The 56,033-nt window shown below is 62.6% G+C and carries 53 protein-coding genes and 1 pseudogene (1 of these 54 running past the window's edge); 32 read left to right on the top strand and 22 right to left on the bottom strand.

Annotation, left to right across the window (positions count from 1 at the left end; translation table 11 throughout):
- On the top strand, window positions 1-236 hold a 236-nt coding region (locus ACQKPS_RS04170; protein ID WP_427602902.1), incomplete at its 5' end, for a hypothetical protein.
- A gap of 65 nt (window positions 237-301) precedes the next feature.
- On the opposite strand, the gene ACQKPS_RS04175 is transcribed toward ACQKPS_RS04170, so the two are convergent.
- A complete protein-coding gene (locus ACQKPS_RS04175) occupies window positions 302-1,522 on the bottom strand; it encodes a CaiB/BaiF CoA transferase family protein (RefSeq protein WP_283723556.1) in 1,221 nt (406 codons plus the stop codon).
- Window positions 1,523-1,536: 14 nt separating this feature from the next.
- Window positions 1,537-2,718, bottom strand: a complete 1,182-nt coding sequence (locus tag ACQKPS_RS04180) for an acyl-CoA dehydrogenase (RefSeq protein WP_027917221.1) — start codon at window positions 2,716-2,718, stop codon at window positions 1,537-1,539.
- 162 nt (window positions 2,719-2,880) lie between these two features.
- Between ACQKPS_RS04180 and ACQKPS_RS04185 the strand changes: the two genes are divergently transcribed.
- From ACQKPS_RS04185 to ACQKPS_RS04230, 10 genes are all read left to right on the top strand, one after another.
- On the top strand, window positions 2,881-3,807 hold the full coding sequence (locus ACQKPS_RS04185) for a LysR family transcriptional regulator (RefSeq protein ID WP_254482512.1): 927 nt from the start codon (window positions 2,881-2,883) through the stop codon (window positions 3,805-3,807).
- 411 nt (window positions 3,808-4,218) lie between these two features.
- A complete protein-coding gene (locus ACQKPS_RS04190; RefSeq protein WP_283723554.1) occupies window positions 4,219-5,340 on the top strand; it encodes a Re/Si-specific NAD(P)(+) transhydrogenase subunit alpha in 1,122 nt (373 codons plus the stop codon).
- Window positions 5,341-5,351: 11 nt separating this feature from the next.
- Complete coding sequence (locus ACQKPS_RS04195) at window positions 5,352-5,666, top strand: NAD(P) transhydrogenase subunit alpha (RefSeq protein WP_139657937.1); 315 nt, start codon at window positions 5,352-5,354, stop codon at window positions 5,664-5,666.
- A gap of 2 nt (window positions 5,667-5,668) precedes the next feature.
- Window positions 5,669-7,105, top strand: a complete 1,437-nt coding sequence (locus ACQKPS_RS04200) for an NAD(P)(+) transhydrogenase (Re/Si-specific) subunit beta (RefSeq protein ID WP_427602906.1) — start codon at window positions 5,669-5,671, stop codon at window positions 7,103-7,105.
- Between the two features lie 186 nt (window positions 7,106-7,291).
- Window positions 7,292-8,785 carry an acetyl-CoA hydrolase/transferase family protein gene (locus tag ACQKPS_RS04205; RefSeq protein ID WP_313202913.1) on the top strand — a complete coding sequence of 498 codons (1,494 nt, stop codon included), beginning with the start codon at window positions 7,292-7,294 and terminating at the stop codon, window positions 8,783-8,785.
- A 353-nt stretch (window positions 8,786-9,138) separates the two neighbouring features.
- Complete coding sequence (locus tag ACQKPS_RS04210; protein ID WP_054884336.1) at window positions 9,139-9,354, top strand: DUF1127 domain-containing protein; 216 nt, start codon at window positions 9,139-9,141, stop codon at window positions 9,352-9,354.
- Window positions 9,355-9,648: 294 nt separating this feature from the next.
- Window positions 9,649-9,966 (top strand): DUF2388 domain-containing protein, encoded by a 318-nt coding sequence (locus tag ACQKPS_RS04215; RefSeq protein ID WP_427602909.1) that lies wholly within the window; start codon window positions 9,649-9,651, stop codon window positions 9,964-9,966.
- 89 nt (window positions 9,967-10,055) lie between these two features.
- Window positions 10,056-10,349, top strand: a complete 294-nt coding sequence (locus ACQKPS_RS04220; protein WP_313202915.1) for a DUF2388 domain-containing protein — start codon at window positions 10,056-10,058, stop codon at window positions 10,347-10,349.
- 36 nt (window positions 10,350-10,385) lie between these two features.
- Entirely contained in the window at window positions 10,386-10,706 is a 321-nt protein-coding gene (locus tag ACQKPS_RS04225; RefSeq protein WP_254482504.1) for a DUF2388 domain-containing protein, read from the top strand.
- Complete coding sequence (locus ACQKPS_RS04230) at window positions 10,703-12,661, top strand: DUF4105 domain-containing protein (protein ID WP_427602911.1); 1,959 nt, start codon at window positions 10,703-10,705, stop codon at window positions 12,659-12,661. The genes ACQKPS_RS04225 and ACQKPS_RS04230 overlap by 4 nt, the downstream gene beginning before the upstream one ends.
- A 105-nt stretch (window positions 12,662-12,766) precedes the next feature.
- Here the strand turns inward: ACQKPS_RS04230 and ACQKPS_RS04235 are convergent, their stop codons facing one another.
- Window positions 12,767-13,168, bottom strand: coding sequence for a GFA family protein (locus tag ACQKPS_RS04235; RefSeq protein ID WP_427602913.1), 402 nt, complete (start codon window positions 13,166-13,168; stop codon window positions 12,767-12,769).
- Between the two features lie 277 nt (window positions 13,169-13,445).
- Between ACQKPS_RS04235 and ACQKPS_RS04240 the strand changes: the two genes are divergently transcribed.
- The 9 genes from ACQKPS_RS04240 (at window position 13,446) to ACQKPS_RS04280 (ending at window position 23,658) form a co-directional block, all read left to right on the top strand.
- A complete protein-coding gene (locus tag ACQKPS_RS04240; protein ID WP_427602915.1) occupies window positions 13,446-14,753 on the top strand; it encodes a CitMHS family transporter in 1,308 nt (435 codons plus the stop codon).
- Window positions 14,754-14,821: 68 nt separating this feature from the next.
- On the top strand, window positions 14,822-15,592 hold the full coding sequence (locus ACQKPS_RS04245; protein ID WP_099815281.1) for a TerC family protein: 771 nt from the start codon (window positions 14,822-14,824) through the stop codon (window positions 15,590-15,592).
- A gap of 229 nt (window positions 15,593-15,821) precedes the next feature.
- Window positions 15,822-17,480, top strand: a complete 1,659-nt coding sequence (locus ACQKPS_RS04250; RefSeq protein WP_313202917.1) for a Na/Pi cotransporter family protein — start codon at window positions 15,822-15,824, stop codon at window positions 17,478-17,480.
- A 30-nt stretch (window positions 17,481-17,510) separates the two neighbouring features.
- On the top strand, window positions 17,511-18,917 hold the full coding sequence (locus ACQKPS_RS04255; RefSeq protein WP_254482498.1) for a M16 family metallopeptidase: 1,407 nt from the start codon (window positions 17,511-17,513) through the stop codon (window positions 18,915-18,917).
- 153 nt (window positions 18,918-19,070) lie between these two features.
- Complete coding sequence (locus ACQKPS_RS04260) at window positions 19,071-20,093, top strand: DUF5924 family protein (protein ID WP_283723546.1); 1,023 nt, start codon at window positions 19,071-19,073, stop codon at window positions 20,091-20,093.
- An 81-nt stretch (window positions 20,094-20,174) separates the two neighbouring features.
- Window positions 20,175-21,308, top strand: coding sequence for an ABC transporter permease (locus ACQKPS_RS04265; protein ID WP_313202919.1), 1,134 nt, complete (start codon window positions 20,175-20,177; stop codon window positions 21,306-21,308).
- Complete coding sequence (locus ACQKPS_RS04270; RefSeq protein WP_254482493.1) at window positions 21,305-22,096, top strand: ABC transporter ATP-binding protein; 792 nt, start codon at window positions 21,305-21,307, stop codon at window positions 22,094-22,096. The genes ACQKPS_RS04265 and ACQKPS_RS04270 overlap by 4 nt, the downstream gene beginning before the upstream one ends.
- Before the next feature lie 3 nt (window positions 22,097-22,099).
- A complete protein-coding gene (locus ACQKPS_RS04275; protein WP_254482491.1) occupies window positions 22,100-23,038 on the top strand; it encodes an MlaD family protein in 939 nt (312 codons plus the stop codon).
- Entirely contained in the window at window positions 23,035-23,658 is a 624-nt protein-coding gene (locus ACQKPS_RS04280) for an ABC-type transport auxiliary lipoprotein family protein (protein ID WP_254482489.1), read from the top strand. The genes ACQKPS_RS04275 and ACQKPS_RS04280 overlap by 4 nt, the downstream gene beginning before the upstream one ends.
- Here the strand turns inward: ACQKPS_RS04280 and ACQKPS_RS04285 are convergent.
- From ACQKPS_RS04285 to ACQKPS_RS04310, 6 genes are all read right to left on the bottom strand, one after another.
- Window positions 23,640-24,869: a nucleoside recognition domain-containing protein gene (locus ACQKPS_RS04285; protein WP_254482487.1), complete on the bottom strand. Its 1,230-nt coding sequence runs from the start codon at window positions 24,867-24,869 to the stop codon at window positions 23,640-23,642. The genes ACQKPS_RS04280 and ACQKPS_RS04285 overlap by 19 nt on opposite strands.
- A 224-nt stretch (window positions 24,870-25,093) precedes the next feature.
- Entirely contained in the window at window positions 25,094-26,422 is a 1,329-nt protein-coding gene (gene gltP / locus ACQKPS_RS04290; RefSeq protein WP_254482486.1) for a glutamate/aspartate:proton symporter GltP, read from the bottom strand.
- A gap of 726 nt (window positions 26,423-27,148) precedes the next feature.
- Complete coding sequence (locus tag ACQKPS_RS04295) at window positions 27,149-27,622, bottom strand: inhibitor of vertebrate lysozyme family protein (protein WP_254482485.1); 474 nt, start codon at window positions 27,620-27,622, stop codon at window positions 27,149-27,151.
- A gap of 2 nt (window positions 27,623-27,624) precedes the next feature.
- Complete coding sequence (locus ACQKPS_RS04300; RefSeq protein ID WP_003252966.1) at window positions 27,625-27,786, bottom strand: DUF1328 domain-containing protein; 162 nt, start codon at window positions 27,784-27,786, stop codon at window positions 27,625-27,627.
- Window positions 27,787-27,828: 42 nt separating this feature from the next.
- A complete protein-coding gene (locus tag ACQKPS_RS04305) occupies window positions 27,829-28,122 on the bottom strand; it encodes a hypothetical protein (RefSeq protein WP_427602921.1) in 294 nt (97 codons plus the stop codon).
- A gap of 177 nt (window positions 28,123-28,299) precedes the next feature.
- Window positions 28,300-29,103 (bottom strand): BON domain-containing protein, encoded by an 804-nt coding sequence (locus ACQKPS_RS04310; protein ID WP_427603341.1) that lies wholly within the window; start codon window positions 29,101-29,103, stop codon window positions 28,300-28,302.
- Window positions 29,104-29,331: 228 nt separating this feature from the next.
- Between ACQKPS_RS04310 and algB the strand changes: the two genes are divergently transcribed.
- Both algB and ACQKPS_RS04320 read left to right on the top strand, forming a co-directional pair.
- The gene (gene algB, locus ACQKPS_RS04315; RefSeq protein WP_176508394.1) at window positions 29,332-30,678 is read left to right on the top strand and encodes a sigma-54-dependent response regulator transcription factor AlgB; all 1,347 of its coding nucleotides are present in this window, start codon (window positions 29,332-29,334) and stop codon (window positions 30,676-30,678) included.
- A gap of 8 nt (window positions 30,679-30,686) precedes the next feature.
- The gene (locus ACQKPS_RS04320) at window positions 30,687-32,453 is read left to right on the top strand and encodes a KinB sensor domain-containing domain (protein WP_427602923.1); all 1,767 of its coding nucleotides are present in this window, start codon (window positions 30,687-30,689) and stop codon (window positions 32,451-32,453) included.
- 12 nt (window positions 32,454-32,465) lie between these two features.
- Here the strand turns inward: ACQKPS_RS04320 and ACQKPS_RS04325 are convergent, their stop codons facing one another.
- From ACQKPS_RS04325 to ACQKPS_RS04355, 7 genes and pseudogenes are all read right to left on the bottom strand, one after another.
- Entirely contained in the window at window positions 32,466-34,085 is a 1,620-nt protein-coding gene (locus ACQKPS_RS04325) for an EAL domain-containing protein (protein WP_254482481.1), read from the bottom strand.
- Window positions 34,086-34,167: 82 nt separating this feature from the next.
- Window positions 34,168-34,944, bottom strand: a complete 777-nt coding sequence (locus ACQKPS_RS04330; protein ID WP_427602925.1) for an N-acetylmuramoyl-L-alanine amidase — start codon at window positions 34,942-34,944, stop codon at window positions 34,168-34,170.
- 59 nt (window positions 34,945-35,003) lie between these two features.
- Complete coding sequence (locus ACQKPS_RS04335) at window positions 35,004-36,941, bottom strand: GGDEF domain-containing protein (protein ID WP_254482478.1); 1,938 nt, start codon at window positions 36,939-36,941, stop codon at window positions 35,004-35,006.
- A gap of 98 nt (window positions 36,942-37,039) precedes the next feature.
- Window positions 37,040-37,872 (bottom strand): annotated as a pseudogene (locus ACQKPS_RS04340) (endonuclease/exonuclease/phosphatase family protein).
- A 34-nt stretch (window positions 37,873-37,906) separates the two neighbouring features.
- Complete coding sequence (gene dsbA / locus ACQKPS_RS04345; protein WP_283723539.1) at window positions 37,907-38,542, bottom strand: thiol:disulfide interchange protein DsbA; 636 nt, start codon at window positions 38,540-38,542, stop codon at window positions 37,907-37,909.
- Window positions 38,543-38,695: 153 nt separating this feature from the next.
- The gene (locus ACQKPS_RS04350; protein WP_254482474.1) at window positions 38,696-39,313 is read right to left on the bottom strand and encodes a c-type cytochrome; all 618 of its coding nucleotides are present in this window, start codon (window positions 39,311-39,313) and stop codon (window positions 38,696-38,698) included.
- Window positions 39,314-39,344: 31 nt separating this feature from the next.
- Window positions 39,345-39,620, bottom strand: a complete 276-nt coding sequence (locus ACQKPS_RS04355) for a c-type cytochrome (protein WP_254482473.1) — start codon at window positions 39,618-39,620, stop codon at window positions 39,345-39,347.
- A 220-nt stretch (window positions 39,621-39,840) separates the two neighbouring features.
- Here ACQKPS_RS04355 and yihA point away from each other — a divergent pair, with 220 nt between their 5' ends.
- Window positions 39,841-40,473 (top strand): ribosome biogenesis GTP-binding protein YihA/YsxC, encoded by a 633-nt coding sequence (gene yihA, locus ACQKPS_RS04360; protein WP_054884364.1) that lies wholly within the window; start codon window positions 39,841-39,843, stop codon window positions 40,471-40,473.
- A gap of 414 nt (window positions 40,474-40,887) precedes the next feature.
- On the opposite strand, the gene polA is transcribed toward yihA, so the two are convergent.
- Entirely contained in the window at window positions 40,888-43,635 is a 2,748-nt protein-coding gene (polA, locus tag ACQKPS_RS04365) for a DNA polymerase I (protein ID WP_427602930.1), read from the bottom strand.
- Between the two features lie 74 nt (window positions 43,636-43,709).
- Here polA and ACQKPS_RS04370 point away from each other — a divergent pair, with 74 nt between their 5' ends.
- A complete protein-coding gene (locus ACQKPS_RS04370) occupies window positions 43,710-43,997 on the top strand; it encodes a DUF2782 domain-containing protein (protein ID WP_027917186.1) in 288 nt (95 codons plus the stop codon).
- Between the two features lie 71 nt (window positions 43,998-44,068).
- A complete protein-coding gene (locus tag ACQKPS_RS04375; protein WP_254482471.1) occupies window positions 44,069-45,019 on the top strand; it encodes a homoserine kinase in 951 nt (316 codons plus the stop codon).
- 50 nt (window positions 45,020-45,069) lie between these two features.
- Here the strand turns inward: ACQKPS_RS04375 and ACQKPS_RS04380 are convergent, their stop codons facing one another.
- The gene (locus ACQKPS_RS04380; RefSeq protein ID WP_254482470.1) at window positions 45,070-46,026 is read right to left on the bottom strand and encodes a zinc ABC transporter substrate-binding protein; all 957 of its coding nucleotides are present in this window, start codon (window positions 46,024-46,026) and stop codon (window positions 45,070-45,072) included.
- Between the two features lie 18 nt (window positions 46,027-46,044).
- Between ACQKPS_RS04380 and zur the strand changes: the two genes are divergently transcribed.
- From zur to ACQKPS_RS04400, 4 genes are all read left to right on the top strand, one after another.
- A complete protein-coding gene (gene zur, locus ACQKPS_RS04385) occupies window positions 46,045-46,530 on the top strand; it encodes a zinc uptake transcriptional repressor Zur (RefSeq protein WP_254482469.1) in 486 nt (161 codons plus the stop codon).
- A complete protein-coding gene (gene znuC / locus ACQKPS_RS04390; RefSeq protein ID WP_054884369.1) occupies window positions 46,527-47,300 on the top strand; it encodes a zinc ABC transporter ATP-binding protein ZnuC in 774 nt (257 codons plus the stop codon). The genes zur and znuC overlap by 4 nt, the downstream gene beginning before the upstream one ends.
- Window positions 47,293-48,075: a zinc ABC transporter permease subunit ZnuB gene (gene znuB / locus ACQKPS_RS04395; RefSeq protein WP_054884370.1), complete on the top strand. Its 783-nt coding sequence runs from the start codon at window positions 47,293-47,295 to the stop codon at window positions 48,073-48,075. Before znuC ends, znuB begins: the two co-directional genes overlap by 8 nt.
- A 127-nt stretch (window positions 48,076-48,202) precedes the next feature.
- Window positions 48,203-48,910, top strand: coding sequence for a PA5502 family lipoprotein (locus ACQKPS_RS04400; RefSeq protein ID WP_254482468.1), 708 nt, complete (start codon window positions 48,203-48,205; stop codon window positions 48,908-48,910).
- 110 nt (window positions 48,911-49,020) lie between these two features.
- Here the strand turns inward: ACQKPS_RS04400 and katE are convergent, their stop codons facing one another.
- Window positions 49,021-51,150, bottom strand: a complete 2,130-nt coding sequence (katE, locus tag ACQKPS_RS04405; protein WP_427602935.1) for a catalase HPII — start codon at window positions 51,148-51,150, stop codon at window positions 49,021-49,023.
- 233 nt (window positions 51,151-51,383) lie between these two features.
- Here katE and ACQKPS_RS04410 point away from each other — a divergent pair, with 233 nt between their 5' ends.
- The 3 genes from ACQKPS_RS04410 (at window position 51,384) to ACQKPS_RS04420 (ending at window position 53,900) form a co-directional block, all read left to right on the top strand.
- A complete protein-coding gene (locus ACQKPS_RS04410; RefSeq protein ID WP_176508410.1) occupies window positions 51,384-52,391 on the top strand; it encodes a methionine ABC transporter ATP-binding protein in 1,008 nt (335 codons plus the stop codon).
- Window positions 52,391-53,062, top strand: coding sequence for a methionine ABC transporter permease (locus ACQKPS_RS04415; protein WP_254482465.1), 672 nt, complete (start codon window positions 52,391-52,393; stop codon window positions 53,060-53,062). Before ACQKPS_RS04410 ends, ACQKPS_RS04415 begins: the two co-directional genes overlap by 1 nt.
- A gap of 64 nt (window positions 53,063-53,126) precedes the next feature.
- Window positions 53,127-53,900, top strand: a complete 774-nt coding sequence (locus tag ACQKPS_RS04420) for a MetQ/NlpA family ABC transporter substrate-binding protein (protein WP_254482464.1) — start codon at window positions 53,127-53,129, stop codon at window positions 53,898-53,900.
- Window positions 53,901-54,021: 121 nt separating this feature from the next.
- On the opposite strand, the gene ACQKPS_RS04425 is transcribed toward ACQKPS_RS04420, so the two are convergent.
- The 3 genes in view from ACQKPS_RS04425 to ACQKPS_RS04435 are tightly spaced (each overlapping or abutting the next) and all read right to left on the bottom strand, a layout consistent with a single transcriptional unit that may run on beyond the window.
- On the bottom strand, window positions 54,022-54,654 hold the full coding sequence (locus tag ACQKPS_RS04425) for an SCO family protein (RefSeq protein WP_254482463.1): 633 nt from the start codon (window positions 54,652-54,654) through the stop codon (window positions 54,022-54,024).
- Entirely contained in the window at window positions 54,651-55,544 is an 894-nt protein-coding gene (cyoE, locus tag ACQKPS_RS04430) for a heme o synthase (protein WP_254482462.1), read from the bottom strand. The genes ACQKPS_RS04425 and cyoE overlap by 4 nt, the downstream gene beginning before the upstream one ends.
- On the bottom strand, window positions 55,529-56,033 hold the end of the coding sequence (locus ACQKPS_RS04435; RefSeq protein ID WP_283723534.1) for a COX15/CtaA family protein. Its footprint extends 575 nt past the window's final position; the window shows 505 of its 1,080 coding nt (coding positions 576-1,080); its start codon lies beyond the right edge, outside the window; the stop codon is at window positions 55,529-55,531. Before ACQKPS_RS04435 ends, cyoE begins: the two co-directional genes overlap by 16 nt.

Genomic DNA, 56,033 nt, shown 5'->3' on the forward strand with positions numbered 1-56,033 from the left:
CAAACACTTGGCTCGCTGCGATCTCTCGTAGCGGGAGGCGAATAATACAGCGTTTAAAACCGCTGTCAACCTTCATCTCAACCGCTATCGATCATCTGACCGAAGCCCTTCCAGCAATTTCCGAATCATCTAACTCGTTGAATTTCAAGGAGTTTGTCGTTCCGATGTCGCTGGAAGTGGGGCGCATTATAAGGGGATTCGAAAGCGCGTCAACCTTTAATTTCAAGAACCTTTAATATCGCTGAAAAGCAAAGCGGGGAGGCCTGGCGGCCTCCCCGCTCTTCAACAGCTCTATATACCGTCAGAGCACGCCAGCGCTGCGCAAGCGCCCTATAGCATCGACATCCAGTCCCAGTACATCACTCAGCACCGCCTCGGTATGCTCGCCCAGCAGCGGCGGCGCCCGCCGATATTCCACAGGCGTTTCGGACAGCCGAATCGGGCTGGCCACCTGCGGTACGCTCCCCGCCAGGGCATGGGGCATGGTTACCGCCAGCCCCCGCGCCAACACCTGTGGATCCTGGAACATCTGCGCAAGGTCGTTGATCGGCCCACATGGCACCCCGGCAGCCTCAAGCTGACTCACCCATTCGGCTGTAGTCTTGAAAACTGTCGCCTGGCGTATCAGCGGGATCAGCTCGGCCCGGTTCGCCACACGCTGCTTATTAGTAGCAAAACGCGGATCATCCGCCCACTGCGGCTGACCGGCCACCTCGGCGAACTTGCGGAACTGGCCATCGTTACCCACGGTGAGGATGAAATCGCCATCCGCCGTCGGGAAGTCCTGGTAAGGCACGATGTTAGGGTGAGCATTGCCCAACCGCCGCGGCGGACTGCCCGTGGTCAGGTAGTTCATCGCCTGGTTGGCCAGGCACGCCACCTGCACATCGAGCAGCGCCATGTCGACATGCTGACCAACGCCATGTTGATCGCGGTAGGCGAGGGCAGCCAGAATCGCCACGGTCGAATAGAGCCCGGTGAGAATGTCAGTCAGTGCAACACCCACCTTCACCGGCCCGGCGCCGTCCTCTCCATCCGGACGACCTGTCAGGCTCATCAGCCCGCCCAGCCCCTGGATCATGAAGTCATACCCCGCACGTTTGGCGTACGGCCCCGTCTGGCCGAAGCCGGTGATCGAGCAGTAGATAAGCTTGGGGTTGATCGCCTTCAGGCTCGGGTAATCCAGCCCATATGCCGCCAACCCACCAACCTTGAAGTTCTCGATGACGATATCCGACTTGGCCGCCAGTTCGCGCACCAGGCGCTGGCCTTCGGGCTGGGTGAAATCGATAGTCACCGAGCGCTTGTTGCGGTTTGCCGACAGGTAATAGGCCGCCTCGCTGGTGTTCTCACCCTCGGCATCCTTGAGAAAGGGCGGCCCCCAGGAGCGAGTGTCATCGCCGCTGCCAGGGCGCTCGACCTTGATGACATCAGCACCCAGGTCCGCCAGGATCTGGCCAGACCAAGGCCCCGCCAGCACACGGGAAAGGTCCAGCACCCGCAGATGAGATAGCGCGCCCATGGGCTGGCTCCTTATCAGTAGAAGGCCTGAATGCCGGTCTGTGCGCGCCCGAGGATCAGCGCATGCACGTCATGAGTACCTTCATAGGTGTTGACCACCTCAAGATTGACCAGGTGGCGCGCCACGCCGAACTCGTCAGAGATGCCGTTGCCGCCCAGCATGTCGCGGGCCATGCGGGCAATGTCCAGGGCCTTGCCGCAGGAGTTGCGTTTCATGATCGAGGTGATCTCCACCGCCGCAGTACCTTCGTCCTTCATGCGCCCCAGACGCAGGCAGCCTTGCAGGGCCAGGGTGATCTCGGTCTGCATGTCAGCCAGCTTCTTCTGGATCAGCTGGTTGGCCGCCAGCGGGCGACCGAATTGCTGACGATCCAGGGTGTACTGGCGGGCAGTGTGCCAGCAGGCTTCAGCCGCACCCAGCGCCCCCCAGGAAATGCCATATCGCGCCGAGTTCAGGCAGGTGAACGGCCCTTTGAGACCACGCACATCCGGGAAGATGTTCTCCTCAGGGACGAACACGTTGTCCATGACGATTTCACCGGTGATGGAAGCACGCAGGCCAACCTTGCCGTGGATCGCAGGGGCGCTGAGGCCTTCCCAGCCTTTTTCCAGGACAAAGCCGCGGATATCACCAGCATCATCCTTGGCCCAGACCACGAACACATCGGCGATCGGGCTATTGGTGATCCACATCTTGCTGCCGCTCAGGCGATAGCCGCCATCGACCTTCCTGGCACGGGTGATCATCGATCCCGGGTCGGAGCCATGGTTAGGCTCGGTCAGGCCGAAGCAGCCAATCCACTCGCCAGAGGCCAGCTTGGGCAGGTATTTCTGCTTCTGCGCTTCGGTACCGAATTCGTTAATCGGCACCATCACCAGTGAAGATTGCACGCTCATCATCGAGCGATAGCCGGAATCGATGCGCTCCACCTCGCGGGCAATCAGGCCGTAGCACACATAGTTCAGGCCGCTGCCACCGTATTGCTCGGGAATGGTCGCGCCGAGCAGGCCGACTTCACCCATCTCGCGGAAGATCGCCGGGTCAGTCTGTTCGTGACGGAAGGCTTCCAGTACGCGCGGGGCCAGCTTGTCCTGGGCGAACTGATAAGCGCTGTCACGCACCATGCGCTCTTCCTCAGTCAGCTGCTGATCCAGCAGCAGCGGGTCGATCCAGTTGAAGCTTGCTTTACCGGCCATGAGCGAAATCCTCGAAATAGGGGAGCAGTTTCTTGTGCCTTTGATCCTAGGCCTGATCCGGAGGCTCGACAAACGAGGATTGCGCACGCATTAGTGATATTTTGTCACTCCGCGAGGCTCGAAATCGCCATTTCCATGGCCCCAAGAGTGAGGTTGACGTACATGCGCCGCAAGATCCCCAGCACTACCGCACTGGTCTGCTTCGAAGCGGCCGCACGCCACGAGAGCTTTACCAAGGCGGCCCAGGAGCTGGCCTTGACCCAGGGCGCCGTCTGTCGCCAGATCGGAGGCCTGGAGGCGTTTCTCAACGTTGAACTGTTCAGGCGCTCACGTCGCGGCGTGAAGCTGACCGAGGCCGGGCTGTCCTACAGCCGGCAGGTTGCCGCACAGCTGGATGCGGTGGAGCGCGACACGCTGTCGGTGATGCGCCAGCAGGGCGCCAATGTGATCGAACTGGCCGTGGTGCCCACCTTCGGCACTCAATGGCTGCTGCCACGGCTCAAGGACTTCCAGCAACGTCACCCCGAGGTCACCGTCAACCTGACCAACCGTACCCGGCCGTTCTTGTTCGCCGACACCCCGTTCGATGCCGCCATCTACTTCGGTGACGCCGACTGGTCCGGCACCCAGTCCCATCGCCTGATGGGCGAGAACCCCGTGCCGGTGTGCAGCCCGGCCTTGCTGGACGGGCAGCGCATGCTCGATGCCCAGCGTATCGCCAGCCTGCCACTGCTACAGCAAACCACTCGGCCCTACGCCTGGCGCCAATGGTTCAACGGGCTGGGCCTGAATATCGAGGGCGACATGACAGGCCCGCGCTATGAACTGTTCTCCATGCTGGCCCAGGCGGCCATGCATGACATGGGCGTCGCCCTGATCCCGCCGTTCCTGATCCAGCGCGAACTGGAAGAGGGCAGACTGGTGGTCGCTAACAGGTATGCGCTGTCCAGCGACAAGGCCTACTATCTGATGATTCCCGAACGCAAGGTGGAGTCAGCCTCGCTCCGGGCCTTCCGTGACTGGCTGGTTGGGCAGGCACACCTCTACACCGCCTCGCACAAGGGCGAAAGCAACGACCTGCCTTTGTAGTCAATTATTTTAAACACCTACAGATGTACGTTTTTGTCGCATAACAGAAAACTGTTCAGGTGAATCGAAAAACCTCTCGCAAGCCGCTTAACACGCGGTTTTCAGAGGGTTTTACGACGTTCACGAGCCCATCCGCGAAATCATCGCAAAAAATTTCAAAATTTCTCCTAATCTGCCAATAGCCCATGTTTGACGGGCTGCGGCCAGCCGCTTGCGACATACGGTCACAGGGTGACTTGTAGTTTTGACTTCGTTTCGCTCCAGAACCGGTTGAAGGCCCCTGGGTTCGTCTGCAAAATGCTTCGCCCGCCTTGGATTCGGCGGGCTCGGCGCTCAACAGCCGCCCCAGCGCACCATCCGTAGTGTGCTGGCTCTTACAAAGACAAAAAGGTCACCGCAGGAGAAATAGTCGTGCACATTGGTGTTCCTCTCGAGACGCAGACCGGTGAGACAAGGGTCGCTGCGACCCCGGAAACCATCAAGAAACTGATTGGCCAGGGCCATCAGGTCACCGTCCAACGGGGGGCAGGGCTCAACGCCAGCATTCCGGACAGTGCCTATGAGGCCGTGGGGGCTTCCCTGGGAAGCGCTGCCGACGCCTACGGCGCCCAATTGGTACTCAAGGTGGTCGCCCCCAACGACCAGGAACTGGCCCTGATCAGCAGTGGCAGCCTCCTGGTAGGCATGCTCAACCCCTTCAACAGTGAGCTGATCGGCAAGATGGCTGAACGCGGTATCACCGCTTTCGCCCTGGAAGCCGCGCCACGCACATCACGGGCTCAGAGCCTTGATGTGCTGTCTTCGCAGGCCAATATCGCCGGTTACAAGGCTGTGTTGCTGGCAGCCCATCACTATCCCCGCTTCATGCCCATGCTGATGACTGCCGCCGGCACCGTCAAAGCCGCGCGCGTACTGATTCTGGGGGCAGGTGTCGCTGGTCTGCAGGCCATCGCCACGGCCAAGCGCCTGGGCGCGGTGATCGAGGCGTCCGACGTACGCCCGGCCGTGAAGGAGCAGATCGAATCGCTGGGCGCCAAGTTCATCGACGTGCCTTACGAGACCGATGAAGAGCGTGAATGCGCTGAAGGTGTCGGCGGCTATGCCCGGCCAATGCCGGCCAGCTGGATGCAACGCCAGGCCCAGGCCGTGCACGAGCGTGCCAAGCAGGCGGACATCGTCATCACCACCGCATTGATCCCCGGCCGCAAGGCCCCGACCCTGCTCAGCGCCGACACCGTGGCGCAGATGAAGCCAGGTTCGGTGGTCATCGACCTGGCCGCCGCCCAAGGCGGCAATTGCCCGCTGACCGTCGCGGACCAGGTGGTGCAGGCAAACGGTGTGATCATCGTGGGCCCGACCAACCTGCCAGCCCAGGTGGGCGCAGATGCCTCGGCGCTGTACGCCCGCAACCTGCTGGACTTCATGAAGCTGCTGTTCGACAAAGACGGCGCGCTGGTCATCAACCTCGAAGACGACATCGTCGCGGCCTGCCTGATGTGCCGCGACGGCCAGGTCGTCCGCAAGAACGGCTAAGGAGCACGACAATGGAAGACATGCTGATTTCCCATGGCATCTACAACCTGATCATCTTCGTGCTGGCCATCTATGTGGGCTACCACGTGGTGTGGAATGTCACCCCGGCGCTGCATACGCCGCTGATGGCGGTTACCAACGCTATTTCGGCGATCGTCATCGTCGGCGCCATGCTGGCGGCGGCGCTGACCGTGACCCCGACCGGCAAGCTGATGGGCACCCTGGCAGTGGCCCTGGCGGCAGTCAACGTGTTCGGTGGCTTCCTGGTCACACGTCGCATGCTTGAGATGTTCAAGAAGAAAACCAAGAACGAGGCGCAGAAGTAAGCATGAGCATGAATCTGGTAACGCTCCTCTACCTCGTCGCCTCGGTGTGCTTCATCCAGGCGCTCAAGGGCCTGTCGCACCCGACCACTTCGCGGCGCGGTAACCTGTTCGGCATGATCGGCATGGGGATCGCGATCCTCACGACGGTTGGCCTCATCTATAAGCTTGGGGCCGAGCTTGCTACCGCCGGCATCGGCTACGTAATTGTCGGCCTGCTGGTCGGCGGTATCGCCGGTTCGATCATGGCCAAGCGCGTCGAGATGACCAAGATGCCGGAACTGGTCGCCTTCATGCACAGCATGATCGGCCTGGCTGCGGTGTTCATCGCCATCGCCGCCGTGCTCGAGCCGCAGTCGATGGGCATCGTCGCCGCCATCAGCGACCCGATCCCCACCGGCAACCGCCTGGAACTGTTCCTGGGTGCAGCCATCGGCGCCATCACCTTCTCCGGTTCGGTGATCGCTTTCGGCAAGCTTTCGGGCAAGTACAAGTTCCGCCTGTTCCAGGGCGCACCGGTACAGTTCGCCGGCCAGCACAAGGCGAACCTGATTCTCGGCCTGACCACCATTGCACTGGGCCTGCTGTTCACCTTCACCGGCCACTACAGTGCCTTCACCCTGATGCTGGTCCTGGCCTTCATCATGGGCGTCCTGATCATTATTCCGATCGGGGGTGCCGACATGCCGGTGGTGGTGTCGATGCTCAACAGTTATTCGGGCTGGGCTGCGGCCGGCATCGGCTTCTCGCTGAACAACTCGATGCTGATCATCGCGGGCTCCCTGGTGGGTTCGTCCGGTGCCATCCTTTCGTACATCATGTGCAAGGCGATGAACCGTTCGTTCTTCAACGTCATCCTCGGCGGCTTTGGCGGCGATGCCGATGTCGGCGCGGCGCAAGGCTCGAAAGAACAGCGCCCGGTGAAGTCCGGCTCTGCCGACGACGCCACCTTCCTGCTGAGCAACGCTGACAGCGTGATCATCGTGCCGGGTTACGGCCTGGCGGTGGCCCGCGCCCAGCACGCGCTGAAGGAGCTGACCGAGAAGCTGAGCCACAACGGTGTGACCGTTAAATACGCGATCCACCCCGTGGCAGGGCGCATGCCTGGGCACATGAACGTACTGCTGGCCGAAGCCGAAGTGCCCTACGACCAGGTATTCGAGATGGAAGACATCAACGCCGAGTTCGGCCAGGCCGACGTGGTGCTGGTGCTGGGCGCCAATGACGTGGTCAACCCCGCGGCGAAGAACGATCCGAAGTCGCCAATCGCCGGCATGCCGATCCTCGAGGCCTTCAAGGCCAAGACCATCATCGTCAACAAACGCTCGATGGCCAGCGGCTATGCCGGCCTGGACAACGAACTGTTCTATCTGGACAAGACCATGATGGTGTTCGGTGATGCGAAGAAAGTCATCGAAGACATGGTGAAGGCGGTGGAGTGACAACGGCCGCTGCAAACCAGCTGATATAAAGGAAGCCCCGGTCAGAATCTGCCGGGGCTTTTCTTTTATTGATCCGGATCAACGGCTCTACGACGAGGCCTCTCATACGACCATGGTCGTGGGACGCCAGAGGGCGAAATCTCTAGACTGCGCCTCAGTAGTTTCAGTAGCCCGAGATAACAATCCATGTACCGTGATCGTATCCGCTTGTCCTCCCTGCATAGCAAGGTAATGAGTGCGGCTGATGCCGCTGGCCTGATCGAGGACGGCATGACCGTCGGCATGAGCGGTTTCACCCGCGCCGGCGAAGCCAAGGCTGTGCCGCATGCCTTGGCCGAACGCGCCAGGCAGTCGCCACTGAAAATCAGCCTGATGACCGGCGCCAGCCTGGGCAACGACCTCGACAAGCAGCTGACCGAAGCCGGCGTGCTGGCGCGCCGCATGCCATTCCAGGTTGACAGCACCCTGCGCAAGGCCATCAACGACGGCCAGGTGATGTTCATCGACCAGCACCTGTCGGAAACCGTCGAGCAGCTGCGCAACCAGCAACTCAAGCTGCCGGACATCGCGGTCATCGAAGCTGTGGCCATCACCGAGCAAGGCCACATCGTGCCGACCACCTCCGTGGGTAACTCGGCCAGCTTCGCAATCTTCGCCAAGCAAGTGATCGTCGAGATCAACCTGTCGCATAACGCCAACCTCGAAGGCCTGCACGACATCTATATCCCGACCTATCGCCCGACCCGTACGCCTATCCCGCTGGTCAAGGTCGATGACCGCATTGGCAGCACCGCGATCCCGATCGACCCGGCAAAGATCGTCGGCATCGTCATCAGCGATCAGCCAGACTCGCCATCTACCGTGCTGCCACCGGACGACGAAACCCAGGGCATCGCCGACCACCTGATCAATTTCCTGAAGCAGGAAGTGCAAGCTGGCCGCATGACCAACAAGCTCGGCCCGCTGCAGGCCGGTATCGGCAGCATTGCCAACGCGGTGATGTGTGGCCTGATCGAGTCGCCATTCGAAGACCTGACCATGTACTCCGAAGTACTGCAGGACTCGACCTTCGACCTGATCGACGCCGGCAAGCTGAGCTTTGCCTCGGGCAGCTCGATCACCCTGTCGACCCGTCGCAACGCTGACGTGTTCGGCAACCTGGAGCGTTACAAGGACAAACTGGTCCTGCGCCCGCAGGAAATCTCCAACCACCCCGAAGTGGTTCGCCGCCTGGGCATCATCGGCATCAACACAGCGCTGGAGTTCGACATCTACGGTAACGTCAATTCGACCCACGTCTGTGGTACCCGGATGATGAACGGCATCGGCGGCTCGGGTGACTTCGCCCGCAACGCCCACCTGGCGGTGTTCGTCACCAAGTCGATCGCCAAAGGCGGTGCCATTTCCAGCGTGGTGCCAATGGTCAGCCACGTTGACCATACCGAACACGACGTCGACATTCTGGTCACCGAGCAAGGCTTGGCCGACCTGCGCGGCCTGGCTCCACGTGAGCGGGCACGGGCGATCATCGACAACTGTGTGCACCCGGACTACCGCGCAGCGCTGAACGATTATTTCGAACGCGCTTGCCAGCGTGGCGGCCATACCCCGCACATCCTGCGAGAAGCGCTGAGCTGGCACGAGAACCTGGAAGAAACGGGGCGCATGCTCGCCAGCTGATTAAGCCGCTGCCCCTGTTCTGGCCCCTGTCGTCGCTACGCCGGCGTCAGGGCCAGTACAGTCAAAACATCCCACCCGCACACTTCCCACATTGTTTCATTCAAAACTGTACAACTGTACTGCTAATTCCGAGCCTTCTCGCCCTTTAACGCCGATGCGCCAAGCGAAAATGCACCATCTCAGTGCGAACCAGTACAGTTTCGCCTGTTTCAAGTGCAACAGTCGGCTTAAACAGTTAACTGGCCTATCTCATTACTGGTGAACTGTATCTACTGTTATGGACAGCAGAGGAGGATCATTGGCATCAGTTAAATCACTACCTAATCCCGCCATAAGCGGAAGGATGAAACATCATGGAACGTACCCTCAGTTCCGGTCTGGTTTTTGAAAGCAACGCCCAGCAGTCCCAGGCTTCCCTGCCACTGCGCGCTATCTCCACCCTGCTGCTGTGGCAGCGTCGCATGGCCAGCCGCCGTCAACTGGCTCGCCTGGACGCCCGCCTGCTGGCCGACGCCGGTATCAGCGAGTCGCAGCGTTACGAAGAGCTGAGCAAGCCATTCTGGCGCTAAGCTCCGGTTCGCCGGCTGCGGCCGGCACCGCGAATTCCCCGACCCGTTGCAGGCGACTGCAGCGGGTTTTTTTATGTCCGCAAGGTTCTGCCCAGAGTCATTCCGCAACCAGTACAGTTGTGATGATTTAACAAAAGACCAAAACAGTTATCTGCTTTCGCTTGCATTAACATCCAGAAACAGCACCGCGTGATACGCTTCGCTCAACAGTCTGTTAAAACCCGTTGTCGAACACGTAACGCGACCAGCAGTGCAAGCGTCCGATAAGCAGAACCTGCCCAGGAGTCCACGAACATGTCCCGTAAATACCTGATTGGTGCCGCCATGCTGCTCGGCCTGGCCAGCACCGCCCAAGCCAGCAGTTTCGTAGTCACCACCGATGCCGTGGTGCGTGCTGTTGCCGCCTCGACTGACGCCACCTCCGACCTGACCTCATCGTTCCGCGATGACAAGATCGTGCAGGCCGCCCGTGATGACGCCGCCAGCTTCGTCGGTACCCAAGGCGCCATTCGTGGCGCGCGGCTGGAAAGTGCCTTCCTGCACATCCGTTCGAGCATGCCGCAGCTGCAAGCCAGTGATGCCCAGCTGGCTCAGGCGATCCTCGCGATCTGATCTGGGCTCTGCAAAGCAGGTGCGTTGGCGAGCGGCCGCGCACCTGAGGTAGCCTTCGTCTTTCACTTCCCCTGCCGTCAAGAAAGCTCATGCGTTATCTGTTGCCGTTGCTGTTCAGTGCCACTGCCATGGCCAGTGCCCACGCCATGGACACCACCACACAAGGGCTGGTGATCACGGGCTACGTTACCAGCCAGGTCACCGCTGCCCCCTTCGACCGCAAACTGGTCAGGCAGGCTCGCGACGATGCCGCGGCGTTCGTTGCCAGCGATGGCATGATCCGCGGTGCCCGCCTGGAAGCGGCACTCGACTCGCTGCGCCACAACTGCGCTCGGCACTCCGTCGGCGACCTTGAACTGGCAGAAGCAATTCTCGTCCAATAACCACACCTGACTCCCTGTATTTTTCGGAGATGCTCCATGCGTAAACCGCTGATTGCCGCTACCCTCGGCATGTTGCTGCTGGCCGATCTGGCCCAGGCACAGACCCTGGTGGCCACCAGCAACATCATCGTGCGCGCCTTTGGCCGCTCGATCGATTTCACCTCTGACACCACCACTTCGATCCGCGACGCCAAAGTCGTGCGCGAAGCCCACGACGACGCCGCCAGCTTTGTCGCCAGTAATGGCGATATCCGCGGTGCCCAGCTCGAGGCTGCACTCAGCACCCTGCGCGAGCGCGTGCCTGAAGCGCGCGACGCCAGCGACCAGGTATTGGCCGAAGCCATCCTCGCGCTGTGAACCGCGTGCGTGCCTGGCTGCTCGGCTGCGCCCTGACGCTGCTGGGCACGCCCGCGCTGGCTGACCTGCGGCTCGAACTGCAGGCGACCGGCCTCGACCCGCAACAGACCCAAGCCAGCCAGGCCCTGCTTGACGAAGCCATGGCCAAGCTGCCGCCACTGTTCAAGCAACGGCTGGACCGACGCGTCACGGTCAGCTGGAGCGACAACATGCCAGCCGATGCCTATGGCCAGGCTTCGCTGGTATCGACTCTCGAACTCAATCGTCGCCTGCTCCCCAGCCTGACTGACGGCAGTGCCGCCAACGAGCGTACCAACCGTCCCCACGGCACGGTCCGTGAAGAGTTGCTGGCCACCGTCCTGCATGAGCTGACCCATATTTACGACCGTGCCCGCCTGTGGCCTGGCAGCGAGCGCTCGCAGATCGCCCGCTGCGCGCGCCAGCAAGCCACGCTGGGCAAGATCGGTCAGCCGGGAGAGTGCCGTAGTCAGGCCGAACGCCGTTTTACCCTCAGCGATGACCCGCGCTTTCTCGACCTGGCCGGCTGGCCGCAATACGTCGGCCGTCGTGGCGAACGTGAGCAGCACAACGCGCAGTTCATGCGCAGCCCCGACAGTTATGAGCTGAGCAGTCCCAAGGAGTACATCGCGGTCAACATGGAGTATTTCCTCCTCGACCCGAGCTACGGCTGTCGCCGACCGGCGCTCAACCAGTACCTGCGTGACCACTTCGGCTGGGCACCGCAGCAGAACACTTGCGCCAAGGGCCTGCCGTTCATCAATGCAGGCAGTGACTTCGCCCGTCAGCCGCTGGGCGAAATCGACCCTGAACGGGTGTACGAGGTCGACTTCCTGCTGGCTGAAGCCAACCAGAACCTGGTGAGCCGCTGGGGCCACAGCATGCTGCGCCTGGTGATCTGCAAACCCGGCCGCCCCCGCGGGCCGGATTGCCGCCTGGACCTCGACCAGAGCCTGGTGCTGTCTTACCGTGCTTTCGTCAACGACGTGCAACTGTCCAGCTGGGACGGGCTGGTAGGTGCCTATCCCTCACGGCTGTTCGTGTTGCCGCTGGGCCAGGTGATCGATGAATACACCAAGACCGAACTGCGCAGCCTGGCCTCGGTACCGCTGAAGCTCAACCGCGACGAAATCGAGAACCTGGTGCGCCAGGCCGCCGAGATGCACTGGAGCTACGACGGCAACTATTGGTTCCTGTCCAACAACTGCGCAGTGGAATCCTTGAAGCTGCTGCGCAGCGGCACTGCCAACCCACGCCTGAATGATCTCGACAGCATCATGCCCAATGGGTTGCTGGCCGTGCTCAAGGGCAGGGGGCTGGCCGATACCCGTGTGCTCGACGACCCGCGAGAAGCCCTGCGTCTGGGCTACCGCTTCGACTCCTACCGCGAGCGCTACCAGGCCATGTTCGACGTGCTGAGGAAGCAGTTGCCGATCAGGCAGACCGAAGTCGAGGACTGGCTGGCCCTGGATGCAGAGCAGAGGCGCCCGTGGTTCGACAAGGCCGACCTGCGCACCAGCGCGGCCTTGCTGTTGCTCGAACAGGCCAGCCTGCGCCGGCAGTTGCTGCTGGCTCAGGACGAAGTGAAACAGCGTTACCTGAACGCTGCAGCGCTGAAGGACGGCAGCATCAACAAAGCCGACGAGACCCTTAAACAGATGCTCGCCAACAGCGGCTTCCTCAGCCGCCCGGCCGAGCTGCTTGATGCCAAAGGCTATGGCTTGCCGCAGCCGGACGAGCGCGCGCACCTGGAGCAGGTCAGTGCCGAGCGACAGGCCAAGCTGCTGCGCCTGAGTACCGACCTGGACAAAGAGGTGAGGGCGCTGCTGGAGCCGTCGCGGGCCAAAGAGATCGCGGCGGTCGAGGCCAATGTGAAGCACATTGGCGAGCATTTGCGGGCGTTGCACAAGGCAGCTGGCGGTCTGCAGTTACCCTGAATCCTGTTCCGGCCTCATCGCGGCTAAAGCCGCTCCCACAGGTACAGCACATACCCTGTGGGAGCGGCTTTAGCCGCGAAGAGGCCGGCAAACCCAGCACAAAGCCTACAGTTTCTCCTCTGCCTCCCCAGGCAACTGCTCATCCAGATGCAGCCAGGGCAACCGGCTGCCAATCCAGATATGCCGCCTGGCAGGCGCCCGTTCCGGATAGTCAAGCGTCGCCACCGTCACATCGATGCTCCCCGGGCTATGCTCGGTCACCAACGCCACATGCGCCCCGCATTCGCCACAGAAATACCGCTTGCAACTGGCTGGCGCCACATAACACTGGGGGCGCCCCGCCAACCAGCGGAAACCCGTGCGAGGCAGGGTGACCCAAGTCACCACGAGCCCGCCGCTGACCCGCCGGCAGATGGAACAATGGCAATGGGCGACATCCGTCAGCTCTCCCTGCAGCCGATAGCGCAAGGCGCCGCAATGGCAGCCACCTTCGTTTACATCCAGCATCACCTACCTCCCGTCGCCGTTTTCCCGGCGAAAGCTGGCTGAAAGCTTACCCCCCTAGGATAGCCGCCACTACCGGCACCAGACCGGTCAGCCAGGGCACATGGAATTTCAGCGCCCGGCCCATCAACAACAACAATGGTGATTCTGATGTATTCCTGCGCCCGCCTTTCCGCACGCCTTTATGTGATCCCCCTCCGCATGCTCCACGCGCAGCGCCAAACGCGCTGATTCGCCCGAATAGCCATTCCTTTCGCCGCGCCACGCCTGGAGTATTGCCATGCTGACCTTCCTCGGCTTTGCCATGGTCATCACCTTCATGTACCTGATCATGACCAAGCGCCTGTCGGCCTTGATCGCACTGATCCTGGTACCGATCCTGTTCGCCCTGTTCGGTGGTTTTTCCGCCAAGATCGGCCCGATGATGCTCGAAGGCATCAGCAAGCTTGCGCCCACCGGCGTGATGCTGATGTTCGCCATCCTCTACTTCGCCCTGATGATCGACTCCGGCCTGTTCGACCCGGCCGTGCGCAAGATCCTCAAGCTGGTCAAGGGCGACCCGCTGAAAGTCTCGGTCGGCACCGCCGTGCTGGCCCTGCTGGTCTCGCTCGACGGTGACGGCGCCACCACCTACATGATCTGCTGTGCCGCCATGCTGCCGCTGTACAGCCGCCTGGGCATGAGCCCGCGGATCATGGCCGGCCTGATCATCCTCGCCGGCGGGGTGATGAACATGACCCCCTGGGGCGGCCCGACCGCCCGCGCCGCCAGCGCCCTGCACGTGGACCCGTCCGACATCTTCGTGCCGATGATCCCGGCCATGGCCTTCGGTGTGCTGGCGATCCTTGCCATCGCCTACCTGTACGGCAAGCGCGAACGTGCCCGCCTGGGTGAACTGCACCTGCCGACCGATGACATCGATCACAGCGAAATCAGCGTGTCGCAGTTCCCTGAAGCGCGCCGCCCCAAACTGATCTACTTCAACGGTGCCCTGACCGCCGGCCTGATGGTCGCGCTGATCGCTGGCGTGCTGCCGCTGCCGGTGTTGTTCATGATCGCCTTCAGCATCGCCATGATCGTCAACTACCCGTGCCTGCAGCAGCAGAAAGACCGTATCGCCGCCCACGCTGGCAGTGTGCTGGCCGTGACCGGGTTGATCTTCGCCGCCGGTATTTTCACCGGCATCCTGTCCGGTACCGGCATGGTCGAGGCGATGTCCAAGAGCCTGCTGGCAGTCATCCCCGAAGCCTTGGGCCCGTATCTGGCGGTGATCACCGCGATCGTGAGCATGCCGTTCACCTTCTTCATGTCCAATGACGCCTTCTACTACGGTGTGCTGCCAGTGCTGTCGGAAGCGGCCAGCCATTACGGCATCAGCCCGGTGGAAATGGCCCGTGCCTCGATCGTCGGGCAGCCGGTCCACTTGCTTAGCCCGCTGGTACCCTCGACCTACCTGCTGGTGGCCCTGGCCGGCATCGAGTTCGGCGATCACCAGCGTTTCACGCTGAAGTGGGCAGTGCTGGTATGCCTATGCATAATGCTCGCCGCGCTGCTGATGGGCATTTTCCCGCTGTTCAGTAGTCTTTAATTAACACGCATCACCCATGCGATGCGCCCTGAAGGGGTGCATCGCCTTTATCGTTTGAAGGAATACACATGGAATGGCTGACCAGCCCGGAAATCTGGGTTGCCTTTTTTACCCTCACAGCGCTTGAGATCGTCCTCGGGATCGACAACATCATCATGATCTCGATCCTGGTCAGCCGCATGCCCAAGCACATGCAGCCGCGCACCCGGATCTTCGGCCTGGCCCTCGCCATGGTCACCCGGATCATGCTGCTACTGTCGATCACCTGGGTCATGCGCCTGACTGCCGACCTGTTCGAGGTGTTCGGCCAGGGCATTTCCGGTCGGGACCTGATCCTGTTCTGTGGTGGCCTGTTCCTGCTGTGGAAAAGCTCGCAAGAGATCTACCACGGCCTGGAAGGCGAGGAAGAGAGCGCTGACGAACCCAAGGGCGCTGGCGGCAAGTTCCTGTACACCATCATTCAGATCGCCATCATCGACATCGTGTTCTCGCTGGACTCGGTGATCACTGCCGTCGGCATGGTCTCGCACGTGCCGGTGATGATCGCCGCCATCGTTGTCGCCGTCCTGGTGATGATGGCCTGCGCCGGCGCCATCAGCGACTTCATCGACAAGCACCCGTCGCTGAAGATGCTGGCCCTTTCCTTCCTGATCGTCGTTGGTACCGTGCTGATTGCCGAATCTTTCGACGTGCACGTGCCGAAGGGTTACGTCTACTTCGCCATGGCCTTCTCGCTGGCCGTCGAGGCGATCAACATCCGCATGCGCACCGCCATGGCGCGCAAGCAGGGCAAGGAGCACGACCCGGTGAAACTGCGCAAGGACATTCCGGGTCAATAAGATCAGGACACGCAGCGTAAAGGGCCCTCCGGGGCCCTTTTTCATGTACAGCCTTTCATGACAGAAATATTTCAAATGCCTGCAGAGCGTGCCAAGCTGGCGCGAGGTCCGCAAAACAACTAAAGCTTGAGTAAGCACTGGATCAAAACACCCACCCCCGGGCCAGGCTTACGGCTTCAGACATTTTGGCTCCACTGCCGGAGCCCGAGAACAAAAGGGGGGCCCGACCATGCTGACCCTGCTCAACCTGCTGTCCGCCGTCGCCTTGCTGGTGTGGGGCACGCATATCGTTCGCACCGGCATCCTCAGGGTGTTCGGCTCCAACCTGCGCCGCGTGCTCGGCCAGAACATGGACCGTCGGCCACTGGCGTTCATCGCCGGCATCGTGGTGACGGCCGTGGTGCAGAGCAGCAATGCCACCGCCATGCTGGTGACCTCCTTCGTCGGCCAGGGCCTGATGGCCATGACCCCGGCGCTGGCGATCATGCTCGGTGCCGACGTGGGTACCGCGCTGATGGCACGGGTGCTGACCCTGGACTTGTCGTGGCTATCGCCGCTGCTGGTGTTCCTCGGGGTGATCTTTTTCCTCTCGCGCAAACAGACCCGTGCTGGCCAGTTGGGCCGGGTAGGGATCGGCCTGGGCCTGATCATCCTGGCCCTGCAGCTGATCGTGCAGGCGGCGACGCCGATCACCCATGCACAAGGCGTGAAGGTGCTGTTCGCATCGTTGACCGGCGACATCATGCTCGACGCCCTGGTAGGTGCGTTGTTCGCCATGGTGTCGTATTCCAGCCTGGCTGCCGTGCTGCTTACCGCGACCCTGGCCGGGGCCGAAGTCATCAGCCTGCCGGTGGCCATCGGCCTGGTCGTTGGCGCCAACATCGGCAGTGGCCTGCTGGCCTTCATCAGCACCAGCATGCAGAACGCCGCTGGTCGCCGCGTGGCCCTGGGCAGCCTGTTGTACAAGCTGATCGGCCTGGTGCTGATCATCCCCGTGCTGCATCCGCTGGTGGAGTGGATGGACAGCCTGAGTTTCAGCCCACAGGAGCTGGTGATCGGTTTCCACCTGCTCTACAACACTCTGCGCTGCCTGATCATGCTGCCGACGGTCAAACCCATGGGCCGCCTGTGCAACACATTGTTACCCGAACGCGAGGCCGGTAACGGCCAGATACGCCCGCGCCATCTCGATGCTTCGGCGCTGGCCACGCCTAGCCTGGCCTTGGCCAATGCCGCCCGTGAAACCCTGCGTCTGGGGGACATTGTCGACAGCCTGCTGGAGGCCATGCTCGGCGCCCTGCGCGGTACCCATACCGCCATGCCCCAGCAGGTGCGGGCCTTGAGCGAAGATGCCGAGGCGCTGTACAGCGCGATCAAACTGTACCTGGCGCAGATGCCGCGGGAAGACCTCAGCGACCAGGACAACCGGCGCTGGGCCGAAATCATCGAGCTGGCGATCAACCTGAAGCTAGCCTGCGACCTGATCGAACGCATGCTGCGCAAGGTGCAACAGCAGAAAACCAGCCAGCGCCGGGAGTTCTCCCAGGTCGGCCTGGAAGAGCTCACCGGGCTGCAGGAGCAATTGCTGGCCAACCTGCGCCTGGGGCTGTCGGTATTTCTCAGTGCCGACCCGGAAAGCGCACGCCTGCTGCTGCGCGAAAAGCGCCGTTTTCGCGCCCAGGAACGGCGCCTGGCGCATGCCCACGTCAGCCGTTTGCAACGTAAGGTGGTGCAAAGTATCGAGACGAGTTCGCTACACTTGGAGCTCATCGCCGACATGAAGCGGTTGAACTCTTTGTTCTGCAGCAGTGCCTATGTGGTACTGGGTGGCTCGGACACTGGCGGGCTGCTGCTCGACAGCGTCCCGGAAGACGCCCACCTGTCCTGATCTCGCACACCTGGAGACCGTCGCTCGCCCATGCGTTGCCTGATGTTCGTTTGCCTGCTGATCTGCAGCCTGCACTCATTTGCCCTCGATCGCTCGCGGGTCGAGGGTTACCTGTTGCCCAACGGCCTGCAGGTGATCCTGAAGTCCGGTTACGAGCGCGACCATGTGGCGATCCGCCTGGTGGTAGGGGTTGGCCTGGATGACTTCGACTGCGAGCAGAAAGAGCTGCCGCACCTGCTCGAGCACCTGCTGTTTACCGGCATCGACGCAACCGGTGAAGGCGGCCTGGAAGAACGCCTGCAAAGCCTGGGGGGTGAGTGGAACGCCTACACCAGCAGCGCCGACACGACTTTCGTCATCGAGGCGCCGGCACGCAACCAGCGCAAGGTGCTCGACCTGCTGCTGGCGATCATCCGCGATACCCGTATCGACGCCAAGGCCCTGGCCACGGCCAAGCGCATCATCGAACGCGAGGATGGCGGCCACTATGGCCACCTGCAGCGCTGGCTCGACCGTCAGGACATCGGCCACCCGGCCAGCGATCAATTGGCCACCGAGCTAGGCCTGAAATGCCCCGAGCGCTCCAACGTCGCCGACATGACCCTGGAGCAGGTGAAGACCCTGCGTGACCGCTGGTACGCCGCCAACAACATGACCTTGATCGTCGTCGGCGGCCTGGACCGGCTGCTGCCGGCCTATCTGGACCGCACCTTCGGCGAACTGCCTGCCACCGAGCCGGAAGAGCGGCGCACCCTTGAAAGCATCAGCCAACAGGCCGAGCAGCGCCGCGACCTGACCCATGGCCTGTTGGGCGATGGCGTCAAGTTGCATTGGCTGTTCATCGAGCCGGTCCTGGACAACGACCATCAACAAACCCTTGACCTGCTGTCGCGCTACCTCGACTGGGCCTTGTACGACCAGCTGCGCCTGCGCAACGGCCTGTCGTACGGGCCGTCGGTACAACGTGAGAGCTTTGGCGACAGCGGTATGCTGAGCCTCAATGCCGACCTTGAGCGCGATGATATCGACCAGGGCGTAAAGGTCATGCAGCAGCTATTCGATCACCTGCGCAAGGAAGGCCTCGACCCGGACACCTTTGCCCGCATCAAGGATGCCGCCGCGGCCAAGGAAAGCTGGAGCACCCAGGGTAACAGTGCGCTGGCCGATTATTACTGGGGGGCGCTGAACGATTACAACAACGGCCGCTTTGCCGACCCGGCACGCAAGCTACGCCAGGTGACACTGGAAGAGGCCAATGCAGCCCTGAAGGAATTGCTCAAGGATCAGGGCTACCTGCGGATCGAGAAGCCGTTCCTCGGGTATGACGAGCTCTATGGCCTGGTGGCCTTGCTGGTGGGGCTGATACTGGCGCTGGGGCTGCTGCGCTGGCGGCGGCACAAGCCGGAACGGCCGAGTGGCGCTACACGGCAGCAGTGAATCGGCGGTATCCTTTTGCCAGTACCGGCCCTTTCGCGGGTAAACCCGCTCCCACAGGTATTTCACTGGGCCTGAACCTTGTGCAGTACCTGTGGGAGCGGGTTTACCCGCGAAAGGGCCGGCACAGCCACTTCCTATTCTCGTTGCAGACCCATGCCCCAACTACCTCACTTCGTCCAGCATGTCATCGAACTGCTCAAACGCTACCCCGGCGTCATCGCGCTCGGTGGCTTCCTTTCCGGTATCGGCAGCTTCATCCTGGTCGATCGCCAGGCCAGCCTGGCCAGCTGGATCGCCATCCTCATGCTGGTCAGCTGGGTCTGGCTGATGCTGGAAAACACCCTCACCGGCCTGTTCGCTCGCACCTTCAACCGCGAGATCCCACAGCCGTTGCTGCGCTACGCAACGCAGATGATTCACCAGGAAAGCCTGTTCTTCGTCCTGCCGTTCTTCTTCATCACCACCACTTGGAACAGCGGCCAGCTGGTCTTCACTGGCTTGCTTGGGGCCGCCGGGCTCATCTCGATCATCGACCCGCTCTACTACAAGTGGCTGGCACCCCGGCGCTGGCTGTTTCTTGCACTGCACACCCTGACCCTGTTCGCCGCACTGCTCACTGCGCTGCCGATCATCCTTCACCTGACCACCGCACAGAGTTTCAAGCTGGCCTTGATCGCCGCCATGGCACTGTCGTTCCCAAGCCTGATCAGCAGTTTCCCGGTCAATACCTGGCGCCGCGGCGTGGCACTGGTACTGGTGACCCTGGCGGTGGGCGGCAGTGGCTGGTTGCTGCGTTCGTGGGTGCCGCCCGCAACACTGTGGATGACGGACGTGGCGGTCAGCACCGAAGTACTCAATCGTCAACCCGGCGAATCGCTGGAAGAGGTGGCCGCCAGCCGCATCCGCAGCAATGGCCTGTACGCCTATACCGCGATCAACGCGCCGCGCGGCCTGGACGAACGCATCTACCATGTGTGGCAGAAGGACGGCCAGGAAGTCGATCGCATTGCCCTGGATATCCATGGCGGGCGCAAGGAAGGCTACCGTGCCTGGACCCACAAGCAGAACTTCCCGCCCAACCCGGTGGGCAAGTGGCAGGTCCGGGTGCTGACCGAAGACGGCCAGATGATCGGTGTGCTGCGCTTCAAGGTGGTGGAGGACGCGCCTGCGCCGTGACGCTGGGCGCACGACAGCACATTTTCAACAAACCGCTCCATGCCCGCTGCGCTATGATCAGCCTCTAGCCCAGCCGGATGCATGGAGCCCATGACCACCCCTAGTGCCACTCTGGACACCCGTTGCCAACCGGCCTGCCTGCGGATCGCCGGTGACTGGACGCTGGCTCACTACGCCAGCCTCAAGCGCGACAGCGAGCGCCTGCGCACGCAGTTTGGTGCCGACACCATTGCCGACCTCAGCCAGCTGGGCCGCCTGGACACCGCCGGTGCCTCGCTGCTGGCCGAGCTGCTTGGTGCCGAGCGCCTCTCGCACTGTACCCAGGGCCTGCCCGAAGCCAGTCGTGCCCTGCTCAAGAACGTCTACTGCTCGGTGCAAGACTACTGTATCCCGATCAAGGAGCCCGAGCGCAACGTGGTGCTGGTGCTGCTGGAGCGTATCGGTTGCGCGGTCGGCACGCTGTGGCAGGACAGCATGCAGCTGCTCGGCTTCCTCGGGCTGATCATCGAAACCCTGCTGCGCCGCCTGCTGCAGCCACACCGCTGGCGCGTCACCCCGGTCATCGCGCACATCGAGCAGACCGGGCTGGATGCAGCCCCCATCGTGGCCTTGCTGACCTTTCTGGTCGGTGCCGTGGTGGCCTTCCTTGGCGCCACGGTGCTGGCCGACTTCGGTGCAACCGTGTTCACCGTCGACTTGGTGGCATTCTCGTTCCTTCGCGAATTCGCCGTACTGCTGACCGCCATCCTCATGGCCGGGCGCACCGCCAGTGCCTTCACCGCACAGATCGGCTCGATGAAGGCCAATGAAGAGGTCGATGCCATCCGCACCCTCGGCCTCAATCCCATCGAGCTGCTGGTGGTGCCCCGGGTCCTGGCGCTGCTGATCTCGCTGCCCTTGCTGACCTTCGTCGCGATGATCTGCGGCATCGTCGGGGGCGCGGTGGTCTGTGCCCTGTCACTGGGGATATCGCCGGCCATGTTCCTGTCGCTGCTGCAATCCGACATCGGCGTGCAGCACTTCCTGGTCGGCCTGGCCAAGGCGCCGATATTCGCCTTCCTCATCGCCGCCATCGGTTGCCTCGAAGGCTTCAAGGTCAGCGGCAGCGCCGAATCGGTCGGCGCCCACACCACTTCCAGCGTGGTGCAATCGATTTTCGTGGTCATCGTGCTGGATGCGGTGGCAGCGCTGTTCTGCATGGAGATGGGCTGGTGAGTGGCCGGGAAGCGGTGATCGAGGCACGGGGCATCTGCAATCGCTTCGGCAGCCAGGTGGTGCACAAGGATCTCGACCTCGACCTGTACCGCGGCGAAATCCTCGCGGTGGTCGGTGGGTCGGGGAGCGGCAAGTCGGTGCTGCTGCGCAGCATCATCGGCCTGCGCCGCCCTGACGAAGGGCAGGTCAAGGTATTCGGCGAAGACCTGGCCGGTTTGCGCGAGCAACAGCGTTCACTGGTCGAACGCCGCTTCGGTGTGCTGTTCCAGAAAGGTGCGCTGTTCTCGTCGCTGACCGTGACCGAAAACGTCGCCCTGCCGCTGATCGAGCACGCTGGCCTGACGCGCGCCGATGCCGAACACCTGGCCGGGGTCAAGCTGGCCTTGGCTGGCCTGCCCATCTCCGCTGCTGACAAATACCCCGCGTCGCTCTCTGGCGGCATGATCAAGCGCGCCGCCCTGGCGCGCGCGCTGGCGCTGGACCCGGACATCCTGTTCCTCGACGAGCCCACCGCCGGCCTCGACCCGATCGGTGCCGCCGCCTTCGATCAGTTGATCCTCACCCTGCGCGATGCCTTGGGCCTGAGCGTATTCCTGATCACCCATGATCTCGACACCCTCTACACCATTACCGATCGTATCGCCGTGTTGTCACAGAAGAAGGTGCTGGTCGCCGGCCCCCTGGCCGAAGTCGAGCAGACCAACGACCCCTGGATCCACGAATACTTTCACGGCCCACGCGGGCGCGCAGCGGAACACGCCGCCGCCAGCGCCGGGCAGGAGCGCTGAACGATGGAAACCCGAGCTCATCACGTCCTGATTGGCCTGGTCACCGTGCTGGTGGTGGCTGGCGCCATGCTGTTCGGCCTGTGGCTGACCAAGTCCAGCGTCGACGACGCCTTCAAGGACTACGAAGTGATCTTCAACGAAGCCGTCTCTGGCCTGTCCCGCGGCAGCCCGGTGCAGTACAACGGTATCAAGGTCGGCGATGTCACCAGCCTGCGCCTGGACCCGAAAGACCCTCGCCGTGTGCTGGCCCGCGTGCGTCTGAGCGGTGACACCCCGGTCAAGGAAGACACCCAGGCCAAGCTGACCCTGGCCGGGGTCACCGGCAACTCGTTCATCCAGCTCAGCGGCGGCACGCCGCACAGCCCGGAACTCAAGGGCAAGGACGGCAAGCTGCCGGTGATCGTCGCCTCACCGTCGCCGATCTCACGCCTGCTCAACGACAGCAGTGACCTGGTGACCAACATCAACATGCTGCTGCACAACGCCACGCAGATGTTCTCGGACAGCAACATCGAGCACCTGAGCAACACCCTGGCCAACCTCGACCAGACCACCAGTGCCTTCGCCAACCAGAACGGCGGTGTCAGCGAGGCAATCGCCCAACTGGCCCAGGTCGGCAAGCAGGCCAATGCCACCCTGGCCGAAACCCAGGCACTGATGCGCAATGCCAACGGCCTGCTCGGCACCCAGGGCAAGCAAGCCATCGGCAGCGCCGAGCAGGCCATGCAGTCGCTGGCCGACAGCGCCGCGACCCTCAACAGCCTGCTGCAGGACAATCGCCAGTCCATCGACGACGGCGCCCAAGGGCTCAACCAGCTGACCCCGGCTATCCGAGAGCTGCGCGAAACCCTCAACTCGCTCAAGGGTATTTCCCGGCGCCTGGAAGCCGACCCGAGCGGCTACCTGCTGGGCCGTGACAACAACAAGGAGTTCCAGCCATGACCCCCTCGCTGCGCCTGCTGGCCCTGGCGGCCGCCCTGAGCCTGGCCAGCGCCTGCTCGATCCTGCCGCAGAGCGAACCGGTGGATACCTACCGCCTGCCAGTCAACCAGGCTAGCCACAGCACCACCCCGGTGGCCTGGTCCCTGCGCCTTAACAAGCCGCTGGCCAGCGAAGTGCTGGCCGGGCCACGCATCGCGGTGATCCCCCAAGGCGATGTGATCAGCAGCTACAAAGGCGCCCGCTGGAGCGACCCGGTGCCATTGCTGGTGCGCAACCGCTTGCTCGATGGCTTCCAGCGCGACGGCCGGGTGCAGCGGCTGAGCGCCGACGACAGCAACCTGCAGGCCGATTACGAGCTGAGCGGCGAACTGCAGGCGTTTCAGAGCGAGTACCAGCCGGGGGGCAAGGTGGACGTGGTGATCCGCTACGACGCACGCCTGGTGCAAGGCCGCAGCCAGCGTATCCTAAGCAGCAAACGCTTCGAAGTACGCCAGCCACTGGCGGATACCCAGGTGTCAGCCGTGGTCGCCGGCTTTGGCGCAGCCAGCGATCAGCTGGCCAGGCTGGTGGTGAACTGGACCGTAGCGCAAAGCAGCCAGGCTCAGGCAAAGAACCAGTAGCAGACGCAGATGGCTGCGATCACACCGGAAAGCTCGGCCAGCAGGGCACAACCAACGGCGTGGCGTACCCGCTGGATGCCCACGGCGCCGAAATACACCGCCAGCACGTAGAAGGTGGTTTCGGTGCTGCCCTGGATGGTGGCCGCCACCAGAGCCGGGAAGCTGTCGACACCGTGGGTCTGCATGGTCTCGATCAGCATGGCCCGCGCCGCGCTGCCGGAGAACGGCTTCACAAGCGCGGTGGGCAGACCTTCGACGAAGCGGGTATCCAGGCCCATCCAGTTGACCGCATGGCGAATGCCGTCCAGGGCCAGCTCCAGCGCCCCTGAGGCGCGCAGCACACCCACCGCGACCAGCATCGCCACCAGATACGGCAGCAGGCTCCTGGCCACGTCGAAGCCTTCCTTGGCGCCTTCGACAAAGGCTTCATAGACCTGCACTCGCTTCAACGCGCCGATCACCAGGAACAGGATGATCACCCCGAACAAGGTCAGGTTGCCGAGGATCGACGACAGGCTGGCCAGTGCGGCCGCCGACAGGGTGCCCAGGAACGCCATGAAGCCGCCCAGCAGCAGAGCACCAGGGATCAGATAGGCGAGCACCACTGGATCCCACAGGCGCAAGCGCTGCATCACCGCCACCGACAGCAGGCCGACCAGGGTCGAGGCACTGGTCGCCAGCAGGATCGGCAGGAACACCAGGGTAGGGTCGGTGGCGCCTTGCTGGGCGCGGTACATGAAGATGGTCACCGGCAGCAGGGTCAGCGACGAGGCGTTGAGCACCAGGAACAGAATCTGCGCGTTGCTCGCCGTGGTACTGCTGGGGTTGAGTTCCTGCAGTGCGCGCATGGCCTTGAGGCCGATCGGCGTGGCGGCGTTGTCCAGGCCCAGGCCGTTGGCAGCGAAGTTCATGGTGATCAGGCCCAGCGCCGGGTGGCCGGGCGGCACTTCCGGCATCAAGCGGGCAAACAGCGGCCCGAGTACCTTCGCCAGCCATTCGACGATGCCGGCCTTTTCGGCGATCTTGAGGAAGCCCAGCCATAAGGTCAGGGTGCCGAACAGCAGGACCATGACCTCGACCGACAGTTTGGCCATGGCGAAGATACTCTCGACCATCGCGGCGAAGATGCCGGCATTGCCACCGACCAGCCATTGGGCCAGGGCGGAAACAGCCGCCACCAGGAAAAAGCCGAGCCAAAGGCCGTTGAGCATCCGTGTGATCCCCCTGAAAATTGCCCGCATGATAGCGTATCGTCGCCCCTCACTGGCGACCGAGATACCTGTAGGAGCGGCTTTAGCCGCGAACACCGGCGAAGCCGGTGCCATGCACCGTGTGCGTGCTTCGCGGCTAAAGCCGCTCCCACAGGGACCGCTCCAGACTCACAGGCAGCAAAAAGCCCCGACGAGTCGGGGCTTTCTGGTTCAGCAGGTCAGGCTCAGCGCTTGGCGGGTTCGCCAACCACAGCGGCCTGCGCTTTGTCCGCCATCAGCGAGGCGTAGTACTGCTCGCCCTTGGCGGCGTCGTACATGCCTTCCCAACGGGCGATCACCAGCGCAGCCAGGGCGTTGCCGATCACGTTCAGGGCGGTACGTGCCATGTCCATGATGCGGTCGACGCCGGCAATGAAGGCCAGGCCTTCCAGCGGGATGCCAACGCTGCCGAGCGTTGCCAGCAGCACCACGAAGGAGACGCCCGGCACGCCGGCGATGCCTTTGGAGGTGACCATCAGCGTCAGCACCAGCAGCAGCTGCTGGCTCCAGGACAGGTCGATGCCGTACAGCTGGGCAATGAAGATGGCCGCGATGCTCTGGTACAGGGTCGAACCGTCGAGGTTGAACGAGTAGCCGGTCGGCACCACGAACGAGCAGATCGACTTCGGCGCGCCGTACTTCTCCATTTTCTCGATCACGCGCGGCAGCACGGTCTCGGAGCTGGAGGTGGAATAGGCGAGGATCAGCTCGTCTTTCATGATGCGCATGATCTTGATCACCGAGAAGCCGAACAGGCGCGCTACCAGGCCCAGCACCATGAAGGCGAAGAAGGCGATGGCGAAGTACACCAGCACTACCAGCTTGGCCAACGGCAACAGCGAGCTGAAACCAAAGTTGGCAACAGTCACGGCGATCAGGGCGAACACACCGATCGGGGCGTAGTTCATGATCATGTGAGTGACCTTGAACATGGTTTCCGACACAGCCTGGAAGGTGCGCACCAGTGGCTCGCGCAGGTCGGCCTGCAGGCTCGACAGGCCGAGGCCGAACATCACCGAGAAGAAGATGATGGGCAGCATTTCGCCACGCATCAGCGCTGCGAAGATGTTCGACGGGATCAGGTTGAGCAGGGTCTCGATGAAGGCGTGCTCATGCTGTACCTCGGCTGCGGTGGCCTGGTATTTGGAGATGTCGACGGTACCCAGGGTGCTCATGTCGATGCCGGCGCCCGGGTGGAACAGGTTGGCCAATACCAGGCCGACAACGATGGCGATAGTGGTCACCACCTCGAAGTAGAGGATGGTCTTCAGGCCGATGCTGCCCAGTTTCTTCGCATCGCCAACCCCGGCGATACCCACGATCAGCGACGAAATCACGATCGGGACGACGATCATCTTGATCAGGCGAATGAAGATGTCACCGGCGGGCTGGAGGACGTTGCTGATCCACCAGGCCTTTTCAGCGCTGAAGTGGTTCAGCAGCGCGCCGACTGCAACACCCAGGAGCAGACCGATGACGATCTGCCAGGCGAGGCTCAGTTTTGCCTTCTTCATGTCTTTACCCTTTGTTCTAGTGGTCACGGGTACCGACCGGAAAAGCGCGTAACAGAGCCGTTGGCAACGTCACGGGCAGCTTTGGGCTTCCGTCCGGGGACCTCGTGTAAGGACACCGCGAGCGAGCGACAGGGCGCTCGGGCCAGCGAAAAGGCGGCAACTATTGCGATGGGACAGGCCGAAATCTAATGCCGGAAACGCATACCCCATGCCGATACGGCATACAGGCATGCGTCAAAATACGTCGCACGTAAGTCATTGATTTATAACGTTCGGGAATCCGAACAAGACCGAACCGCCATATTTCGGCAGTTTTGGCGGTAAAGGAGAGGACATAAAAACGGCCTGTTCGACAATCCGAATGGCCGAAATGCCACTTGCGTAGCACCTGTACCGAGCGAAAAAAAGTTGATGTACGGTCAACACAAAATGTGTCTTGGAGCCAACAACCTGAAAGGAATCCGCGCAACGCGCATGGCGCCTCGGAAGCCAGGCCAGGTTACGATGATGTTGCAAACACCCCGACCTGAAGCTTCCGATTCTGCCTTTCCTGACCCGGCCCAAAAACTGGAGGTACTCCCTGTACCCCTAGGCCACTCCGATCCTGCAACAATCAGAACAGCCCGGCCCCCTGGTCATGCGCGGCCCCTCCTCGGGGCGGCGCATCATAGAAGCAGGAAGATAAAAAGGTTCCGCTTCTATTGCGTGACAGCGCGCGACCGCTGGTCAGTACCAGTTCGGGTCACGCTTGAGTTGCTCTTGCAACAAAGCCTTCATGCCGTCGTCAGGCTTGCCCAGCCAACGGTACTGCGCATGGCGGGTCGGCGACTTGTCACGAGGCAAGCCTTCGGGCACTTCAACAAGCATCCCGTAGGCATCGTCCTTGTCCCAGCTGAACGCTACGATCAAGCGCTTGTAGGTACAGTTCTGCGGCGACTCGCACAATGGCCCGACCAGGTATTTGTCACCGTCTTCGGTCACCGCAGACATCTGCTCCTGGCCGCTGCCGCTCAGGTTGATCACCCAATCGGGCAAGCGCTCTTCGCCCTTGATCGTGTCCTGCCAGGTTTCCCGGTATTCAGGGTCCGAGCCGAGCAACTGCTCGACCCGGACCTGGCCATCATTGGCCGCCAGCACGGCTGCACTACCGCCTGTCATCAAGGCGGCGGCAGCCAGGGCTGCGCATAGCTTCCTGCTCATCTTCAACCTCGACCACGTCCAAAGAAGAAGGAGGCGACGAACAGGACCAGGAAGACAATGAACAGGATCTTCGCGATACCCGTAGCGGCGCCGGCGATACCACCGAAGCCAAGCACTGCGGCGACAATGGCGATGATGAGGAAAGTGATAGCCCAACTCAGCATGATGCTTCTCCTTTCTTTTTTGAAAACAGTACGGACAGCGTCTCAGAACACCCAGCGTTGCTGGGGCACTATGGTGTCGACGGTGGCCGGTGAGGTGTTGGCGGCAGGCCGCTGCCCGACAGGTTCGGCGGCTTTGACCAAGGTGTTGGCGCGACTTGCCTGAATCTGCGTCAGCAGCGCGGTTTGCGCCGCCACCTGATCGGCCAGGCGCGCGGTCTGCCAGCTGTAATAGAAGAGGCCGGCGGCCAAGGTCAGCAGCAATGCCATCCCGAGGAACAGGAACTGGCGCACGGGGAGTGCGGCATTCAGCGAGCGTTTGACGGATGGGCGGTTCATGCCAGCGTCTCCTACTGTAATTTTTCTGTTCAAACCTGAACAAGTAATTGCAGCCTGCATGCCAGCCCGATGAATCAGATAAAATCCTTTAAAATCAATGAGTTAAGTTAAACGCCAAACCCCGTTGAGGACGTATCCTGCACGATACCCCTGCTGACGTCGTGCGAATTGCACGATTCAACCCTCGACCTTGGTCGCCACCTTGAGCAGATCGGCGTCGACACCCCGCACACCGATGATCTGCCGGGCAATCTCCACGGCAATGGTCTTCTGCTCACTGCTGACCACCTCACCGCTCAGCCGCACCATGCCTTCCTCGCTGGCCACCTTGATATTCAAACCGTCCAGATTGCGGCTGAAACGCAAGCTGGTCTGGATCTTGTCGACCACCCAGCTGTCGCTTGGCTGCGTCCCGCTCGGGGCCGCTGCCGGGTTCTCCCTTGCCTTGGCCATGGCCGCGGAATCAAGGCTGACCAGGTTGTTGACCAGGTGTACGCCGTCAGTGGTGCGCGCCACCACGCCCGCCAGCTCCTTGGCCTCGGCACTGTCGACCTTGCCACGCAGGGTCACCACGCCATCGCTGCTTTGCACTTCGATAGGCGCTTTTTCCGTTAACCGGCTCCACAGCAAGCGCGCCCGGATCACCGCCGCCAAGGTCACATCCTCCAGCCGCTGAGCGTAGGCACGCAGCTCCAGCGGGCGCTCGACCAGTTCGGCGTTGACTCGCAACTGGTTGTCGACCTGCTCGATACCCCGTGTGGCCAAGGCCACATGTTCGGCCAACTCGCGCTCGACGCTGTTCTCGACTTCGCCTGAAAGACGGGCCAGCCGGCCATCGACCTCGACCTTGATGCGGAACGGGTTGAGCACCCTGTTGAGGGCCAGCGCGGTTTGCAGCGAACCCTCCAGGCGAGCGTCCTGGACAGGATCAGCCGACGCCGGTGTGCAAATGGACAGCATGGCGGCCGCCAACACGGCCATTCGGATGGTAGGGGACACGGTTGGACCTCTTTTTAGTTGGCAAAAGCAGAAAATCATCGCAACCAATGTGCCAGCGTGCTGCTCTAAGAAAATCATCGAGATATCTGGCGTCACGGTATGCCTTGGCCATTGGCTAGCATGCAAAGGACAGATTCCTTCACAATTGACCGTGCAACTTGCCCGATTTTTCCCACACTAATTGAAGACATATCCGAAGGAGCGCAGTACATGGAATCAGCCCAGGACAACCAAGGCCGCATTCTGCTGGTGGATGACGAGTCCGCGATCCTGCGCACCTTCCGCTACTGCCTGGAAGATGAAGGCTACAGCGTGGCCACGGCCAACAGCGCCGCACAGGCTGATGCGTTGCTGCAGCGCCAGGTGTTCGACCTGTGCTTCCTCGACCTGCGCCTGGGCGAGGACAACGGCCTCGATGTGCTGGCGCAGATGCGTATTCAGGCACCCTGGATGAGGGTGGTGATCGTCACTGCGCATTCAGCGATCGACACCGCAGTCGATGCCATCCAGGCCGGCGCCGCCGATTACCTGGTCAAACCCTGCAGCCCTGACCAGTTGCGCCTGGCTACGGCCAAACAGCTGGAAGTCCGTCAACTCTCGGCACGCCTGGAGGCCCTCGAAGGCGAAGTGCGCAAACCCAAGGACGGCCTCGACTCGCACAGCCCGGCCATGATGGCTGTGCTGGAAACCGCCCGCCAGGTCGCCACCACTGACGCCAACATCCTCATTCTCGGCGAGTCGGGCACCGGCAAGGGCGAGCTGGCCCGCGCCATCCACGGCTGGAGCAAGCGAGCACGCAAGGCGTGCGTGACCATCAACTGCCCATCGCTGAATGCCGAACTGATGGAAAGCGAACTGTTCGGCCATACCCGTGGTGCGTTTACCGGTGCCAGCGAGAGCACCCTGGGTCGCGTCAACCAGGCGGACGGCGGCACACTGTTCCTCGATGAAATCGGTGATTTCCCCCTGACCCTGCAGCCCAAGCTGTTGCGTTTCATCCAGGACAAGGAATACGAGCGTGTGGGCGACCCGGTCACCCGCCGCGCCGACGTGCGTATCCTCGCGGCGACCAACCTCAACCTTGACGACATGGTGCGCGAGAACCGCTTCCGCGAAGACCTGCTGTATCGCCTCAATGTCATCACCCTGCACCTGCCGCCGCTGCGCGAGCGCAGCGAGGACATCCTGACCCTGGCCGACCGCTTCCTGGCCCGCTTCGTCAAGGAATACTCCCGTCCGGCCCGTGGTTTCAGCGACGAAGCGCGCAGCGCGCTGCTCAACTACCGCTGGCCGGGCAACATCCGCGAACTGCGCAATGTGATCGAACGCGCCAGCATCATCTGTCCTCAGGAGCGTGTGGAAATCATTCACCTGGGGATGGGCGAACAACCGGCAGGCAATGCGCCCCGGGTCGGTGCGGCCATGAGCCTGGATGAACTGGAGCGTGCGCATATCGGTGCCGTGCTGGCCGCCAGCGACACCCTTGACCAGGCCGCCAAGACCCTTGGCATCGACGCCTCCACGCTTTACCGCAAGCGCAAGCAGTACAACCTGTGAAGCTGCCAATGAAGCTGCGCACGCGGCTCTTCCTCAGCATTTCGGCCTTGGTGACCGTGGCTTTGCTGGGCCTGTTGCTAGGCTTGGTGAGCGTGCTGCAGATGGCTACGGTGCAGCAACAGTCGGTGCGCGAAACCACCCATGTGCTGGAAGTGGGCCTGAAACTGCGGCAGAACCTCGGCGAGCAACTGATGCTGCTGCTGGACGAGGACACCACACCGGACAGCCTGCGCCCCCTGCAGGACAACTTCCAGGAGCTGCTCGACCATGGCTTGGCCGAAGGGGGTGAACGCACCGGCTTCAGCAAGGCCCGCAGCAACTACCAGGCCTTCCTCCAGGCTTACCGCGACAGCCCGGCACCGGCGCGAAGCATGGGCGTGGATCAACCCTTGGGCGCGGCATTCAACCAGGTGCGTACCGACCTCATCGATTCGCACAAGCAGGCCCTCGACTACATCACCCGCAGCGAAGAGCACACCCGTGACCGCGCCTTGCTGGTCAGCGGGATACTTGGCCTGATGGGGCTGGTGGTGCTGGTGCTAGGCTTCGTCACCGCGCACAACATCGCCCGGCGCTTCGGCCAGCCGATCGAAGCGCTGGCCAAGGCCGCTGACCAGCTCGGCCAAGGGGACTTCGAAATCACCTTGCCGATCACCCAGGCCGTCGAACTCAACCAGCTGACCCGCCGCTTCGGGCTGATGGCCGACGCCTTGCGCAAGCACCAGGCAACCAATGTCGATGAACTGTTGGCGGGCCAGCAGCGTCTGCAGGCCGTGCTCGACAGCATTGATGATGGTTTGCTGATCATCGACCGTCAGGGGCATCTGGAACACCTCAACCCCGTCGCTCAGCGGCAGTTGGGCTGGAACAGCAGCCGGGTCGGCAGTGGCCTGGCCGACGCCCTGCAGCGCCCGGAGCTGGAGCAACAGCTGCGCCAGGTCCTGCGCGGCGGCAGCCTGGATCGGCCACCGGAGGACCTGAGCATCGAGGTCGATGAAGAGTCACGCCTGCTAACCTACAGCCTGACCCCGGTCAGCCATCCGCAAGGGCCGATTCTGGGTGCGGTGATGGTCTTGCACGACGTCACCGAGCAGCGCGCCTTCGAACGTGTGCGCAGCGAGTTCGTGTTGCGAGCCTCGCATGAACTGCGCACCCCGGTCACGGGCATGCACATGGCATTCGGCCTGTTGCGTGAGCGCTTGAAGTTCCCGCCAGAGGCGCGCGAGAGCGATCTGCTGGAGACCATTGGCGAAGAGATGCAGCGCCTGACCCAACTGATCAACGACCTGCTCAACTTCTCGCGCTACCAGAGCGGCTTGCAGAAGCTCGAACTGGCCCCATGCGCCATCGACGACCTGCTCGACAGGGCGCAGGCACGCTTCAGCGAACAGGCCGCCGCCAAGCAGATCGAGCTGATCAAAGCGCTGGAGCCACCGCTGCCACGCATCCAGGCAGACGTGGCGCAACTCGACCGGGTGCTGGACAACCTGCTGCACAATGCCATCCGCCATACCGCCAATGGTGGGCGCATCCGCCTGCATGCACGGCGGCACGCAGAGCGCATGATCATCAGCGTCGAGGACAATGGCGAGGGCATCGCCTATGGCCAGCAGGGGCGCATCTTCGAACCGTTCGTACAGGTTGGGCGCAAGAAAGGTGGCGCCGGGCTGGGCCTGGCGCTGTGCAAGGAGATCGTGCAGTTGCACGGCGGGCGCATGGGTGTGTTTTCCCGGCCCGGGCAGGGCACTCAGTTCTACATGGCCTTGCCAGTCTGACCTTGCCCCCGCTCAGGGCTCATCATCGATCCGCGCCCGCCGTGGTTGCCGGCCACGGGTCACCAGTTCGGCGAATTGCCGGGCATTGAGCGGATGGGCAAACAACCAGCCCTGCCCGTAATTCACCCCCTCGCTGTTGAGCAGCACGGCCTGCGCCTCGCATTCGATGCCCTCGGCAATCACCCGCAGATGCAGGTCATGGGCCATGCGGATGATGTGCGGCGCCACGCCGCTGCTGGCAGCGTCGTGCCCCAAGGCATCGATGAACGCCTTGTCGATCTTGAGGCAGTCCACCGGCAAGGTCTGCAGGTAGGCCAGGCTGCAATAGCCCGTGCCAAAGTCGTCGATCAATACTTGATGCCCGACCGCTCGCAGGGCCTGCAGGTTATCCCGTGCCACCACCACGTCGATCAGCCCACGCTCGGTGACTTCAAAGGCAATCTGGCTGGCCGCGACGCGGTGCAACGCCAGCAGCCGCGCCGCCACCCGGCCAATGCGCGGCACCATGACATCGCAGGCTGCCAGGTTCACCGAGATATAAAGATCGCGATGCGAGCGCAGCAACTGGCCCAACTGCTCCAGCACACGTTGCAGCACGAAATCGGTGATCTGGCGGATCTGCCCGGTGTTTTCCGCCAGCGGAATGAACAAATCCGGGCTGGTCAGCGAGCCGTCCGGGCGGCGCCAGCGGACCAGGGCCTCGGCACCGACACAGCGACGGCTGTCGAGCTCGATGATGGGTTGATACAGCACCTGCAACTCGCCCCGGCGCAGGGCATTCTGCAGTTCGGAACTCATCGAACGCCGCTGCAGAATCAGCTGCAGCACCAGCCAGCCGATACAGCAGGCCGCCAGCACACTGCCAGGGAACAGCAGCCAAAGCATGCCGTTCATGCGTAAAGGCAGGCTGGCCCGCGGCGCGATCAGCACCAACTGGTAGTCCGGCGACTTGGTCGGCATGCGATAGACCAGCCGATCACGCAGTTCGAACAAGGACTTCTGGCTGGGAGGTGGCCAGCCACTGGTTGGCGGCCACGCCTGGGGCGGGCCCAGCACCGGGATGGCACGGGTGCCGTTATCCAGCACCACCAGCAGGCTGCCGCCCGGTGGCAGGTCAACCACGTCGGTCAGGTGCCCACGCGAGGTGGAAACCAGAAAATTACCCCGCGCCAGCATCAAGGCAGCGAGGTTTTCGTTGGGCTCAGTGGTGGTGTTGAGCCAGTAGCTGTAGGTCGGCCCCTGAATATCGGGCGCACGCGTTGGCACGAAGGCCCTGGCCCCGCCCCGGTTGGAGCAAGCGACATTGGCGTCCACATAAGCGGCTTCATAAATGAAACGCGAACCCAGGCCAACCTGCTGCAACACCGAAACCATCGCCGGGCTACAGCCACGCAGCGACTGCGCCTGCAGTTCGTCGACACCCTCGCGCAATTGGCCGAACACCTGCTCCAGGCGGTCGAGAAAGCGCTCGCCCTGGGCATTCATCTGCGCGCTCTCGCTTTCCTTCATCTGCTGCAGCGCAATACCGATACTGGCGGTCAGCAATACGGCGGCGCTGGCCAACGCTGCCAGGGAGGCCAGCATCCAGGGGCGGTAAAAAAATTGGCGCAACGCAGAAATCAGGGCAGACATGGGCAGCATCCAGTTGATTAACAAGGTATAGCAACTGGAATGAGAATCGGCTCTGCCGTTGGGCGCCCGAATACGATTCGCCTCAGCGCATGCGATTTAGCACCGAAAGCATGGCTGCGGTCTGAGCGTCCGGCATGCCGTCGAAACGCTGCGGGCGGAAATGCATCTGGAAGGCGGCGATCACCTGCCGCGTAGTGACATCCAGTTGCCCGGTCTGCTCGATGGCATAGCCGAAGCGCGCTAATTCCTGCTGGTACCAGCCGATGGTCGGAGGATTGACGTTGAAGTACGCCTGCTGGCGGGCTACGGCATTGGGCTCGGGCCAGACGCCAAGGCCCGCATCCGCCAGGCGCTTCCAAGGGAACAATGGGCCAGGGTCAAGCTTGCGCGACGGTGCAATGTCGCTGTGGCCGATGATGTGCCGCGGCTCGATGTTGTTGCGCTTGACGATATCCTTGAGCAAGGCGATCAGTGACTGGATCTGCGCCTCGCTGTAGGGGTACCAGACGCGGCCATTGACAGTGTCGTCGAACCCGGGGTTGACGATCTCGATGCCGATGGAGCTGGAATTCAACCAGGTGCGCCCTTGCCACTGGCTGTCACCGGCATGCCAGGCACGGCGGTTCTCGTCGACCAGCTGGTAAACCGTGGCCGGGCCGTCGCCGATCAGGTAATGCGCGCTGACTTCGCCATGGGTCAGCAACGCCAGCGAACGCTCCAGCGAGGCGTTGGTGTAGTGCAGGACAACGAACTGGATACGGTTGTCCTGGTTGGCGGACGGGTGGCTGCGGTCGATGCGCAAGCCGGTCGAGCAACCGGCCAAGGCCAGCAGCAGCAATGCGGAGAACAACGCTTTCATGGGAAAGGCCAGGACAATGTGGGTAATGCAATAGGATAACGGATACTTGGGTATCAGACTTATCCTTGCTCCACCCGGTTTCTTCCTGAGTCTTTTGCCCGATAAAGTGCAGCATCAGCACGCTTGAGCACTTGGTCGCCACGTTCGCCGGAGCGGAAGGCGCTCAAGCCGATGGATGTGGTGATGACCACGCGTTCGCCCTTGAAATGGAACGGGCAGGCCTCGATCGCCGCGCGCAGCGTTTCGGCAACCTGGGCTGCGGCTGCCGGGGAAGTCTGCGGCAGCAACAGCACGAACTCTTCGCCGCCGAAGCGGGCAATGAAATCGCGGGCGCGCAGGCGTTTGCGCAACTGATCGGCAACGATCTTCAGCACCTTGTCGCCGGCAAGGTGGCCGTAACTGTCGTTGATGCGCTTGAAGTGGTCCAGATCGAGGATCGCCATGGCCAGGTGACCACCACTTTCCTGCCAGTCGAGCATTTCACGCTCGACCTGCTCGCTCCAGGCCGCACGATTGGGCAGCCCTGTCAGTGGGTCGATCAATGCCTTCTGCCGTTGTTCTTCCAGGTGTTCGCGATAGCCAAGCGCTTCCTGTTCCATGCTGGCGACCCGCTCAGCCAGGCCCTGCAGGCGTCCGGCAAGTTCCTGCTCGCGGCGATCACGCTCGTGCTGGTGCTCGTCCATGGTGCCCAGCAGTGTTTCCAGGCGGTTTTCCAGGATGTGCTTGAGGCTGTCCACATCCACCGCGCCCTGAACGCTGCTTTGCAGCCCACCCACCTGTTCGCGCAGCTGGTTATCCAGCTCGCGTGCAGCGGAACTGTTGTCGGCATGGCCGGCGCTGGCTTCGTGCAGGTGGCTCTGGAAGCTGTCGAGGCGTTCGTTGAGCTGTTGCAGGTAAGTCTCGAATTCGTGCTGGCCGCTGTCGGTGATCGCCAACATGAGCACGGCCAGGTCGTCGAGAACCGGGATCAATTCATACCAGTTCAGCCCGCGTGCTACCCGCTCGCGCATTTCCAGGGCCTGGGCCTTGTGGCGCTCCGGCAGGCTGAGGTCGTCCAGCAGGCCGATCAGCGTTTGTTCGATGTGTGCGGCGACCTGGCTGTACGGTGGCTCCACCGCGTCGGGAAGGGCGTAGGGGCCGTCCTCTGCGAACACGTCTTCAAGTGTCGCCGGCACCGGGGCCGCCGGCTGCTCCGGTATTTCGGCAGGCTCTGCGGCCTGCGGCTCAGCTTCGGGCTGGACTACCCGCGGTTGTTCAGCGCGGTGTGCCTCTGCAAGCACTTGCGGCTGGGCAACATGTGCAGTTTCCTCAGGCGCCGGAGCAGGCGCGGCAGCCGTCAGAGGTTGCAGCTCGTCAGCATCAGGCGGTGGCAAGTCCACCAGCACGGGCCCATCCGGCTGTGGCTGTGCCTCGGCCTGCGCAATGGCGGGCGCAGGTTGCGCAGGCTGAGCGGCCTCATGCTGAGGCTCGTTGTCGCGGTTGCCGAACAGGCGTTGCAGGAAGCCCGGCCGGGCCTCGTCATCCGGTTTGCTCAGCGACGAGAGGGCACGCCCTTGCAAGCCACTCAGCTCACCCAGCAAAGGCGGTAACTCGCGTGACTGGGCGACCCCACCATCGAGCTTCTTCGCAAGCTTTTTCAAAGGCCGGGCAACTTCACCCGGCAACGGTAAGCTTTGAAGCTGGGTAACCAGCGCGTTCAGGGCATCGCTGACCTGATTCATGCGGGTTTCCCGGCGCTGCTCGGAATCCAGCACCGCCTTTTCCAGACGCGGAATCAACCCGGCAAGGCCAGCGTCCATGTTGTCGCTGCGAATAACCTCACGCATCTCCTTCATGCACTGGTCGACGACCTTGTCGCTGCCTTCGGCCGCCAGGGTGCTGCGCACCAGGCCACGGCGCAGCAGGTCGAGGCGCGCTTCCCAGCGGCGTTCGAGCTTTTCCTGCTTTTCGATGCTTTTGAGATATTTTTCTTTCCAGCGCTCGGCTTCTTCGGTCATGCCTGGATCCGCGACGGGTAATGCATCTGTGGGCTGTGTGATTACACACTGTCGGCGCGCCCGGCAAACACTTGAGGGCTTGCCGCGCTTTTGCTGATCTAGCTCAAGACCGGCAGCGTATCCACAGCCAGTGCATCAGGCAATCGGATCTCTACCGCAACGGGAAGGTGATCGGAAATCGGCTGCGCCAGCACCTCGACCCGCTCCAGGGTCAGGCTCGAACTGAGCAGGATGTGGTCCAGGCAACGCTGCGGACGCCAGCTGGGGAAGGTGGCTTCTACCTGAGGTGCAATCAGGCCGAGATCGCGCAGTGGCGAATGCTCGAGCAGGTCGGTGGCGTGGGTGTTCATGTCCCCCATGAGCACCTGGTGGCGGTAGCCGCCAATCAGCTCACGGATGTAGCCCAATTGCAGGGCACGCGTCCTGGCGCCAAGGGCCAGGTGCATCATGACCACGATCAACGCATCCTCACCCTCGCCAAAACGCACCAGGATCGCACCTCGACCGGCCGGGCCGGGCAGCGGGTGATCTTCGAGGCATTGTGGCTTGAGGCGGCTGAGCACGCCATTGCTGTGCTGGGCAAAACGCCCGAGGTTGCGGTTGAGCTGTTGGTACCAATAAGGGAAGGCACCCAGTTGGGCCAGATGCTCCACCTGGTTGACGTAGCCTGAGCGCAGGCTGCCGCCATCGGCCTCCTGCAGGGCCACCAGGTCGAAGTCGTTGAGCAACTGGCCGATTTTCTGCAGGTTGCCGGCCCGCCCGGTGTGCGGCAGCAGGTGCTGCCAGCTACGGGTCAGGTAGTGGCGGTAGCGCTCGGTGCTGATACCGACCTGGATGTTGAAGCTGAGCAGCCGCAGACGACCATCCTCGGGCAGGCCTGGGGCCTGCAGGTGATGCTCGTTGACCTGCGGCTGGTGCAGGCCAATGCCACGCGCGGTTCTGAAGCGGCGCATGGGGTACGCCGCTTACTTAGCGGCGCGCTCCTTGGCGATCAGTTGGTCAGCCACATTCAGCACGCCTTCCGGCCCGCCAGCGGTGCCCAGGTCGAAGCGGTACTTGCCGTTGACCACCATGCTCGGTACACCGGTGATCTCGTACTTCTTCGCCAGTTCCTTGGCCTGGTTGACCTGGCCCTTGATGGCGAACGAGTTGAAGGTGGCGAGGAACTTGTCCTTGTCCACGCCCTGGGTGGCGAGGAAGTCGGCCATGTCTTTCGGGTCGGTCAGGCGCTTGCGCTGGTTCTGGATGGCATCGAAGACGGCTGCATGTACCTTGTGCTCGACGCCCATGGCTTCGAGGGTCAGGAACATCTGGCCGTGGGCGTCCCACGGGCCGCCGAACATCGCCGGTACACGCTTGAAGTTGACGTCCTTGGGCAGCTTGTCGACCCATGGGTTGATGGTCGGCTCGAAGTGATAGCAGTGAGGGCAGCCATACCAGAACAGCTCGACCACTTCGATCTTGCCTGGCTGGGATACCGGAACAGGGTTGCTCAGCTCGATGTACTCCTTGCCGGCAGTGGCAGGCTCTGCGGCCTGGACGGCAGTCATCCCGAAGACGCTGGCAGCGACCAGCGCGGCGCTGAGAATCAGTTTACGCATGCTTTACTCCTGAGCATTCATTGGTCGCCTCGACGCGACATGTGCTGTGACCGGTGGCGAAGGGCCCGAGTTCTGTAGTGTAACGGCTGCGGAAAGAAAAAAGGGCGGCCCGCGCCGCCCTTTCATCTTTAGCGTTGCAGCATTAACCGAATGTTAATGCAGGCCCTGAATGTAGCTGGCCAGCGCTTCGATCTCGTGGTTGCTCAGCTTGCCGGCGATGGTACGCATGGTCATCGCATCGCCGTCGTTGGTGCGGTTGCCTTCGCGGAAATCGGTGAGCTGCTTGGCCACGTACTGCGAATGCTGGCCGCCCAGGTGCGGGAAGCCGGCGAGGGCGATACCCGCGCCATTGGGCGAGTGGCAACCGGTACAGGCAGGCATGCCTTTTTCCAGGTTGCCGCCATTGAACAGCGCGCGGCCGCGTTCGACCAGCTTGGGATCGGCGGCACCCACGCTGCCTTTCTGGCTGGCGAACCAGGCGGCGATGTCGGCCAGGTCCTGGTCATTGAAATTGGCCAGCATGCCGGTCATTTCCAGCACGGTGCGCTTGCCCGACTTGATGTCGTGCAGTTGCTTTTCAAGGTAGCGCTGGCCCTGGCCAGCCAGTTTCGGGAAGTTCGGCGCCAGGCTGTTGCCGTCCGGGTTGTGGCAGGCACCACAGACGGCTGTCTTGGCCTGGCCAGCGGCGGCATCGCCTTTGATGGGTTCTGCAGCAGTGGCCGCACCTGCGACACCCAGGGTCAACAGCAGACTCACGACTAGTTTGTTCATCAGCTAATCCAACACGGCTAAGGGTGAAATGTTATGTATCGGGACTGCCGCTCATCCAAAGGATGACCAAACGGTAGTCCTCGGCACTGCAGTCCATGCACAATCCACGCGGCGGCATAGCCTTGAAACCCTGGGTAACATGCACCACCAGTTGCTCCATGCCTTGCACCAGCCTTGGCTCCCAAGCTGCCCGGTCACCCTTCTTGGGTGCCTGTGGCAACTGCCCGGCATGACAGGCCGCACACGTGCGGTTGTACAACGCCTCGGGATCCTGTGTAGCCTGTGCGCTGAAAAACGGCAGGAACATACCGACAGCTAGCAGCCATTTCGCCGAGCGAAACGACCTGACAGGGTTGGGGGACGCGCTGCGTTCTGATGCGCGAGCTATTGTTCGACACCCCATGCCCATTCCCCTTCGCTGGGAGAATGAGCACACAAAAACTGGGGCATTATATACTTCCGCCATCCAAACGGAAACGACACCGCTTGCCGGCCTAGGCTTTGGCAACACCCACATCGGATATCCCATGCAAGTCAAGAACCCCATCCTCGGCCTCTGCCAGAAAGCCAAATTCGCCCTCAGCGCTGCCAAGGTCGAACAATGCCCGGACGACCAGGGTTACGAGGTGGCTTTCGCCGGCCGTTCCAACGCCGGCAAATCCAGCGCCCTCAATACCCTGACTCATGCCAGCCTGGCGCGTACCTCGAAGACTCCAGGGCGCACCCAGCTGTTGAATTTCTTCAGTCTGGACGATGAACGGCGTTTGGTCGACCTGCCGGGCTACGGATATGCAAAAGTCCCGATTCCGCTCAAGCAGCACTGGCAAAAGCACCTGGAGGCCTATCTGGGCAGCCGTGATTGCCTGAAGGGCATCATCCTGATGATGGATGTGCGTCACCCGATGACCGACTTCGACAAGATGATGCTCGACTGGGCCAGAGCCAGCGGCATGCCGATGCATATCCTGCTCACCAAAGCCGACAAGCTCACCCACGGCGCAGGCAAGAACACCTTGCTCAAGGTGCAGTCGGAAATCCGCAAAGGCTGGGGCGACACGGCCACCATCCAATTGTTCTCGGCGCCCAAGCGCCTGGGCCTGGAAGAGGCCTACCGGGTGCTGGCCGACTGGATGGAACTGGAAGACAAGCCAGCAGTTTGATGGCAGTTCACTGGCCCTGTGGGAGCGGGCTTGCCCGCGAACCTGGGCGAAGCCCAGGGCAGGTACCGCGGCGGCTTCTTCGCGGGCAAGCCCGCTCCCACAGGGTTCTTCAGCAGCTTTGGTCAAATTCCGGGCAAAAAAAACCCCGGACTTCGTATGGGGAGGGGGAAGTTCGGGGTTCAAGTCCGGACCGCTAGGGCGGGGTCCAGGTATCTGCCAACACTTAACACAACATAGGAGCATCGAAAGGCTTCACCAGCCATTCAGTTACTCTGAGTTCCGCTTCACTGGTTTAGTTCCGGAGCCCTCAAAACTATTTGCGATAGTTTCATGAAACTGCCGAACTAATGGCATCGAGCCATGCCAGGATCCGCGTCGCTACGCCGCAGATCCTACACACCTTTCCCGGCTCAATCAGTGAGCTTCGTCCCAATTCGAACCAACACCTGCCTCGACCACCAGCGGGACATCCAGTTGCGCGGCGTTGCTCATGTGCGTGCGAATTTCATCCTTCACCTGCTCGACCAGGTCTTCACGCACCTCCAGCACCAGTTCGTCGTGCACCTGCAGGATCACCCGTGCGTCCAGGCCGCTGTCGCTCAGCCAGTTGTCGACGTTGACCATCGCACGCTTGATGATGTCGGCGGCGGTACCCTGCATCGGCGCGTTGATCGCCGTGCGCTCGGCGCCCTTGCGCAGGGCCGGGTTCTTGGCGTTGATGTCCGGGAGGTACAGGCGTCGGCCGAACAGGGTTTCAACGAAGCCTTGTTCGGCGGCCTGGGCGCGGGTGCGCTCCATGTAGGCCAGCACGCCCGGGTAACGGGCGAAGTAGCGGTCGATGTAGTCCTGCGACTGTTTGCGGTCGACGCCGATCTGCTTGGCCAGGCCAAACGCGCTCATGCCGTAGATCAGGCCGAAGTTGATGGCCTTGGCACTGCGCCGCTGGTCGTTGGTGACGTCTTCAAGCGCCACGCTGAACACTTCCGCCGCCGTCGCGCGGTGCACGTCGAGATCATTGCGGAAGGCATGCAGCAGGCCTTCATCCTTGGCCAGGTGAGCCATGATGCGCAGTTCGATCTGCGAATAGTCCGCCGCCAGCAGCTTGTAGCCAGGGCTGGCAACGAAGGCCTGACGAATGCGCCGGCCCTCGGCGGTGCGGATCGGGATGTTCTGCAGGTTCGGGTCGCTGGATGACAAGCGTCCGGTGGCGGCAACGGCCTGCTGGTAGGAGGTGTGGATACGCCCGGTGCGCGGGTTGATCTGCCCTGGCAGCTTGTCGGTATAGGTGCTCTTGAGCTTGCTGAGGCTGCGGTACTGCATCAGCACTTCAGGCAGCGGGTAGCCTTGCTCCGCCAGTTCGTCGAGTACCGCTTCGGCGGTGGAGGGCTGGCCCTTGGCGGTCTTGCTCAGTACCGGCATGCCCAGTTTGTCGTAGAGGATCGCACCCAGCTGCTTGGGCGAGCCAAGGTTGAATTCCTCGCCGGCCAGCGCGTAGGCGCGCTGCTCCAGCTCAGCCATCTTCACGCCCAGCTCGCCGCTCTGGACCTCCAACAGCGCGGCATCGACCAGCGCGCCCTGGCGCTCGATCCTGGCCAGCACCGGCACCAGCGGCATCTCGATGTCCATCAGCACCGGCTGCACGCTTGGCGTCTGCGCCAGGCGCGCTTGCAGTGCATGGTGCAGGCGCAGGGTGATATCGGCATCTTCGGCGGCGTAGGGGCCGGCCTTGTCCAGGTTGATCTGGTTGAAGGTCAGTTGCCTGGCGCCTTTGCCGGCGATGTCCTCGAAGGCAATGGTGGTGTGATCAAGGTACTTCAGTGCCAGGCTGTCCATGTCATGACGGGTGGCGGTGGAGTTGAGCACGTATGACTCAAGCATGGTGTCGTAGGCCACACCGCGCATCTCGATGGCTGGCGAGCTGTTGGCGAGGATGTTGATGTCGTACTTCGCGTTCTGCCCGACCTTGGCCTTGGCCGGGTCTTCCAGCAGGGGTTTCAGCGCCAGCAGCACAGCCTCGCGGTCCAGCTGGGCCGGGGCCCCTTCATAATCATGGGCCAGCGGTACATAGGCCGCTTCATGGGGCTCGACCGCGAACGACAGGCCAACCAGCTGCGCCTGCTGGGCGTCCAGGCTGGTGGTTTCGGTGTCGAAAGCGAACAGCGGCGCCTGGCGCAGCTTTTCCAGCCAGGCGTCGAAGCGGGCTTGATCGAGAATAGTCTCGTACTTGGGCTCGACCGTGGCCGTCGGCGCCTCGATCACGGCGACGGGTTCGCCGGTCTTGACCGCATCGCGCTGGACCTCGGCAATCCAGCTCTTGAACTCCATCTCGGTGTAAAGCGCCAGCAGCGCCTCGCGGTCAGGCTCGCCACAGACCAGCGCCTCGACCTCCACCTCCAGCGGCACATCGCACTTGATGGTGGCCAGCTCATAGGACAGGAATGCCGCGTCGCGATGCTCCTCGAGCTTGGCGGGCAGGGTCTTGGCACCGCGGATGGCCAGCGCCGGGACCTTGTCGAGGTTGGCATACAGGTCGCTGAGGCCGCCACCGATACCGGTCAGCAGGCCAACGGCGGTCTTTTCACCCACGCCTGGCACGCCGGGGATGTTGTCGACCTTGTCGCCCATCAGGGCGAGGAAGTCGATGATGTGCTCCGGGCCAACGCCGAACTTTTCGTGCACGCCGGCCACGTCAAGCACGCTGCCGGTCATGGTGTTGACCAGGGTCACGTGGCTGTCCACCAGTTGCGCCATGTCCTTGTCGCCGGTCGATATGATCACCGGGCGGCCCTGGGTCGCGCTGCTGCGGGCGAGGGTGCCGATCACGTCATCGGCCTCGACGCCTTCGACGCACAGCAATGGGTAGCCCAGCGCCCGGACGCTGGCGTGCAGCGGCTCGACCTGCACCCGCAGGTCGTCGGGCATGCTCGGGCGGTTGGCCTTGTACTCGGCGAACATGGCATCCCGAAAGGTTCCGCCCTTGGCGTCGAAGACAACGGCGAACAGGCTGTCGGGGTATTGCTTGCGCAGGCTCTTGAGCATGTTCAGCACACCCTTGACCGCGCCGGTCGGCATGCCCTTGGACGTGGTCAGCGGCGGCAGCGCATGGAAGGCGCGGTAGAGGTAGGAGGAACCGTCCACCAGGACGAGGGGCGCTTGGCTCATGAGCAGAATCAACCTTTTCGGCGGGTCCGGAGCTAGAATAGCCGGATCAATGACGACAAAGGGACTAGGTTATCATGCGTACACTCAATCGCCTGTTACTGCTCGGCCTGTTGGCAACCATGCCGGTCGTCACCCTGGCGGCGGAAGACGCCCCCTCGGCCGATCCCGAGGTGACCATTCGCACGGAAGGCGATAAAACCATCCAGGAATACCGGCAAAACGGCTTCCTGTATGCGATCAAGATCACGCCGAAAAACGGCAAGCCGTATTTCCTGGTACGCGCCGATGGCACCGATGCCAATTTCATTCGTTCCGACCAGCCGGACATGCTGATCCCGTCCTGGAAGATCTTCGAGTGGTAATCTGACGCGCGCACCGTTCACATCAACCCGGCACTTCCCGGCGGAAGTGCCCGTATGGGCTTTTTTTCATCATGTCAGTCTTCACCCCCGTGACCCGGCCTGAGCTGGAAACCTTTCTGGCACCGTACGCGCTGGGCCGTCTGCTCGACTTCCAGGGCATTGCCGCCGGTACCGAGAACAGCAACTTCTTCGTCAGCCTCGAACAGGGTGAGTTCGTCCTGACGCTGGTCGAGCGCGGCCCGGTCGAGGACATGCCGTTCTTCATTGAACTGCTGGACGTGCTGCACGGTGCCGACATGCCGGTGCCCTACGCCCTGCGTGACCGTGACGGCAATGCCCTGCGCGAACTCTGCGGCAAGCCGGCCTTGCTGCAGCCGCGGCTGTCGGGCAAGCACATCAAGGCACCGAACGCCCAGCACTGCGCCCAGGTGGGTGAATTGCTCGCGCACATTCACCTGGCGACCCGCGAACGCATCATCGAGCGCCGCACCGACCGCGGCCTGGACTGGATGCTGGCATCCGGTGCCGAGCTGCTGCCGCGCCTGAGCGCCGAACAGGCGGCACTGTTGCAGCCTGCGCTGGATGAGATCACCGCGCACAAGGCGCAAATCCTGGCCTTGCCTCGGGCCAACCTGCATGCTGACCTGTTCCGCGACAACGTGATGTTCGAAGGCACTCACCTGACCGGTGTGATCGACTTCTACAACGCCTGTTCCGGGCCGATGCTGTATGACATCGCCATCACCGTGAACGACTGGTGCCTGGATGAACACGGGGCAATCGATGTGCCGCGCGCCCAGGCACTGCTGGCGGCCTATGCGAAGTTGCGGCCGTTTACCGCTGCCGAAGCCGAGCTGTGGCCCGAGATGTTGCGGGTAGGCTGCGTGCGCTTCTGGCTGTCGCGCCTGATTGCGGCGGAATCGTTTGCCGGGATGGATGTGATGATCCACGACCCGAGCGAGTTCGAGGTGCGCCTGGCACAGCGCCAGCAGGTGGCTTTGCATCTGCCGTTCGCCCTCTAGTTCCTCATCTGCTTCTTCGCGGGCACGCCCGCGAAGAGGCCGGAACAGGCTTACAACTGCTCCAGGCAGCCTGCCAGGTCACCACCGAGCTTCTCGAGAAGGCGCTCGTAGCCCTTGGCATCCACCGGGTCATTGCCACCCAATGCATCCAGTTCCGCCAGACGCACCGGCAGCCCGGCCGTCAACGTCTCGGCCAGACGCGGCCGCAGCGGTGGCTCACTGAACACACAGGTCTTGCCCACTTCCTGCAGGCGCTTGCGCATCGCGGCTACGTGCTGCGCCCCGGGCTGCACCTCGGACGCCACACTGAACACCCCGGTATGCTGCAGGCCATAAGCCGACTCGAAGTAGTCGAACGCCTCGTGGAACACGAAATAGGGCTTGCCGGCGATCCCGGCTACTCGCGCCTTGATTCGCGCATCCAGGGCATCCAGGCGCTCGGTAAAGGCTTTCAGGTTGCTCTGGTAACGCGCCGCATTGGCCGGGTCGGCCGCCACCAGGTCAGCCGCCATTTTCGTTGCGATCACCCGGGCATTGACCGAAGAGAGCCACAGGTGCGCATCCAGGCTGCCGGGGCGGTGATCGTGGTCATGATCGTCCTGGTCCGCCTCTTCATGGGAATGGCTGTCTTCGCCAAAGTGGCGCAGCTTCATGCCTGGAAGCGACTGCACGGCCACTGCCGGCTTGCTGCGGCTGCCCAGTACCCGCGGCAGGAAGTTCTCCATGTCAGGGCCGATCCAGTACAGCAGGTCGGCGTCGCCGACCTTGCGCACGTCCGACGGGCGCAAGGCGTAGTGGTGTGGCGAAGCGCCCGGCGGCAGCAGCACGTCCGGGGTGCCCACACCCTCCTGCACGGCGGCGGCGATCTGCTGCAGGGGTTTGATGCTGGTCAGCACACGCACGTCGGCCTGCGCCGAACAGGCGATGAAAGCGACAAAAAGCACAAGGAATCGGGACACGATGAATACTCGACTCGTCAGAAACAGGTAACATAATAACGTCTCCATCCAGAACCGTCGCTGCCCATGTCCATCACGCCGCTGGCTCACCGTCCTCACGATCATTCCCATTGCGTGCACAGTGCATTGTCCGAAGCCGATGCCTTGTGCACCCGCCAGGGCCTGCGCCTGACCGCACTGCGTCGGCGTGTGCTTGAGCTGGTGTGGCAGAGCCACAAGCCGCTGGGCGCCTACGACATCCTCGCCGTGCTCAGCGAACAGGACGGCCGCCGCGCCGCACCACCCACCGTGTACCGCGCGCTGGACTTTTTGCTGGAAAATGGCCTGGTACACCGCATCGCATCGCTCAACGCCTTCATCGGCTGCAGCCATCCGGAGCACGCCCATCAGGGCCAGTTCCTGATCTGCCGTGGGTGCCACGTGGCTATCGAGCTGGAGCAGGACAGCATCAGCGACGCCATCATCCACAGCGCTAAGGCCGTGGGCTTCAGCGTCGAAACCCAGACGGTGGAAATCGTCGGCTTGTGCGCCAACTGCCGGAGCGCAGCATGAGCGACGCCCTGATCCGCCTCGAGCAGGTCGGTGTCAGCTTTGCCGGCGAGGCCGTGCTCGACAGCATCGACCTCTCGGTCGCACCCGGCCAGATCGTCACCCTGATCGGCCCTAACGGTGCCGGCAAGACTACACTGGTGCGCGCCGTCCTCGGCCTGCTCAAGCCGCACCGTGGCAAGGTCTGGCGCAAGCCGAAGCTGCGCATTGGCTACATGCCGCAAAAGATCCAGGTAGACGCCACGCTGCCGCTGTCGGTGCTGCGCTTCTTGCGCCTGGTGCCCGGAGTTGACCGCGCGGCTGCCTTGTCGGCCCTGCAGGAAGTGGGAGCCGAGCACGTCATCGATAGCCCGATCCAGACGATTTCCGGCGGTGAGATGCAGCGCGTGCTGCTCGCCCGGGCGCTGCTGCGCGAGCCGCAGTTGCTGGTGCTCGACGAGCCGGTGCAGGGGGTGGACGTGGTCGGCCAGACCGAGTTGTACAACCTGATCACCCGCCTGCGTGACCGCCACGGCTGCGGCGTATTGATGGTCTCCCATGACCTGCACCTGGTCATGAGCGCCACCGACCAGGTGGTCTGCCTGAACCGCCACGTGTGCTGCTCGGGCCACCCCGAGCAGGTCAGCAACGATCCCGCCTTTGTCGAACTGTTCGGCCAGAACGCCCCGAGCCTGGCTGTCTACCACCACCATCACGACCACAGCCATGACCTGCACGGTTCGGTCGTCACCCCTGGCACCCACGTTCACGGAGAGCACTGCAAGCATGGCTGATTTTCTTCTTTACGCCTTGCTTGCGGGTCTTGCCCTGGCAGTGGTAGCGGGCCCGCTTGGCTCGTTCGTGGTGTGGCGGCGCATGGCCTACTTCGGCGACACCCTGTCCCATGCCGCGCTGCTGGGCGTGGCCATGGGCTTCGTGCTGGATATCAGCCCGGCTTTGGCGGTGACAGTGGGCTGCCTGTTGCTGGCGATCCTGCTGGTGACCCTGCAGCAACGCCAGCCGCTGGCCTCCGACACCCTGCTCGGCATCCTCGCCCCCAGCACCCTGTCGCTGGGCCTAGTGGTGCTGAGTTTCATGCACGACGTACGCATCGACCTGATGGCCTACCTGTTCGGCGACCTGCTGGCCATCAGCACCACAGACCTGGCCTGGATCCTCGGCGGTAGCGCGCTGGTCCTGCTGCTGCTGGCCGCACTGTGGCGGCCGTTGCTGGCAATCACTGTCCACGAAGAACTGGCCATGGTCGAGGGCCTGCCGGTGGCTGGCCTGCGCATGGCGCTGATGCTGCTGATCGCCGTGGTCATTGCCGTGGCCATGAAGATCGTCGGCGTGCTGCTGATCACCTCGCTGCTGATCATTCCCGCTGCTGCGGCACAGCGTCACGCCCGCTCGCCAGAACAGATGGCGCTGGCCGCAACATTGATCGGCATAACCTCGGTGTGCGGTGGCCTGGCCATGTCCTGGTTCAAGGACACCCCGGCCGGGCCATCGATCGTGGTCTGCGCGGCGGTGCTATTCTTGCTGAGCCTGGCACTGCCAAAACGCTGAAAAACAGGGTGCACCCAGGTGCGCCCTGCAACCTTTTCGCGGGTAAAGGGTCTGTAAGACTTATTTTCGAGCGTGCGCACCTGGGTGTAGACTTGCTCGCTTTTTGCGCAAATAGAGAGCCGCAGGAATGAAGCCGTTCGCATCCCGTTATCTGCTTGTTGCCGCGTTTTCCCTGTTCCTGGCCGCGTGTTCCAGCGCGCCGGTCGAACAGGCCAATGCACCTGCCCAAGCCGACGCCTGGCAGCAGCTGCAACAGAGCATCACCAGCAACGAGCTGGCCACCGCCGAAGACCAGTTGGCAGCCCTGCAGGCGCAGTCACCGGATGACCCTCGCCTGGAGCAGAACCAGCGCCAGCTGGCCGAGGCCTACCTGAAACGCAGCCAGATCGTCCTGCAGAAGGGCGACGTCAACGCCGCCGCCACCGCGCTGGCCAGGGCCCGCGCGCTGATGCCGCAGGCTCCGGCCGTGACCGGTGGCGATGCCGTGGCCCAGGCCCGCAAGGCCGAGCTGGAGAAGGCCGAAGCAGCCTTGAAGGCTGCCGAGGCCAAGCCTCAGGCGCGGGTGATCGATCCCACAGCGCCGAGCACCGTCATTGCCCTGAAGACCACCGACATCAATGCGATGCGTCGCCAGCTCGACGAGATTGCCAAGGACGTGGTCAATTACCAGTGCGACGTGGTGTTCCAGGTACCGCGCACTCAGGATGCGCCCTGGCTGAAGAATCTGCTGGAGAAGCGCGTGCACAAGCTCGACAGTGATTTCCAGTTGAAGCAGAAGCATGAGATTCAGCGGTCGATGCCTGCCCAGGTGGTACTGGTCCCGCATCAGCGTTAAAGCCTTCGCGGCGGTTCGACGCTTCGACAATCCCGCTCCCACAGGGATTACACAGGCCTTAAAGGCGATGCAATACCTGTGGGAGCGGGTTCACCCGCGAAGAGGCCCTGTCAGGCCGGCACCGCCTCTGCGGCAGCCTCCCGCTCCCATACCCGATGCCCCTCAACGGCTTTGACAAAGGCATCCACGGACTTCTGCTCATCACCCAGCAACAGCCCCTTGTCCTCCTTGAGCCCCAGAGTGCTCAACAGATCCTTGGTCAACACCATCGCCTTCAGATGCTTGTAGCCCTCCAGCAGGAAGTGCTTCGCCAGCCCGCTTGATGCCAAGGCCTTGTCCACCCCCTTGGGTACCACAATCCCGTCGAACATGATCGACGGCATCCCCTCCATCGACGCATCCACTGCCAATGCCTTGCCATCCGCCGCCTTCACCGGTGCCGAAGTCGGCCCCAGCAGCAACGGCCGGGCACTCTTGGCTTCCAGCGCCTTGACCAGCTTGTCGACGCTTGTGCCGTCCACGCCATCGGCGACCAGCACCGCGATCTTGCGCCCCTTGATACCGACTACACCTGGATGGTTCATCTGGCTCAAGGCCGGCGACTTCGCCAGTTGGCTACCCTTGACCTGTACCGTACCGGCTTTAGGTGCCGGCAAGCCAAGGTTGGCAGCGACGGCGGCGGCCAGCTTGAGGTCGATGTTGGCCAGGATCTCATTCACCTGGCGCGCACGAATGTGCTCCCGCTCGACCTTGCCCAGCTCGAAGCTATAGGCCTTGATGATGTGCTGTTGCTCGGTCGGGCTCATGCTCTGGAAGAACAGCCGTGCCTGGGAGAAGTGATCGCCGAACGACTCGCTGCGCTGACGGATCTTGTGCGCGTCGATGCGCTCCTGATAACTCTCGAATCCCCCCTCCTGAGCCGCTGGAGGCGTTTCTTTCGGCCAGCCGCCGTCGATCGAATTAGGCTCATAGGAAGCCCGCCCTTTGTGCACCACGTGCTGATGCAGCGCATCGCGCTGGTTGTTGTGGTTCGGCGCAATGGGCTGGTTGATCGGGATCTGGTGGAAATTCGGTCCGCCAAGACGGCTGATCTGGGTATCGGTATAGGAAAACAACCGGCCCTGCAGCAACGGGTCATTGGTGAAGTCGATCCCCGGCACGATATGCCCTGGGCAGAAAGCGACCTGCTCCACCTCGGCGAAGAAGTTGTCCGGATTGCGGTTGAGCACCATCTTGCCCAGTGGCGTGACCGGCACCAGTTCTTCGGGAATGATCTTGGTCGGGTCGAGCAGGTCGAAGTCGAACTTGTGTTCATCGGCCTCCGGCACGATCTGCACGCCCAGTTCCCATTCGGGATAATCGCCTGTCTCGATGGCTTCCCACAGGTCCCGGCGCTGGAAGTCGGTGTCTTTGCCCGCAAGTTTCTGCGCCTCGTCCCACAACAGGGAGTGCACGCCCTGGCGTGGTTTCCAATGGAACTTGACGAAACTCGCCACACCGTCGGCGTTGATCAGGCGGAAGGTATGCACGCCAAAGCCTTCCATCATCCGCAGGCTGCGCGGGATGGCGCGATCGGACATGGCCCAGATGACCATGTGGGCGGATTCGGGCACCAGCGAAACGAAGTCCCAGAAGGTGTCGTGGGCCGAGCCACCGGTGGGGATTTCGTTATGCGGCTCGGGCTTCACCGCGTGGACGAAGTCCGGGAACTTGATGGCGTCCTGGATGAAGAAGACCGGCATGTTGTTACCCACCAGGTCGAAGTTGCCTTCATCGGTATAGAACTTCACAGCGAAACCGCGTACGTCGCGCACCGTGTCGCCGGAGCCGCGTGGGCCTTGCACCGTGGAGAAGCGCACGAACACCGGGGTGATTTTCTCAGGGTCCTGCAGGAAGCCAGCCTTGGTCAGCTCGGCATGATTGCCATAGCTCTGGAAATAGCCATGGGCGCCCGTGCCTCGGGCGTGCACGATACGCTCCGGGATGCGCTCGTGGTCGAAATGGGTGATCTTCTCGCGCATGATGAAGTCTTCAAGCAGCGAGGGGCCACGCGGCCCGGCCTTGAGCGTGTTCTGGTTATCGGCGATGCGCACACCCTGGTTGGTGCGCAGTGCCTGGCCGGTCGCATCGCTGCGATGTTCTTCCAGGGCCTGCAATTTGCGGTTGGTATTGGCACGATCAGGGGTGTCGGTTCCGGCGAGCTGGCTGTGTTTGGGTGAATCCGGTTTCTTGCTAGGCATCACGGCTCTCCATATCGGTCATCAGGCGCGCCCTGTCGGGCTTGTGCGGCTTGTCCAACTAGTGACCGAAGCGCTCTGTCGAGCGTTCAATCAGAATTACCGGTTGTCGCGATATGCCCGAAGGATTGGTGCATTACGAAATAAATGCTAAGAACAGCTATGGGAAAAGGCTAAAATGCGCGACCCCAGCTAACCGCTGACCCAAATTCCATGCGCCCCACAAGGTTCGCTACGTGATCGAGTTCCAACAGGTACACAAGACCTACCGCGTCGCCGGTAGGGAAATCCCCGCACTGAATCCGACCAGCCTGACCATCGAAGACGGCCAGGTGTTCGGCCTGATCGGCCATTCCGGCGCCGGCAAGAGCACCATGCTGCGCCTGATCAACCGCCTCGAAGAGCCTTCCGGCGGCACGATCATCGTCGACGGCGAGGACGTTACCGCGTTCAACGCCAGCCAGCTGCGCGGCTTCCGCCAGCAGGTCGGGATGATTTTCCAGCACTTCAACTTGCTGGCATCGAAGACTGTCGCCGACAACGTCGCGCTGCCGCTGACCCTGGCTGGCGAACTGTCGCGCAGCGAGATCGACAAGCGTGTCACCGAATTGCTGGCCCGTGTGGGCCTTGCGGACCACGCGAAGAAGTACCCAGCCCAGTTGTCCGGCGGCCAGAAGCAGCGCGTCGGTATCGCCCGCGCCCTGTCGACCAACCCGAAGATCCTGCTGTGCGACGAAGCCACCAGCGCCCTCGACCCACAGACTACCGCTTCGGTGTTGCAACTACTGGCCGAGATCAACCGTGAGCTGAAGCTGACCATCGTACTGATTACCCACGAAATGGACGTGATCCGCCGGGTCTGCGACCGCGTGGCAGTGATGGATGCCGGCCAGATCGTCGAGCAAGGCCCGGTAGCCGAGGTGTTCCTGCACCCGCAGCACCCGACCACCAAGCGCTTTGTCCAGGAAGACGAACAGGTCGACGAAGGCGAGCAGCGCGATGACTTCGCCCACGTGCCGGGCCGTATCGTGCGCCTGACCTTCCAGGGCGACGCCACCTACGCACCGCTGCTTGGCACCGTGGCCCGCGAAACCGGTGTCGACTACAGCATCCTCGCCGGGCGTATCGACCGCATCAAGGATGTCCCCTATGGCCAGCTCACCCTCGCCCTGATCGGCGGTGACATGGAAGCGGCGTTCGCCCGCTTCAAGGCAGCTGACGTACATATGGAGGTACTGCGTTGATGGACGCCCTCAACTTCTTCGCCAATGTCGACTGGGCCGAGATCTGGCTGGCCACCGTCGATACCCTGATCATGCTGTTCGGCTCGCTGTTCTTTACCGTGCTGCTCGGCCTGCCACTGGGCGTGCTGCTGTTCCTTTGCGGGCCGAAGCAGATGTTCGAGCAGAAGGGCGTGTATGCGCTGCTGTCGCTGGTGGTCAACATCCTGCGTTCGCTGCCGTTCATCATCCTGCTGATCGTGATGATCCCGTTCACCGTGCTGATCACCGGCACCTCGCTGGGCGTCGCCGGCGCCATCCCGCCGCTGGTGGTAGGCGCCACGCCGTTCTTCGCACGCCTGGTGGAAACCGCCCTGCGTGAAGTGGACCGCGGCATCATCGAGGCCACCCAGTCGATGGGCGCCACCACGCGCCAGATCATCACCAGCGCGCTGCTGCCGGAGGCCCGCCCGGGCATCTTCGCGGCGATTACCGTAACCGCCATCACGCTGGTGTCGTACACCGCCATGGCCGGTGTGGTCGGCGCTGGCGGCCTGGGCGACCTGGCCATCCGCTTCGGTTACCAGCGCTTCCAGACCGACGTGATGGTCGTGACCGTGGTGCTGTTGCTGGTGCTGGTCCAGGTCCTGCAAAGCGTGGGCGACAAACTGGTCGTGCATTTTTCCCGTAAGTAACCCCAATGGGGTCGGCCCGGCCGACCCGTTCGGGGGCCGTCGCGGCCCTCACAAGGAGTGATTCATGAAGAAGCTGCTTGCTGTTGTCGCCGCTGTCGCGGCCTTCTCGGCCAACGCCGCGGAAACCCTCACCGTCGCCGCCACCCCGGTGCCACACGCCGAGATCCTCAACTTCGTCAAACCTCAGCTGGCGAAAGAGGGCGTGGAGCTGAAGGTCAAGGAATTCACCGACTACATCCAGCCAAACGTGCAGGTTGCCGAAAAGCGCCTGGACGCCAACTTCTTCCAGCACCAGCCGTACCTGGATGAATTCAACAAAGCCAAGGGCACCCAGCTGGTGAGCGTTGCCGGCGTGCATATCGAGCCACTGGGCGTGTACTCGGCCAAGATCAAGAAGCTCGACGAACTGTCCTCCGGCGCCACCGTGGTCATTCCCAACGATGCCACCAACGGCGGCCGCGCCCTGCTGCTGCTGGACAAGGCCGGCGTGATCAAGCTGAAGGACAACACCAACATCCTGTCGACCGTGAAGGATGTGGCAGAAAACCCGAAGAGCGTGAAATTCCGTGAGCTGGAGGCGGCCACCATCCCGCGCGTGCTGACTCAGGTCGATATCGCCCTGATCAACACCAACTATGCGCTGGAAGCCAAGCTGAATCCGGAAAAAGACGCCCTGGCCATCGAAGGCAGCGACTCGCCTTACGTGAACATCCTGGTTGCCCGCCCGGACAACAAGGACTCGGACGCGATGAAGAAGCTGGCAGCAGCGCTGCACTCGCCTGAGGTGAAGCAGTTCATCAACGAGAAGTACAAGGGCGCTGTGGTTCCGGCGTTCTAAGTCTGACTACTTCGCTGGATTCTTCGCGGGGCAAGCCCGCTCCCACAGGTACCGCAGAAGCTTATGTCTTGTGCAGTCCTTGTGGGAGCGGGCTTGCCCCGCGAAGCTTTTCAGGGCCCACTCAATCGCGCTTCACAAGCCCAGGCAACTGCGCCACCAGCTTCTGGTTGTTGAACGGCGCACGAATGAACCCGCGCTGACGCCCATCCGGCCCGACGATCGCCAGGTTGCCGCTGTGATCCACGGTGTATCCCGGCTTGCTGGTATCCGCCGGAATAAACGGAATGCTCAACGCATTGGCCAGCTTCTGGGTATCTTCGATCGACCCCGCCACCCCGACGAAATCCTTGTCGAAATAACCCAGGTACTGCTTCAACTGGTTCGGTGTATCGCGGTTCGGGTCGACGCTCACCAGCACCACCTGCAGCCGGTCCACAGCCTCCTTGGGCAGCTCGCTCTTCACCTGGCGCAATTGGGCCAGGGTGGTCGGGCAGATGTCCGGGCAGTAGGTGTAGCCGAAGAACAGCAGCGACCATTTGCCTCTCAGCCCGTCCAGCTGCACCGGCTGGCCATCCTGGTTGGTCATGGTCACGTCGGCCACCGTGCGGCTTTGCGGCAGAAGGATGATGCCGGCGTCGATCAACTCGGTCGGGTTGAGCTGGCCCCGTTCACTAAGCACCTTGTTGACGGTCAGGCCCATGATCAGGGCGACCAAGGCAACGAGGATGAAGACGGTTTTCTGGGTTCGGGTCATAGATTCAGCAACAGGTAGTGGTCAACGAGCAACGCGATGAACAGCGCGAACAGGTAGCCGATAGAATACTTGAAGGTACCGATCGCCGCGTGCGGCCGGCTGCCACGGTACAACACCCAGGCCCAGTGCAGGAAGCGCAGGCCCAACGCCAGGGCACAGGCCAGGTACAACGGGCCACTCATGTGGATGGCAAACGGCAGCAGGCTCACCGCCAGCAAAATCAGGCTGTACAGCAGGATGTGCAGCTTGGTGTAACGCTCGCCGTGGGTGACCGGCAACATCGGGATATCGGCCTTGGCGTACTCTTCCTTGCGGTGGATGGCCAGTGCCCAGAAGTGCGGTGGCGTCCAGGCGAAGATGATCAGCACCAGCAGCAGCGGCTCTGCGCTGATATGGCCGCTCACCGCGACCCAGCCCAGCAGCGGCGGCGCGGCACCGGCCAGGCCGCCAATGACGATGTTCTGCGGCGTGGCACGCTTGAGAAAGCCGGTATAGAGCACCGCATAGCCTAGCAGGGAAGCCAGGGTCAGGCAGGCGGCGAGGGCATTGGTGAACACCAGCAGCAGGGCCATGCCGAGCAGGGCCAGGGCCAGGGCGAACAGCAAGGCCGGCAACGGCTCGACCCGCCCCTGGGCCAATGGGCGCTTGTGGGTCCGGGCCATCAGCGCGTCGATACGCCGGTCCACCACGTGGTTGACCACTGCCGCGCTGCCCGCGCACAGGGCGATACCCAGGTTGCCGAACAGCAATACACTCCAGCTGACCCCGGCACGGGTCGCCAGGAACATGCCCGCCAACGAAGTGACCAGTATCAGCACCACCACCTTGGGCTTGGTCAGCTCCAGGTAATCGCGCCAGCTGGCACGCCGTGCGCTCAGAAGCGTCGCCACGAATCGCTCCGCATGTAATGGGTGATGCTGAGCCCGGCTGCGGGTCGCAGGCGCCAGCCTTGCCCGGCGCCGACGCGGACCTTGTCGACCACGCGGATGCGGTAGTTCACCAGCACCATGCTCAGCAGCAGCAGCGCGCCGCCAGCGTTATGCGCGACGGCCACGGCCAGCGGCAGGTGGAACAGCACATTGCTGATGCCCAGGCCGACCTGCAGCGCCAGCACCAGCAATACCCATCGAGCCAGGCCGGTCAGGCCACAACGGTGCAGCTTCCAGCTGAGTACCAGCAGCACGCAGGTCACCAACAACGCACCCAGGCGATGGCTGATGTGAATGGCCGTGCGCGCATCGCTGTCCAGTTGGCCACCGAGGTAATTGGGGCCGACATGCTGGGTCAGGTGAAAACCGTTGCTGAAGTCCGCCGTCGGCCACCACTGGCCATGGCAAGTCGGCAGGTCAATGCAGGCGACCGCCGCGTAGTTGGAGCTG

The sequence above is a fragment of the Pseudomonas sp. NPDC086566 genome (genome assembly GCF_050280885.1).
Lineage (GTDB): Bacteria > Pseudomonadota > Gammaproteobacteria > Pseudomonadales > Pseudomonadaceae > Aquipseudomonas > Aquipseudomonas vlassakiae.

What these genes read in the sequence shown, in the direction of transcription:
- ACQKPS_RS04175 (WP_283723556.1), bottom strand. Translation starts at nt 1,522, where the DNA reads ATGGGCGCGCTATCTCATCTGCGGGTGCTGGACCTTTCCCGTGTGCTG.
- ACQKPS_RS04180 (WP_027917221.1), bottom strand. Translation starts at nt 2,718, where the DNA reads ATGGCCGGTAAAGCAAGCTTCAACTGGATCGACCCGCTGCTGCTGGAT.
- ACQKPS_RS04185 (WP_254482512.1), top strand. Translation starts at nt 2,881, where the DNA reads ATGCGCCGCAAGATCCCCAGCACTACCGCACTGGTCTGCTTCGAAGCG.
- ACQKPS_RS04195 (WP_139657937.1), top strand. Translation starts at nt 5,352, where the DNA reads ATGGAAGACATGCTGATTTCCCATGGCATCTACAACCTGATCATCTTC.
- ACQKPS_RS04200 (WP_427602906.1), top strand. Translation starts at nt 5,669, where the DNA reads ATGAGCATGAATCTGGTAACGCTCCTCTACCTCGTCGCCTCGGTGTGC.
- ACQKPS_RS04205 (WP_313202913.1), top strand. Translation starts at nt 7,292, where the DNA reads ATGTACCGTGATCGTATCCGCTTGTCCTCCCTGCATAGCAAGGTAATG.
- ACQKPS_RS04210 (WP_054884336.1), top strand. Translation starts at nt 9,139, where the DNA reads ATGGAACGTACCCTCAGTTCCGGTCTGGTTTTTGAAAGCAACGCCCAG.
- ACQKPS_RS04215 (WP_427602909.1), top strand. Translation starts at nt 9,649, where the DNA reads ATGTCCCGTAAATACCTGATTGGTGCCGCCATGCTGCTCGGCCTGGCC.
- ACQKPS_RS04220 (WP_313202915.1), top strand. Translation starts at nt 10,056, where the DNA reads ATGCGTTATCTGTTGCCGTTGCTGTTCAGTGCCACTGCCATGGCCAGT.
- ACQKPS_RS04225 (WP_254482504.1), top strand. Translation starts at nt 10,386, where the DNA reads ATGCGTAAACCGCTGATTGCCGCTACCCTCGGCATGTTGCTGCTGGCC.
- ACQKPS_RS04235 (WP_427602913.1), bottom strand. Translation starts at nt 13,168, where the DNA reads ATGCTGGATGTAAACGAAGGTGGCTGCCATTGCGGCGCCTTGCGCTAT.
- ACQKPS_RS04240 (WP_427602915.1), top strand. Translation starts at nt 13,446, where the DNA reads ATGCTGACCTTCCTCGGCTTTGCCATGGTCATCACCTTCATGTACCTG.
- ACQKPS_RS04245 (WP_099815281.1), top strand. Translation starts at nt 14,822, where the DNA reads ATGGAATGGCTGACCAGCCCGGAAATCTGGGTTGCCTTTTTTACCCTC.
- ACQKPS_RS04250 (WP_313202917.1), top strand. Translation starts at nt 15,822, where the DNA reads ATGCTGACCCTGCTCAACCTGCTGTCCGCCGTCGCCTTGCTGGTGTGG.
- ACQKPS_RS04255 (WP_254482498.1), top strand. Translation starts at nt 17,511, where the DNA reads ATGCGTTGCCTGATGTTCGTTTGCCTGCTGATCTGCAGCCTGCACTCA.
- ACQKPS_RS04260 (WP_283723546.1), top strand. Translation starts at nt 19,071, where the DNA reads ATGCCCCAACTACCTCACTTCGTCCAGCATGTCATCGAACTGCTCAAA.
- ACQKPS_RS04265 (WP_313202919.1), top strand. Translation starts at nt 20,175, where the DNA reads ATGGAGCCCATGACCACCCCTAGTGCCACTCTGGACACCCGTTGCCAA.
- ACQKPS_RS04275 (WP_254482491.1), top strand. Translation starts at nt 22,100, where the DNA reads ATGGAAACCCGAGCTCATCACGTCCTGATTGGCCTGGTCACCGTGCTG.
- ACQKPS_RS04280 (WP_254482489.1), top strand. Translation starts at nt 23,035, where the DNA reads ATGACCCCCTCGCTGCGCCTGCTGGCCCTGGCGGCCGCCCTGAGCCTG.
- ACQKPS_RS04285 (WP_254482487.1), bottom strand. Translation starts at nt 24,869, where the DNA reads ATGCTCAACGGCCTTTGGCTCGGCTTTTTCCTGGTGGCGGCTGTTTCC.
- gltP (WP_254482486.1), bottom strand. Translation starts at nt 26,422, where the DNA reads ATGAAGAAGGCAAAACTGAGCCTCGCCTGGCAGATCGTCATCGGTCTG.
- ACQKPS_RS04295 (WP_254482485.1), bottom strand. Translation starts at nt 27,622, where the DNA reads ATGAGCAGGAAGCTATGCGCAGCCCTGGCTGCCGCCGCCTTGATGACA.
- ACQKPS_RS04300 (WP_003252966.1), bottom strand. Translation starts at nt 27,786, where the DNA reads ATGCTGAGTTGGGCTATCACTTTCCTCATCATCGCCATTGTCGCCGCA.
- ACQKPS_RS04305 (WP_427602921.1), bottom strand. Translation starts at nt 28,122, where the DNA reads ATGAACCGCCCATCCGTCAAACGCTCGCTGAATGCCGCACTCCCCGTG.
- ACQKPS_RS04310 (WP_427603341.1), bottom strand. Translation starts at nt 29,103, where the DNA reads ATGGCCGTGTTGGCGGCCGCCATGCTGTCCATTTGCACACCGGCGTCG.
- algB (WP_176508394.1), top strand. Translation starts at nt 29,332, where the DNA reads ATGGAATCAGCCCAGGACAACCAAGGCCGCATTCTGCTGGTGGATGAC.
- ACQKPS_RS04320 (WP_427602923.1), top strand. Translation starts at nt 30,687, where the DNA reads ATGAAGCTGCGCACGCGGCTCTTCCTCAGCATTTCGGCCTTGGTGACC.
- ACQKPS_RS04325 (WP_254482481.1), bottom strand. Translation starts at nt 34,085, where the DNA reads ATGTCTGCCCTGATTTCTGCGTTGCGCCAATTTTTTTACCGCCCCTGG.
- ACQKPS_RS04330 (WP_427602925.1), bottom strand. Translation starts at nt 34,944, where the DNA reads ATGAAAGCGTTGTTCTCCGCATTGCTGCTGCTGGCCTTGGCCGGTTGC.
- ACQKPS_RS04335 (WP_254482478.1), bottom strand. Translation starts at nt 36,941, where the DNA reads ATGACCGAAGAAGCCGAGCGCTGGAAAGAAAAATATCTCAAAAGCATC.
- dsbA (WP_283723539.1), bottom strand. Translation starts at nt 38,542, where the DNA reads ATGCGTAAACTGATTCTCAGCGCCGCGCTGGTCGCTGCCAGCGTCTTC.
- ACQKPS_RS04350 (WP_254482474.1), bottom strand. Translation starts at nt 39,313, where the DNA reads ATGAACAAACTAGTCGTGAGTCTGCTGTTGACCCTGGGTGTCGCAGGT.
- ACQKPS_RS04355 (WP_254482473.1), bottom strand. Translation starts at nt 39,620, where the DNA reads ATGTTCCTGCCGTTTTTCAGCGCACAGGCTACACAGGATCCCGAGGCG.
- yihA (WP_054884364.1), top strand. Translation starts at nt 39,841, where the DNA reads ATGCAAGTCAAGAACCCCATCCTCGGCCTCTGCCAGAAAGCCAAATTC.
- polA (WP_427602930.1), bottom strand. Translation starts at nt 43,635, where the DNA reads ATGAGCCAAGCGCCCCTCGTCCTGGTGGACGGTTCCTCCTACCTCTAC.
- ACQKPS_RS04370 (WP_027917186.1), top strand. Translation starts at nt 43,710, where the DNA reads ATGCGTACACTCAATCGCCTGTTACTGCTCGGCCTGTTGGCAACCATG.
- ACQKPS_RS04375 (WP_254482471.1), top strand. Translation starts at nt 44,069, where the DNA reads ATGTCAGTCTTCACCCCCGTGACCCGGCCTGAGCTGGAAACCTTTCTG.
- ACQKPS_RS04380 (WP_254482470.1), bottom strand. Translation starts at nt 46,026, where the DNA reads ATGGAGACGTTATTATGTTACCTGTTTCTGACGAGTCGAGTATTCATC.
- zur (WP_254482469.1), top strand. Translation starts at nt 46,045, where the DNA reads ATGTCCATCACGCCGCTGGCTCACCGTCCTCACGATCATTCCCATTGC.
- znuC (WP_054884369.1), top strand. Translation starts at nt 46,527, where the DNA reads ATGAGCGACGCCCTGATCCGCCTCGAGCAGGTCGGTGTCAGCTTTGCC.
- znuB (WP_054884370.1), top strand. Translation starts at nt 47,293, where the DNA reads ATGGCTGATTTTCTTCTTTACGCCTTGCTTGCGGGTCTTGCCCTGGCA.
- ACQKPS_RS04400 (WP_254482468.1), top strand. Translation starts at nt 48,203, where the DNA reads ATGAAGCCGTTCGCATCCCGTTATCTGCTTGTTGCCGCGTTTTCCCTG.
- katE (WP_427602935.1), bottom strand. Translation starts at nt 51,150, where the DNA reads ATGCCTAGCAAGAAACCGGATTCACCCAAACACAGCCAGCTCGCCGGA.
- ACQKPS_RS04415 (WP_254482465.1), top strand. Translation starts at nt 52,391, where the DNA reads ATGGACGCCCTCAACTTCTTCGCCAATGTCGACTGGGCCGAGATCTGG.
- ACQKPS_RS04420 (WP_254482464.1), top strand. Translation starts at nt 53,127, where the DNA reads ATGAAGAAGCTGCTTGCTGTTGTCGCCGCTGTCGCGGCCTTCTCGGCC.
- ACQKPS_RS04425 (WP_254482463.1), bottom strand. Translation starts at nt 54,654, where the DNA reads ATGACCCGAACCCAGAAAACCGTCTTCATCCTCGTTGCCTTGGTCGCC.